Source organism: Spirosoma daeguense, from assembly GCF_054776875.1.
This window is the reverse complement of record NZ_BAAHBF010000007.1, coordinates 56,278-113,948: the sequence shown is the minus strand read 5'-3', so window position 1 is coordinate 113,948 and position 57,671 is coordinate 56,278. Positions and strand designations below refer to the sequence as shown.

General features: G+C 45.6%; 46 protein-coding genes (2 of these 46 only partly in view). 20 read left to right on the top strand and 26 right to left on the bottom strand.

Annotation, left to right across the window (positions count from 1 at the left end; genetic code table 11):
* The 7 genes from ACYVD4_RS22200 to ACYVD4_RS22170 all read left to right on the top strand — a co-directional run.
* On the top strand, window positions 1-3,130 hold the 3' portion of the coding sequence (locus tag ACYVD4_RS22200; protein ID WP_460949486.1) for an NHL repeat-containing protein. Its footprint begins 1,916 nt before the window's first position; only the last 3,130 of its 5,046 coding nucleotides appear in the window; its start codon lies beyond the left edge, outside the window; it ends in the stop codon at window positions 3,128-3,130.
* Window positions 3,131-3,325: 195 nt separating this feature from the next.
* Window positions 3,326-4,081 carry an SDR family NAD(P)-dependent oxidoreductase gene (locus ACYVD4_RS22195; protein WP_460949484.1) on the top strand — a complete coding sequence of 252 codons (756 nt, stop codon included), beginning with the start codon at window positions 3,326-3,328 and terminating at the stop codon, window positions 4,079-4,081.
* 175 nt (window positions 4,082-4,256) lie between these two features.
* Window positions 4,257-6,830 carry a PVC-type heme-binding CxxCH protein gene (locus tag ACYVD4_RS22190; protein ID WP_460949483.1) on the top strand — a complete coding sequence of 858 codons (2,574 nt, stop codon included), beginning with the start codon at window positions 4,257-4,259 and terminating at the stop codon, window positions 6,828-6,830.
* 9 nt (window positions 6,831-6,839) lie between these two features.
* Window positions 6,840-7,898 (top strand): sugar phosphate isomerase/epimerase family protein, encoded by a 1,059-nt coding sequence (locus tag ACYVD4_RS22185; RefSeq protein WP_460949481.1) that lies wholly within the window; start codon window positions 6,840-6,842, stop codon window positions 7,896-7,898.
* A gap of 124 nt (window positions 7,899-8,022) precedes the next feature.
* Window positions 8,023-8,808, top strand: coding sequence for an SDR family NAD(P)-dependent oxidoreductase (locus ACYVD4_RS22180; RefSeq protein ID WP_460949479.1), 786 nt, complete (start codon window positions 8,023-8,025; stop codon window positions 8,806-8,808).
* A 32-nt stretch (window positions 8,809-8,840) separates the two neighbouring features.
* Complete coding sequence (locus tag ACYVD4_RS22175; RefSeq protein WP_460949477.1) at window positions 8,841-10,184, top strand: MFS transporter; 1,344 nt, start codon at window positions 8,841-8,843, stop codon at window positions 10,182-10,184.
* A gap of 22 nt (window positions 10,185-10,206) precedes the next feature.
* On the top strand, window positions 10,207-10,542 hold the full coding sequence (locus ACYVD4_RS22170; RefSeq protein ID WP_460949475.1) for a hypothetical protein: 336 nt from the start codon (window positions 10,207-10,209) through the stop codon (window positions 10,540-10,542).
* Between the two features lie 13 nt (window positions 10,543-10,555).
* Here the strand turns inward: ACYVD4_RS22170 and ACYVD4_RS22165 are convergent, their stop codons facing one another.
* From ACYVD4_RS22165 to ACYVD4_RS22155, 3 genes are all read right to left on the bottom strand, one after another.
* Window positions 10,556-11,737 (bottom strand): cation:proton antiporter, encoded by a 1,182-nt coding sequence (locus ACYVD4_RS22165; protein WP_460949473.1) that lies wholly within the window; start codon window positions 11,735-11,737, stop codon window positions 10,556-10,558.
* A 94-nt stretch (window positions 11,738-11,831) separates the two neighbouring features.
* The gene (locus tag ACYVD4_RS22160; protein WP_460949471.1) at window positions 11,832-12,698 is read right to left on the bottom strand and encodes a PE-PGRS family protein; all 867 of its coding nucleotides are present in this window, start codon (window positions 12,696-12,698) and stop codon (window positions 11,832-11,834) included.
* A gap of 106 nt (window positions 12,699-12,804) precedes the next feature.
* The gene (locus tag ACYVD4_RS22155) at window positions 12,805-14,721 is read right to left on the bottom strand and encodes a PAS domain-containing sensor histidine kinase (RefSeq protein ID WP_460949470.1); all 1,917 of its coding nucleotides are present in this window, start codon (window positions 14,719-14,721) and stop codon (window positions 12,805-12,807) included.
* A 268-nt stretch (window positions 14,722-14,989) separates the two neighbouring features.
* Between ACYVD4_RS22155 and ACYVD4_RS22150 the strand changes: the two genes are divergently transcribed.
* Window positions 14,990-15,637, top strand: coding sequence for a 3-keto-disaccharide hydrolase (locus tag ACYVD4_RS22150; protein WP_460949468.1), 648 nt, complete (start codon window positions 14,990-14,992; stop codon window positions 15,635-15,637).
* Window positions 15,638-15,715: 78 nt separating this feature from the next.
* Here ACYVD4_RS22150 and ACYVD4_RS22145 read toward each other — a convergent pair whose 3' ends face one another.
* Window positions 15,716-16,705 (bottom strand): gluconolaconase, encoded by a 990-nt coding sequence (locus tag ACYVD4_RS22145; protein ID WP_460949467.1) that lies wholly within the window; start codon window positions 16,703-16,705, stop codon window positions 15,716-15,718.
* Between the two features lie 136 nt (window positions 16,706-16,841).
* On the opposite strand from ACYVD4_RS22145, the gene ACYVD4_RS22140 reads away from it, so the two are divergent.
* The 6 genes from ACYVD4_RS22140 (at window position 16,842) to ACYVD4_RS22115 (ending at window position 22,784) form a co-directional block, all read left to right on the top strand.
* Window positions 16,842-17,204 carry a hypothetical protein gene (locus tag ACYVD4_RS22140; RefSeq protein WP_460949465.1) on the top strand — a complete coding sequence of 121 codons (363 nt, stop codon included), beginning with the start codon at window positions 16,842-16,844 and terminating at the stop codon, window positions 17,202-17,204.
* Window positions 17,205-17,319: 115 nt separating this feature from the next.
* Window positions 17,320-18,363 (top strand): tRNA preQ1(34) S-adenosylmethionine ribosyltransferase-isomerase QueA, encoded by a 1,044-nt coding sequence (gene queA / locus ACYVD4_RS22135; protein WP_460949463.1) that lies wholly within the window; start codon window positions 17,320-17,322, stop codon window positions 18,361-18,363.
* 112 nt (window positions 18,364-18,475) lie between these two features.
* On the top strand, window positions 18,476-19,171 hold the full coding sequence (locus ACYVD4_RS22130; protein WP_460949461.1) for a 2-C-methyl-D-erythritol 4-phosphate cytidylyltransferase: 696 nt from the start codon (window positions 18,476-18,478) through the stop codon (window positions 19,169-19,171).
* A 39-nt stretch (window positions 19,172-19,210) separates the two neighbouring features.
* On the top strand, window positions 19,211-20,200 hold the full coding sequence (gene meaB / locus ACYVD4_RS22125; RefSeq protein ID WP_460949459.1) for a methylmalonyl Co-A mutase-associated GTPase MeaB: 990 nt from the start codon (window positions 19,211-19,213) through the stop codon (window positions 20,198-20,200).
* Window positions 20,201-20,227: 27 nt separating this feature from the next.
* Window positions 20,228-21,301 carry a plastocyanin/azurin family copper-binding protein gene (locus ACYVD4_RS22120; protein WP_460949457.1) on the top strand — a complete coding sequence of 358 codons (1,074 nt, stop codon included), beginning with the start codon at window positions 20,228-20,230 and terminating at the stop codon, window positions 21,299-21,301.
* A gap of 13 nt (window positions 21,302-21,314) precedes the next feature.
* On the top strand, window positions 21,315-22,784 hold the full coding sequence (locus ACYVD4_RS22115; protein ID WP_460949456.1) for a PQQ-dependent sugar dehydrogenase: 1,470 nt from the start codon (window positions 21,315-21,317) through the stop codon (window positions 22,782-22,784).
* A gap of 82 nt (window positions 22,785-22,866) precedes the next feature.
* On the opposite strand, the gene ACYVD4_RS22110 is transcribed toward ACYVD4_RS22115, so the two are convergent.
* From ACYVD4_RS22110 to ACYVD4_RS22065, 10 genes are all read right to left on the bottom strand, one after another.
* Window positions 22,867-23,256: a hypothetical protein gene (locus tag ACYVD4_RS22110; protein WP_460949454.1), complete on the bottom strand. Its 390-nt coding sequence runs from the start codon at window positions 23,254-23,256 to the stop codon at window positions 22,867-22,869.
* 34 nt (window positions 23,257-23,290) lie between these two features.
* Window positions 23,291-23,809 carry a hypothetical protein gene (locus ACYVD4_RS22105; protein ID WP_460949453.1) on the bottom strand — a complete coding sequence of 173 codons (519 nt, stop codon included), beginning with the start codon at window positions 23,807-23,809 and terminating at the stop codon, window positions 23,291-23,293.
* Window positions 23,810-24,251: 442 nt separating this feature from the next.
* Window positions 24,252-25,799 (bottom strand): SusD/RagB family nutrient-binding outer membrane lipoprotein, encoded by a 1,548-nt coding sequence (locus ACYVD4_RS22100; protein WP_460949451.1) that lies wholly within the window; start codon window positions 25,797-25,799, stop codon window positions 24,252-24,254.
* 22 nt (window positions 25,800-25,821) lie between these two features.
* A complete protein-coding gene (locus ACYVD4_RS22095) occupies window positions 25,822-29,040 on the bottom strand; it encodes a SusC/RagA family TonB-linked outer membrane protein (protein WP_460949449.1) in 3,219 nt (1,072 codons plus the stop codon).
* A 414-nt stretch (window positions 29,041-29,454) separates the two neighbouring features.
* Complete coding sequence (locus tag ACYVD4_RS22090; protein ID WP_460949448.1) at window positions 29,455-30,903, bottom strand: SusD/RagB family nutrient-binding outer membrane lipoprotein; 1,449 nt, start codon at window positions 30,901-30,903, stop codon at window positions 29,455-29,457.
* A 76-nt stretch (window positions 30,904-30,979) separates the two neighbouring features.
* On the bottom strand, window positions 30,980-34,213 hold the full coding sequence (locus ACYVD4_RS22085) for a SusC/RagA family TonB-linked outer membrane protein (protein WP_460949446.1): 3,234 nt from the start codon (window positions 34,211-34,213) through the stop codon (window positions 30,980-30,982).
* A gap of 438 nt (window positions 34,214-34,651) precedes the next feature.
* Window positions 34,652-36,754 carry a BatA domain-containing protein gene (locus ACYVD4_RS22080; RefSeq protein WP_460949445.1) on the bottom strand — a complete coding sequence of 701 codons (2,103 nt, stop codon included), beginning with the start codon at window positions 36,752-36,754 and terminating at the stop codon, window positions 34,652-34,654.
* Window positions 36,755-37,010: 256 nt separating this feature from the next.
* Window positions 37,011-40,448: a translation initiation factor IF-2 gene (gene infB / locus ACYVD4_RS22075; RefSeq protein WP_460949443.1), complete on the bottom strand. Its 3,438-nt coding sequence runs from the start codon at window positions 40,446-40,448 to the stop codon at window positions 37,011-37,013.
* A gap of 166 nt (window positions 40,449-40,614) precedes the next feature.
* The gene (gene nusA, locus ACYVD4_RS22070) at window positions 40,615-41,859 is read right to left on the bottom strand and encodes a transcription termination factor NusA (protein ID WP_460949441.1); all 1,245 of its coding nucleotides are present in this window, start codon (window positions 41,857-41,859) and stop codon (window positions 40,615-40,617) included.
* A gap of 80 nt (window positions 41,860-41,939) precedes the next feature.
* Complete coding sequence (locus ACYVD4_RS22065) at window positions 41,940-42,452, bottom strand: ribosome maturation factor RimP (RefSeq protein WP_460949439.1); 513 nt, start codon at window positions 42,450-42,452, stop codon at window positions 41,940-41,942.
* 187 nt (window positions 42,453-42,639) lie between these two features.
* On the opposite strand from ACYVD4_RS22065, the gene ACYVD4_RS22060 reads away from it, so the two are divergent.
* A complete protein-coding gene (locus tag ACYVD4_RS22060; protein WP_460949437.1) occupies window positions 42,640-43,761 on the top strand; it encodes an endonuclease/exonuclease/phosphatase family protein in 1,122 nt (373 codons plus the stop codon).
* Between the two features lie 57 nt (window positions 43,762-43,818).
* Here ACYVD4_RS22060 and ACYVD4_RS22055 read toward each other — a convergent pair whose 3' ends face one another.
* The 5 genes from ACYVD4_RS22055 to ACYVD4_RS22035 form a co-directional block, all read right to left on the bottom strand.
* Window positions 43,819-44,229, bottom strand: coding sequence for a molybdenum cofactor biosynthesis protein MoaE (locus tag ACYVD4_RS22055; protein ID WP_460949435.1), 411 nt, complete (start codon window positions 44,227-44,229; stop codon window positions 43,819-43,821).
* Between the two features lie 56 nt (window positions 44,230-44,285).
* A complete protein-coding gene (gene moaD, locus ACYVD4_RS22050) occupies window positions 44,286-44,534 on the bottom strand; it encodes a molybdopterin converting factor subunit 1 (protein WP_460949433.1) in 249 nt (82 codons plus the stop codon).
* A 128-nt stretch (window positions 44,535-44,662) separates the two neighbouring features.
* Window positions 44,663-44,944, bottom strand: coding sequence for a hypothetical protein (locus tag ACYVD4_RS22045; protein WP_460949432.1), 282 nt, complete (start codon window positions 44,942-44,944; stop codon window positions 44,663-44,665).
* Between the two features lie 66 nt (window positions 44,945-45,010).
* Complete coding sequence (locus tag ACYVD4_RS22040) at window positions 45,011-46,024, bottom strand: S1C family serine protease (RefSeq protein WP_460949430.1); 1,014 nt, start codon at window positions 46,022-46,024, stop codon at window positions 45,011-45,013.
* 90 nt (window positions 46,025-46,114) lie between these two features.
* Window positions 46,115-46,702: an RNA polymerase sigma factor gene (locus ACYVD4_RS22035; RefSeq protein ID WP_460949429.1), complete on the bottom strand. Its 588-nt coding sequence runs from the start codon at window positions 46,700-46,702 to the stop codon at window positions 46,115-46,117.
* A gap of 140 nt (window positions 46,703-46,842) precedes the next feature.
* Between ACYVD4_RS22035 and ACYVD4_RS22030 the strand changes: the two genes are divergently transcribed.
* A complete protein-coding gene (locus ACYVD4_RS22030; RefSeq protein ID WP_460949428.1) occupies window positions 46,843-47,034 on the top strand; it encodes a hypothetical protein in 192 nt (63 codons plus the stop codon).
* A 153-nt stretch (window positions 47,035-47,187) separates the two neighbouring features.
* Here ACYVD4_RS22030 and ACYVD4_RS22025 read toward each other — a convergent pair whose 3' ends face one another.
* The 3 genes from ACYVD4_RS22025 to ACYVD4_RS22015 all read right to left on the bottom strand — a co-directional run bounded on the left by ACYVD4_RS22025 (window position 47,188) and on the right by ACYVD4_RS22015 (window position 51,404).
* Window positions 47,188-48,192: an NAD(P)H-dependent glycerol-3-phosphate dehydrogenase gene (locus tag ACYVD4_RS22025; protein ID WP_460949427.1), complete on the bottom strand. Its 1,005-nt coding sequence runs from the start codon at window positions 48,190-48,192 to the stop codon at window positions 47,188-47,190.
* 155 nt (window positions 48,193-48,347) lie between these two features.
* Window positions 48,348-49,778: an efflux RND transporter periplasmic adaptor subunit gene (locus ACYVD4_RS22020; protein ID WP_460950075.1), complete on the bottom strand. Its 1,431-nt coding sequence runs from the start codon at window positions 49,776-49,778 to the stop codon at window positions 48,348-48,350.
* 120 nt (window positions 49,779-49,898) lie between these two features.
* Complete coding sequence (locus tag ACYVD4_RS22015; RefSeq protein WP_460949425.1) at window positions 49,899-51,404, bottom strand: TolC family protein; 1,506 nt, start codon at window positions 51,402-51,404, stop codon at window positions 49,899-49,901.
* 74 nt (window positions 51,405-51,478) lie between these two features.
* Here ACYVD4_RS22015 and ACYVD4_RS22010 point away from each other — a divergent pair, with 74 nt between their 5' ends.
* Entirely contained in the window at window positions 51,479-52,324 is an 846-nt protein-coding gene (locus tag ACYVD4_RS22010) for an aminotransferase class IV (RefSeq protein WP_460949424.1), read from the top strand.
* Here the strand turns inward: ACYVD4_RS22010 and ACYVD4_RS22005 are convergent.
* A complete protein-coding gene (locus ACYVD4_RS22005) occupies window positions 52,289-52,987 on the bottom strand; it encodes an ABC transporter ATP-binding protein (protein ID WP_460949422.1) in 699 nt (232 codons plus the stop codon). The genes ACYVD4_RS22010 and ACYVD4_RS22005 overlap by 36 nt on opposite strands.
* 287 nt (window positions 52,988-53,274) lie before the next feature.
* Here ACYVD4_RS22005 and ACYVD4_RS22000 point away from each other — a divergent pair, with 287 nt between their 5' ends.
* Together ACYVD4_RS22000 and ACYVD4_RS21995 are read left to right on the top strand one after the other, a co-directional pair.
* On the top strand, window positions 53,275-53,979 hold the full coding sequence (locus ACYVD4_RS22000) for a head GIN domain-containing protein (RefSeq protein ID WP_460949420.1): 705 nt from the start codon (window positions 53,275-53,277) through the stop codon (window positions 53,977-53,979).
* A gap of 145 nt (window positions 53,980-54,124) precedes the next feature.
* A complete protein-coding gene (locus ACYVD4_RS21995) occupies window positions 54,125-55,261 on the top strand; it encodes a 5-(carboxyamino)imidazole ribonucleotide synthase (protein ID WP_460949418.1) in 1,137 nt (378 codons plus the stop codon).
* Window positions 55,262-55,269: 8 nt separating this feature from the next.
* On the opposite strand, the gene ACYVD4_RS21990 is transcribed toward ACYVD4_RS21995, so the two are convergent.
* Window positions 55,270-55,860, bottom strand: a complete 591-nt coding sequence (locus ACYVD4_RS21990) for a Uma2 family endonuclease (protein WP_460949417.1) — start codon at window positions 55,858-55,860, stop codon at window positions 55,270-55,272.
* A 120-nt stretch (window positions 55,861-55,980) separates the two neighbouring features.
* Window positions 55,981-56,817, bottom strand: coding sequence for a fumarylacetoacetate hydrolase family protein (locus tag ACYVD4_RS21985; protein ID WP_460949416.1), 837 nt, complete (start codon window positions 56,815-56,817; stop codon window positions 55,981-55,983).
* An 88-nt stretch (window positions 56,818-56,905) separates the two neighbouring features.
* On the opposite strand from ACYVD4_RS21985, the gene recO reads away from it, so the two are divergent.
* A complete protein-coding gene (recO, locus tag ACYVD4_RS21980) occupies window positions 56,906-57,598 on the top strand; it encodes a DNA repair protein RecO (protein WP_460949414.1) in 693 nt (230 codons plus the stop codon).
* Here recO and lptB read toward each other — a convergent pair.
* A protein-coding gene (gene lptB, locus ACYVD4_RS21975) for an LPS export ABC transporter ATP-binding protein (RefSeq protein ID WP_460949412.1) crosses the window boundary here: on the bottom strand, window positions 57,595-57,671 show its final stretch. 655 nt of this gene lie beyond the right edge of the window; only the last 77 of its 732 coding nucleotides appear in the window; the start codon falls outside the window, past its right edge; it ends in the stop codon at window positions 57,595-57,597. The two genes, recO and lptB, sit on opposite strands and share 4 nt — an antisense overlap.

Genomic DNA, 57,671 nt, shown 5'->3' with positions numbered 1-57,671 from the left:
ATACGGGGGCGACGGCGGTAGTGCTACGTCGGCCCAATTGAATTTCCCAACCGGGCTTGCTCTTGATGCGGCCAACAATCTTTACATTTCGGATAACCGAAATCATCGTATTCGTCGGGTAACTCCCGGTGGAATTATTTCGACTATAGCAGGAACCGGAACAGCGGGTTATAGCGGAAGTAACGATCTGGCAGTTGCCGCTCAGCTTTCTTATCCGTTTGGCATAGCGGTTTCAGGAAATGGAACAGTTTACTTCTCAGACAACGGCAACGTAAGAGTTCGTCGTATAGGAACCGATGGCATCATAATGGACGTAGCGGGTACAGCTACACGTGGCTTTTTAGGCGATGACGCACCGGCAACACAAGCTCAGTTAGGCAATCCGTTTGGCATTGGGCTAGATGGCTACGGAAACCTGCTCATTGCTGATAATGCGAACGCCCGCATCCGAAAAATAGCTTGTATTGACCCACCCACGGTAAGTTTAATAGCCAGTTCAACAAACGTTTGCGTTGGCGACGTAGTGAGTATTAGTGCTATCACTAGCACAAGTGCCTCGACCAATACCTATGTCTGGTCAGGGAGTACACCTATTGTTTCGAGTACTGCCGGTTCTGCTCTAGCTTCTCCCGCACAAGGCACTAATACGTATACAGTGGTCGTAACGAATGCGGGAGGCTGTACTGGCACGGCTTCAATTACACTTCAGGCAGTTCCGTTACAAACCGTAAAAGCTGGCTCCTGGAACGACCCAACTGTTTGGTCCTGTGGCCGTATTCCTGCGGGAGGAGATAATATACAAGTTCGCCACCTGATTACGATTCCGGGGAGCTTTACAGCCAATTCGTACAATGTGACTTACAGTGCCGATGGAAGCTTACGTTTCGGCTCAGAAAGTCTGCTGAAGATTTCAGCGTTTAACAGCAGCATTCAGCTTTTCCCATCTGTTAAAATGGTCAGCGACAATGTAAATCAGTTACTTACCACAATCAATGATACCCAGTTGATCTTCTCTGCTGATAGTCGGGTGAACGAGTTTAACGTAAACGATATACTTGTTTCGGGTATAACCAACAATGCCCCCAATGGCTATTTACGCAAAATAACCGGCATCACGGTTGCGGATGGTAAAATCATACTGACAACCCGGCACGCAACACTTAACGAGTTGATTAAGAGTGGAAATTTTAAAACCGTATCTGATTTATCGACAACGGAATCCTCCCCAGCTTCATTACAGCCGCAAACAAACGTTATACGAACGACCTCTCTAGAAAGTGGTATCGTTTTATATGATCTCGATGGAAACCCGTCCACAACAGAAGATCAGTTTAAGATACAGGGTAAATTGGACAATAAATTTACGGGCCTTATAAATATGGATTTTGCCAATGATTTTTCGAGTAATCCGGCAGGCGAAACCAAATTATCTTATTTCATTGCCAAATATGACGTAGCAAGCGAACTAGCTATTCAGGTAACTATTCCTAGTGTCGAAAATCCAGTAATTCCAGAAAAGGAGCTCGCCGAGTACAGACTTCCTCCCATACGGATTCCAGGTCTCCTCTTTCTTCCTATCCGTCCCGTAGTTAGCCTGAAAGGAGGTATAAAATTTACAGGAAAAGTAGATTTGCCTATTCAGACGTTTGTTAAAATGAAAACAAACGGGTCGTTAGGTTTTGAATATAAGAATGGGCAAAACAGCTTAATTCACACCTCTGATTCCGTGCTTGATTCAGAAATTACCGGATTCAGGCAAGAAGCCTTTTCAGTTAATGCGGAAATAAAACCATATATAAAAACAGAAGTCAAATTTACTCTTTTCGACCATAACTATAGTTATATAGATCGTCTGTTTAAGGCGGAAGCCAATGCAAGTGTGGGTATCGAACTAGCAGCCCACCTTAAAGCGACAGTAAGCCCCGGCAACTCATTACAGCTTTGTACATCCATTGATCAGCAAGCCTATGCTGGGGTAAAATTTAGTCTGCTCGATGCCAATTTAATTGATGCACAGATAACTGGTTTTTATGTTCCTTATTACAAAGAACGGTGCTGGACAAACACCACGGTTACTACACAGCAGGTAAGCAATATCTTCGCTAAATCGGCTCAGGTACAGGGAATTGTCCAGAAATACAAAAGTGGAAATTTAACCCATTATGGTATATGCTATTCATCCACGGCGGCCACACCAACCATCACCCACAGCAAAGCTGAATTTACGGTAGAAAGCACTCCGCCAGACAACAAAACGTTTTCGGCGGAAATAACCGGCCTCGATGAAAACAGACGATATTATGCACGGGCCTATGCCAAAACTGCCGTTGGTACGGTTATCTACGGAGATGTCTTGTCGTTTACTACCACAACTGCCCCACAAGTAACAGCTACAACTCTACAGGCATCTAACGTAGCATCTACCTCTGCACTTGTGCAGGGTATAATTGACAATTATTCAGTTGATAACGTAACAAGCTACGGTGTGTGCTATTCACCTACTGCTACGCAACCAACGGTGAATGATGCGCTGTCATCAATCTTAATTGTAAACGCTAGCACAACAACGAGCAGGACGTACACGGCAAGTTTAAAAAACCTGACACCCAATAAAACACACTATGCCAGAGCCTATGCCATGACCCCTACCGGACCAGTTTATGGATCACCAGTTTCATTTACTCCTACTTTTGGTGAGAATGAAGAATATGGTTATTTCACTATAGATGGAGTGACCAAAATAACAGGCATTCAATCAAGTAGTAGTAACCCTGTTAACAGCGCTGTATTGATAAATACAACTTTAGGAAACAGTTATGCACAAGGTGGTTGGATTCGTATATACGAATCTGGATCAAAATATCTTACTGTAGATGCCGTAGTGCTTAAACCACAAACAAATCCAAGAGACTGGAACCTGGTTGGTTCATACTCGTTGGCCTCTGGTGCTATTGCTAACGTAGAAAGCAACTACGACGGTTTACGTGGTAGAAGTAAATATGGAAATCTCAATATCACCCGATCAGACGGCGTCTGGTTAGAGGGCAATTTCAATTTTGTCGTTGAGAGAACTGGTAATGCACCAGATATTGTCGTGACTAATGGATATTTTAAAGTAAAAGTGCGCTAATGTCTGGTTGATAAAACAGGAAAAAGCTACCTGCAAATCAAGCGGCTGGCTCTTTCTCCATTTGCCCAAAACTTTCCTCGGCCACTAACGTAGTTTTTACCTCATTTCTGCTTTGCCTTACGTAATGGCCCTTTCAACTTGCTGAAAAGGCCGTTACGTATCAGTTTTCACTACGTAGTATAACCCATTTCATTCATGCAGAGTCGATTTGCGGGTCAGGTCGCCATTGTTACCGGCGGGGCCGATGGTATCGGGAAAGCCATTGCCCAACGTATCGCTTCCGAAGGTGGTACGCTTGCCCTGTTCGATATTAACCACGTAACGCTCGATCAGACGGTTGCGAAGTTCAGTAAAGCCGGATATAACGTAACAGGTCATGTGCTTGACGTATCGCAGGAAACGTTGGTGGAAAAAGCTATTCAGGACGTAGTGAAAGCCCACGGCAAGCTCGATATTATGGTGAATTCGGCCGGGATTGTGGGACCGACCAACACCAAAATCATCGACTATTCTGCCGCCGATTTCGACCGAATTTATCACATAAACCTACGCGGAGCATTTCTGATGACCAAATACGCCATTAAAGCCATGGAAAAGGCTAATTATGGCCGTATTTTACATATGGCCTCTATTGCTGGTAAAGAAGGAAATCCGTTTATGGCCGGTTATTCCTCAACAAAAGCTGGAGTCATTGGACTTGTCAAAGGGATCGGGAAGGAATATGCAGAAACGGGTATTACGGTAAATGGCATAGCACCGGCGGTTATCAAAACAGCATTGAATGCAGATACGGCTCCTGAACAACTGGCTTACATGACCGCCAAAATTCCGATGAAACGGCTAGGTACGGTAGACGAAGTTGCTGCACTGGCAGCATGGGTTGTTTCGGCCGAAGCCAGTTTTACAACAGGGTTCATCTTCGATTTATCGGGCGGTCGTGCTACGTACTAAAACGACGTTATCAATCAATTGGCACCGACAGGCTCCGGCTGTTGAGCCGCCACAGCGGCTAATCAACAAATGACGATTAAATCCTCTCAAGAATAAAAGTATTTGTTGATGCTTTTGGACTTTTATAGAAAACAACCGTCCACTTTCTTCTGGATGGTTTCTGTAACGTTCGTCCATGCGTAAACACATTCACGTTATTGGTCTGCTGATTGGATTGGCGGGAATCGGATTGTTGAGTTTCACGGCCAATCAACGGTTAAGACTCGAAGGCCCCTCCCCAGCCAAAACGCCAGCCGAGGAATTGGCTACGTTTCAGCTCGACTCAGGATTGAAAATCCAGCTTGTCGCTTCGGAACCGATGATTCAGGACCCGGTTGTAATGACATTCGATGAAGATGGTCGGCTCTGGGTAGTTGAAATGCGTGGTTTCATGCCAACCATCGACGGCGAAGGCGAATCGAACCGGGTCGGGCGAATCTCGATTCTGGAAGACACCGATGGCGATGGGCAGATGGACGCCAGTCGTATTTACCTCGATAGCTTAGTGATGCCGCGCGCGTTGGCCCTTGTGCCCGGTGGAGCATTAGTGGTCGAAAATTCGTCGCTCTGGCTCACACAGGATCAAAACGGCGATTTAAAAGCCGATACCAAAACTCTTATCGATGCCAATTATGCAGGAAGTCCATTACCCGAACACTCTGGTAACGGCCTCTGGCGTAACATGGATAACTGGTATTACAACGCCAAATCACGTTTTCGGTATCGGTTAGTCAATGGCAAGCCGAACGCGGCCCGATGGGAACGCGATAGCACCGAGTTTCGAGGGCAATGGGGAATCAGTCACGACGATAAAGGGCATCTGTATTACAACTACAACTGGTCGCAGCTTCACGCCGATCTGGTGCCACCCAATTACCTTTCCCGAAACAAACACCACAAACCGACTACCGGCATCGACCACGGCTTAACCATCGACCGGCGGATTTATCCGATTCGGCCAACACCTGCCGTAAACCGAGGCTACATTCCCGGCACGTTAGATAAAGAAGGGCGTATTCAGGAATTTACCGCTGCCTGTTCGCCATTTTTTTACCGTGGGAAAACGTTGCCTGCTACGTATTACGGCAATACGTTCGTTTGCGAACCATCGGGCAATCTGGTGAAACGGAACGTAGTGAAAGAAAAAGGACTGCTGATTACAGCGCATGACCCGAATCCCGGTAAAGAATTCTTAGCATCGACCGATGAGCGTTTCCGGCCAGTTTTCCTGACGTCTGGGCCGGATGGTGCGCTTTATCTGGCCGATATGTATCGGGGGCTGATTCAGCACGGTGCCTACGTAACGCCTTATTTGCGTGAGCAAACTCTGGCGCGTGATCTGGTTAAACCCATCAATCGGGGGCGTATCTGGCGAATTGTTCCGGCAGACTGGAAACCGCAAAAAACAAAGAAACTATCGAACGTAGCAACCGATGAGCTTATCGCCGAATTATCGTCGCCCAATGGCTGGCAACGCGATATGGCGCAACGACTGCTTGTTGAACGTAACGACAAACGTATCGAAGCCGCACTAACTGAAGCCGCCCTCAAAAGCGAAAATTACCTAGGCCGCTTCCATGCTTTATGGACGCTCGACGGCTTAAAACTGGCAAAGCCCGATTTGCTGTTTAACCTGCTAAACGACGAACAGCCGATTCTTCGCATCACGGCACTACGTCTGCTGGAACCTATTGCCCAAACAGATAAAACCGTTCGGGGTAAGCTGGGAGAGCGACTTCTGGCCGACTGGAGTAATGCGCCGGTCGAATATATTCTTCAGATGGCCCTTTCAGCTTCAGCTCTTGAACAACCTGTAGCGCATCAGCTTCTGGCCAGCATCACCGACCGGTACGGCGATTCAGCCTTGATGCGCGATGCGGTTTTGAGTAGTTTATCGAATCAGGAATTTGCTTTCTTGCAACGGCTGATGGCATCGAGTCAATGGCAAGCACATAGCCCATCGAAAGAGATTTTTCTGGAGATGCTCACTACGTCTGTGGTCAAGAAACGGAGTGAAACCGAACTGGCTACGTTGCTGGCTACGCTGGACAAAAGCTCGCCGGGCTGGCAACAGAAGTCAATATTGATGGGTTTGTCGATTCAGGGAGCAAACGGCAAATTCAAACCGATCAAGCTTAAATCGGCCCCGCGCTTACTAACCAAAGCCAATCCAGCCATTGACGCCAACCGGCTAGCCACGCTACGTTCACTTTTCGAATGGCCCGGACACGTAGCAGCCCGCGCTACTACGTCGACAAAAAAATCACTCTTATCGGAAGATGACCAGAAGCAATTCGCGCTCGGGCGGCAACACTACCTCACTACGTGTGCGGGATGTCATGGTACCGACGGTGCGGGTATGTCGCGCTTTGCTCCTCCCCTAATCGGCTCCGACTGGGTTCTGGGTGACGATAAACGATTGGCACTCATTGTTCTGCATGGTATGGAAGGGCCTGTTGAAGTGAACAAACGGGTTTACGACGTACCCGATATTCTGCCGGTTATGCCCGCCCACTCAACGCTCGATGACAATTCCATTACGGCTATCCTGACCTACATCCGTAACGAATGGGGAAACAACGCAGGCCCGGTAGCCCGGCGGCTGGTTGGTACCACCCGCGTTACGTCGCAGGGGCGCGTGGTGCCCTGGACTGCCAAAGAATTGAACAGCTACGTGCTCGAATCCAAAACCTCTACCGGCAAATTATAAGGAAAATCTATGAATCGACGCGATTTTATCCAACAGGCAACGGCTGGTACACTGGCTTTTTCATTACCCGATTTTCCTTCCTTCGCCAAAGATGCGCGAATGGGTATTGTTGTTCATTCGTATGCCTTTCGCTGGAATTCCAAAATAACGAGCAGCAAATATCCCGGCTTTACCGACGCTATTGCCTTGCTCGAACATTGTCATCAGATTGGCGCGGGTGGCTTGCAGGTCGTTGTGAATGGATGGACATCTGATTTCGCCAGCAAACTGCGGGAGAAGCGGGAGAAATTGGGACTGTATCTGGAAGGCTCTATTGCCGTACCGAAAACGGCTGATGCGCTCCCGAAATTTGAACAGGAAGTACGTAACGCCAAAGAAGCGGGTGCAACCATACTACGTACCGTTTGCTCGACAGGTCGACGTTACGAAACGTATCATTCGGCGGAGGCATTTCGCGAATTACAGAAGAATGCGCTGACTTCCATGCAGTTGGCTGAACCGGTTCTTAAGAAATATCAGGTTAAGCTGGGCGTCGAAAATCACAAAGACTGGCGGGCACCACAGCTAGCAGCTATGCTTAAGCAAATCAGCAGTGAGTGGGTTGGTGCTACGGTAGATTTCGGCAATAACATTTCGCTGCTCGAAGATCCGATGCAGGTTGTTGAGACGCTGGCTCCCTATGCCGTCAGTACGCACATTAAAGATATGGCCGTTGACGAATATCCCGACGGTTTTCTACTTTCGGAAGTACCATTGGGAACGGGCATTTTAGACCTACCGAAGATGGTGGAGATATGCCGACAGAAAAACCCGAACGTTACGTTCAGCCTTGAAATGATCACGCGCGATCCATTGAAAATTCCCTGCCTGAAAAACGAATACTGGGAAACCTTCGGCGACGTACCGGGCATTGATCTGGCTCATACGCTACGTATGGTTAAAGAAAAACAGCCGAAAACGGCCCTCCCACGCGTTTCTCAACTGGAGGGTGAAAAACAACTTTCCGCCGAAGAGGATAATATTCTGGCCTCTCTGCGCTACAGCAAAGACAAACTGGGGATGAAATGAATGGATAATGTGAAATAAATAATGGACAATGCCTCTCTTGTTAGAGGTTCCGGAAAAACCATTATTCATTTTACATTATCCATTGTTCATTGCCCCTACTATATTATTCATTTCCTATTTCAACATGACGAAAGAAAAACTTCCGGGAATCAGTCAATTCGATCTTACAGGTAAATCAGCAATCATCACTGGAGGCTCTAAAGGTTTGGGACTGGCAATGGCGGCTGGCCTTGCTTCGGCAGGTGCTAATGTAATGCTGGTCAATCGCACTGCCAGCGAGGGAGCCGAAGCCGCGAAAGACCTAAGCAATGATTTCGGGATAAATGCCATTTCATTCGCAGCCGATATTACCGATCAGATCCAAACCGAAGCGATGGCAAAAACGGCTTTCGATACGTTCGGACGTATCGATATCCTTATCAATAGTGCTGGTATCAACATTCGGGGGGCCATTGATGAACTCTCGCTCGATGATTTTAATAAGGTGATGCAAGTAAACGTACAGGGTACCTGGCTCTGCTCACGCGCTGTAACATCGTATATGAAAGAGGCCGGACGCGGAAGTATTATCAATCTGGCTAGTACGCTCGGCCTGGTTGGTTTATCGAACCGTACTCCCTATACATCCAGCAAAGGTGCTGTTGTTCAGATGACGCGGGCATTGGCGCTAGAACTCGCTCCGTTCAACATCAACGTCAATGCCATTTGCCCCGGCCCCTTTTTAACCGCCATGAACGTACCCATTGCCGATACGGAAGAAGGGAAAAAGTTTGTGGTGGGTGCCACTGCACTCGGTCGGTGGGGCGAACTCCGCGAAATTCAGGGAGCCGCCATTTTCCTCGCCAGCGACGCCGGTACGTATATGGTTGGTTCCATGCTCACCGTCGACGGCGGCTGGACAGCGAGATAAATTTAGAGATGAGTGATGAACGTTAAAACCTTATGCAACTGCAACCAACACCACCTTCCACCAAACCTACCCGAGTACGTTACGGTATGTTGGCACTCGTTTTTGTCAACGTAGCGATTAACTATCTGGATCGTGCCAATCTTTCGGTAGCGGCTACTGCACTGGGGAAAGATCTGGAACTGTCGACCAAAGAGCTAGGGTATATTTTTTCGGCGTTTGGCTGGGCATATGCGGCTTTACAGATTCCGGGGGGCATCATTGCCGATCGATTTGCCCCCCGAATCTTATATGCTTTCTGCCTCATTACCTGGTCGTTGGCTACTATAGCGCAGTCAGTCGTCAGCGGATTCTTAAGTTTATTTTCACTACGTCTGGCAACTGGTACGTTCGAAGCGCCTTCTTATCCAATAAACAACCGAGTTGTAACCAGTTGGTTTCCAGACAACGAGCGTGCATCAGCCATTGCGATGTACGTATCGGGTCAGTTTATCGGATTAGCTTTTCTGACGCCAGTTTTAGTAGCTATTCAGTCTAGTTTTGGCTGGAAAGGGTTGTTCGTTATAACCGGTTTGGTAGGGCTGGTCTGGGGTGTCGTCTGGTATTTGTTCTATCGCGATCCGTTAGACCATCCGCGCGTAAACAAGGCCGAACTGGATTATATTGAGGAAGGGGGAGGGCTATTTCAGGGAAAGAAATCGGGCGTCGATAGTCCATCTTTATGGCGCTGGGAGAATTTCAAAGTAATCCTATCCAAGCGAACTTTATGGGGGGTTTACATCGGCCAGTTTTCGGTTAACGCAACGTTGTGGTTTTTTCTGACCTGGTTTCCAACGTACCTGGTCAAATACCGGGGCATTGATTTTAAACAATCGGGCTATCTTGGCTCTATTCCGTTTCTGGCTGCCTGCGCCGGATTACTGCTCTCAGGATTTATATCAGATCGGTTAGTCAAACAGGGAAAATCGGTAAGTATGGCCCGAAAAACGCCAATTATTGTGGGCTTGCTTTTATCTGTGGTAATTATCGGAGCCAACTATACCGACGATGTTACCATGATTATTTTCTTCATGTCACTGGCCTTTTTCGGGGTTGGTATGGCGTTGATTTCGTGGGTGTTTGTTTCGATTTTATCACCCAGGCATTTGATTGGCCTAACGGGCGGTGTATTCAATTTGATGGGCAATCTGGCGTCTATCGTAGTACCCATCACCATTGGCCATTTGATTACAGGCACAGACTTTAAACCGGCTATTGTGTTTATCGGGATAGTCGAATTTATTGGTGCCTGTGCTTATATATTTCTGGTTGGTAAGGCCGAGCGGATTTCAACGAGCAATGATCAGCCAGAAAATGCGCCCGTTTTTGAACAGAAATAAACGCTACGTTGTATGCTAGAAAATGAAAACCCGATTTGTTCTTCATATTCCTTCGCTACGTCCTGATGGGATGGCGTTATTTCCGTTCATTCTGGTTCGAAAACCGAACCCTCACCCAACACTGGTTAATCACGAGCGGATTCATTTGCGTCAACAGGCCGAATTGGGCATTATACCGTTTTATATCTGGTACGTAGTGGAATATCTCGTTCGTCGGGTTCAGTATCGCGACCATTACACCGCCTACCGAAATATCTCGTTTGAGCGCGAAGCATTTGCCAATGACCAGAATTTAACGTACCTGCGCACACGTAGCTTCTGGCAATTCTGGCGCTACGTATCAAAAAAAACGGCTTGATTTACTACGTATGTCAACGGGAATTATTGACTGAGCCGTCACCTCTAACACCCGCAATAACCACAATAGACGATAATACGACTACGAGAACTGGAATACCCTCCCGAAAGCCGATCAAACGTAAATCTTCAGGAATGTTCAGGTAAAGCAAAATAGTAATAAGACCACGCGGAGCCAGCCAAAGTAAGGCTCTGGCCGTACCACGATACGTTAGCCGAAGCGTTATCCAGCGCCAGGCTAGTATAACCATAACAAACAACGCGCTCACAATCAGGGCATCGGTATTGATTAGATCGCGCGGAACAGCAGCGTAGCCCAATAGCAGAAAAAAGAACGTACGTATCACAAAAGACCCTTCGGCGGCCAGATTTTTGAGTTGGTCAAGCTCTTTTTCAAACAGGTCGTTCTTCAAAATTTCGCTCAGTCTTCCGCGAATAAACAGTTCGGTATTATTCAGAAATAATCCGAAAATCAGAATTAGTAATAGAGAAGAAAGATGGTTTATTTCGGCCAACGCATACACCAAAAATAAAACCGAAATAATGGGCAGAAATTTAATCCGGTGATTGATACGGCTAATCAGGTAAAGCAATAGAAAGCAGCACGCCAGCGAAATCAACGCCATCACGAGCGTATCACGTGCGAATGATAAGACTGCTCCAAAAATAGAATTACGGCTTAGTAGCAGAAAGTTATAGGCCATAATTCCTAAAATGCTCGCAAACGCAGATTCATAAATGGCAAATTGCTGCTGATTCTCCGACAGATTTGGTATGCTCTGAACCGTTACACTACTGCTGATAATCGAAAACGGCAAAGCAGCGATCAGGCAATGATAATACGTATCGTTCAGCAACAGATAGAGCATGGTAGCCATAATGAGCGTACCACCTATAATCGATAAAAGTGAAGCTATAAGAGTTCGCCGAATTAAACTTAGTTTATCACCATGCAACTCCAGATCAAGGCCACCTTCGAGCACAATTAGAATCAGGCCGAGCGTGCCTAATATGGGCAGAATAGCATTGATATAAGGCACCTGAACCCCAAAATACTCTGTCGCATAACGGGTTATACCACCCATCAGCAGTAACAACAACACCGATGGCGTTCTGAAACGGCTACTGAACAGGTCAAACGCATAAGAAGTCAACACCGACAAACTCAGTACAATAATTAAAATGGATGAGTCCATACGGTTAGCCGGGTTGTTACCAGAGCAAGGTTAATTACTGGAATTTATTGATTCACAACTATTTACAACGCTGATTTAGCGGCTTGGCCAATTGTTATTTCTTGGCATAATAATACAGGTTTACCGACGATGCGCTGGCTCGTTCACTGATCGTAAAATAGCCTTTGCCTTCTTTATCGAAGCAAACAGCTTCGCCCTGCGGCTCAACCCGGTATGGCAGTGAACGGCTCTTCCCTAACTGCAACGCATCGGCTATCGACTGGCCAGACTCTCGTTTCCAATACCGAATTTCGGTATACGAACGAACGATAATTTCACTACCATCGGGCGAAATAGCGGCTCCAGTCACAAACGTCATCGGTATCTGCCCCCAGGATTTGGCCGTGGCCACTTCATTGATATTATGCGGATAGGGCAAGCTATACAAATGCACATTTTCTTCTCGCTTGGTGATGATGTAAATGTCTTTTGTCAGCGGATCGACAAACATGGCTTCGGCATCGCGAGGCCCATCCGGGTAACGAAAATTAAGTCGAACTACGTCCGTAATAGGCGTTTCCAACGTAGCAGGTTCAGTTAGACGGTAAATCTGACAAAGCGTATTCTGGCTGAAGTTATCGCCGATGTCGCCAATATAAATATAGTTGGTATTATCATTTGGCCCCGGCCCAATGGCAATTTCTTCCCAGTCGCGATTTCCGAAAAGGGGCACTGTAACCTTACCTTTCACTTTACCATCATACCCCAGAAGAGCCAGTTCTGCCGGACTACCACTATCCTGATTTATCCAAAGATTACCGGGCATACTGCGGCTATCGGCCATTCCTGAGGCTTCGTCAATTACTCCCGGAGCAACTGCTGTAACCGTTGGGTCAGCAAACTCCACCGAATAGACGCTGGGAGAACCCAGTTTACAGGAAATGAGCGCCAATCCCAGAACAAACGAAACGAAATAACGCATGAAGAATTCAAGTTGATTCAGTTGTCAAAGTAACGAATTGATGGGCAAATAATGATAAGCCGCTTCATAAGAAAGCTATTTATCATGTTTATGAGAGGATTTTATTCTATGCAGGAAGCCATATTCTGAACGTAGCACCTTCGGCAGGGCGCCCTTCAGCCATTACATATCCGTGGTGATTATCAATTACTTTCTGCACAATTGCCAGTCCGATACCAGTACCTGTATAATCGCTCTTGTTGTGCAATCGCTGAAATACCTGAAAAATCCGCCCGGCCTGATGTGGCTCGAAACCGATGCCATTATCGGTTATTTCAATAAGATGAAAAGCTCGATTACTATCACGAGACGAAACAGGAATAGCTGTTACGTGCTGCCCCAAAACAGGCTGGCAGGCAATTGTAACTTTCGGTGGATTCTGCTCATCATCCTTACAGAATTTCAGTGAGTTACTGATAATATTCTGAAACAATTGCCTTAGTTGCACGGCATCACCACGTAGCACAGGCATCTGACCAATCACTACGTTTGCCTGTTTTTCCAGGATGGCTGTTTCAAGATCAGTAGCTACATTCTGCAAAACTTCGTTCAAATCGACCAGCGCAACTGTTTCCTGTTTGTTCGCAATTCGGGAATAAGCCAGTACGTCTTTAATCAGCAATTGCATACGGGCGGCCGCTGTTTGCATACGCTGAATAATATTGACTCCCAATTCATCTAGCACTGTCCCGTATTTGGCTTGTAGCATATCGCCGAACGATTGAATCTTACGTAGCGGTTCCTGCAAATCGTGACTGGCGATATAGGCAAACTGTTCCAGATTTTTATTAGATCGCTGTAAATCAACTATAGAGCTTTGCAATTGCTCTTCCAGTTTTTTGAGGGGGGTATAATCCAGAAACGTAACCAGCAAATCATCCCCTAAACGGGCCGTTGTTATATTCCCTGAAACATCGATTCCATCCGCATTGTATTGAAAGGGAAAATCCTGCGCCTGACCTGTTTCGAGTGTAAAAGCCAATTGTTCTAATAAGCCACTTTCCAGATACGTTGGAAACCAGTTGCTTACCAAATGCCCAATAATAGTTTCTGGCTCTTGGTTCACGTAGCGGCCCGTAGGCTGATTTGCCATCCGAAAGCGAAAATCCACGATCTGGCCCGTCAGATTTCGAACGGGAGTAATCACAAAAATGACAATCTGTGCGGAGTCGATGATCGTTCGCATCTCCTCAGCCGATTGCGCAATGGCCTGTTGCGTTTTATGACTCTCACTTATATCTGTATACGTAACAGTAAGCCCATCGCCCAATGGCGAAAGCGCCATATCGTACCAGATTTCAGCACCATTCTCTTCATAATCAAGGTAAATATGCGTTGGTTTCTGGGTTTCGGCTACGGCTACGTATTGGTCAAACAAACCTTTTTCCGTTACTAGGGGGCAAATTGCGCTAATACGTTGCCCAATAATAATCTCCGCAGGCTTGCGGAACATCGTTGCCCCAGCTTCGTTGATAAGCGTCACGACAAAATCAACAATGGTACGGGTTTCATCACGAATAGCTTTTAAGGCCATGATGGCATTCGATGAACTATTCAAAACACTGTTGAGCAAGTTAGCCTGTTCTGCTTTTTCGTGTTCAGCAGCTTTCAACGCCGAAATACTACGTGTGATGCTTAAAATACCGTCGCCCAGTTTTGTCCGGTGTACCAGAAACCATCCATTCAGTTTTGCATTGAAGTAGGTAATCTCACGCGGCTGATTTGTTTCCAGCACAGCGTACATCTCCCTAAAATTACGTTCCGATTCGGCCCGTTCGTGGCCATTAACTTCCAGAACACGAGTTCCGGGGCTTACTTTATAATGGTTCCGTGTAATATCCTGCGCTTTTTGATTGGCATAAGCAATCTGGAAATCAACTATTTCCCCTACTTCATTCCGCATAGCCTTCATCCAGATTACGGCATCGGGTAGCGCATCGAGAAGTTGTAATAATCCTATATCGGTAGATTGTTCAGCCAGCATGTACGCGCGATATGTTGGTGCAAAAATTAGTAGAAATTCAATTCGAAAGACAAATTATGAGTCAATTTTTTTGTTCGCAACGTAGCGTTTACACTATTTCCGTGTACTTGCTCCTTTTCTCTGTCAGTTCGAATTTTTAGCATACTACACAGTATAAACCTTTCTGGATTTAGTACCAACCCCGCCCCACTTTATGGTATCTAGTTAGTTTTTCCAGAGTTAATACTTTAACATGTTATTACCGGCAAAATCTAAATTTCTTTAATTCATGAGAACCCGTTCATTCTTTTTTGCAGGCCTGGCTCTGCTCGGCTTATGCTTTAGTTTCACCTTCAGTACTCCTCCATCAGTTGATGGATGGGTTAGTATTTTCGACGGCAAGACGTTTAATGGCTGGAAAGTCACCGAAGAAAGTCCTGGTACCTTTACAATTCAGGACGGAGCAATAGCTGTTGCTGGCCCACGTGCTCACTTGTTTTACGATGGCCCTGTTGGTAATCACGATTTCAAAAATTTCGAGTGGAAAGCGCAGGTGAAAACCATGCCCGGATCTAACTCAGGTATGTTTATTCATACAGCTTACCAACCATCGGGCTGGCCATCAAAAGGCTATGAAATTCAGGTCAATCAAACTCACACCGACTGGCGCAAAACTGGTAGCGTATACGCTATGCAGGACGTAAAAGAAGTGTTTGTGAAAGACGATGAGTGGTATACGGAACATATTAAAGTAGAGGGCAAACACGTAACCATCAAGATCAATGACAAAGTCATCAACGATTACATGGAACCCGATAGCGTAAGCAATTCGAACAAACCGAAAAAACTGAGCAGTGGCACCGTTGCCTTACAAGGCCACGACCCAAAAAGCAAAGTATTTTTCAAGGATATTATGATTAAAGTATTGCCTAACTAACAAAGCCACTCTACAAAAAATGGCGGTCGCTACGTAGCGACCGCCATTTTTTGTAGGGTATAACTATCTGAGTTGGTATTATTTGAATTGTTGAATACTGTATTGACTAGCCTGTAACAGTGCCGGATTTTTAGCCGCAACGGCCGCACTGACCTCGCCGATACGTGCATTCAGGGTATAAATTTGCTCGCCAACCAACACATTTGTTGTTGCCTGGTCATAGCCTGTTGAATCGTTTTTTACAATCGTTGCTGTTTTCCAGTCGTCGGTGCTACGTACCTGTGTTACCCGATTTCGATTGTTCACTACGTATAAATCGTCATTGTGCAACAACATCCCATCGCCACCCGGCAATGTTACGCCCGTAATCTCTGTTGTCTTGTTTTCGGTTGTATTGAGGTCAACTTTATACAATTTACCCTCATTAGATTTTACTACGATCAGGTATTTTTTTGGATGATAAACAATGCCATTCAGATTGATGCCCGTACCCGAAAACAAAGGCGATTCGAGTAATATACTTGGATCGGCTCCGTTGGCCGGAACCTTATAAATTACCGGAGCAAACGAGTCTGTTACGTATACGTTTCCATCCGGGTCAATGGCCAGATCGTTGGCAAAATGATTACTGTTTGGCACTAACGTAGCCAGATTTATTCGGCGCACATTCTGCTTTGTTGTCAGATCATAAATGTACAATCCTGCGGTTTTAAGGGTAGTTTGGGCTGTACTTTTCTCCGAAACGCCCTGATCGCCGTTGCACACGAAGAGCAGATTATCCCGCATTTTAATGCCAATTGCGCTTATGAGCTGCGCATCATCTTTGATAAGATCTTCGTAACGCCCATTCTGATCTACAGTACCAATTTTCCCCTGTGTAATCGAGCTAACCAAAAATCTATCGAGCGATGGCGAATACGTAATTCCTTCTGGATATTGACGACTTGCCGAAAACGGAATGCGTGCAGGAATTGTAGGTGCGCTGAATTCAGGATCAGGGGTATTACAGGACGTAGTGAGTAGGCTAATTAGACCAATTTGAGCAACGCAAAAAAGAAGACGGTTCATAACGCAACGTATTAATAGATAAAGCACGAAAAATGTGCTACAAAGAAAGAACGAAATAGGGATACTACGTTCATGTTTGTCGGTAAAACTATCTGTTCGGTTTTGAGTTTTATTACCAGACGAATTTTATACCGTTATGAAACATTTCACCACCCTGACCGAAGCAATGGAAGATCTACGAGATCGTGGATATACCCATGAGTTTGGTCCCAAGAACGATTATCTGGAAGAGAAAAGTACGGCGACTAAACTGAAAAAAGAGGAATTTATCGTTGACGAATTTCATCGATTCGAAGGTACTTCGGACCCTGGCGATGAAATGACACTGTACGCTATTACGGCATCGAACGGCATGAAAGGCGTATTTGTATCGCCACAGGGCACTTATTCGAACGAAGTATCGCCAGAATTGATGGCCAAGTTCAACGTAGGCGAGCGTCCACAGGTAAATACCGATGGTGCGGTGCAACCGCTTGAACAACACGGTAGCGCCCGATAAATTATTTATCGCACAATTGCAAGAAAACCACCCGGAAGATGTAAAATTTTCCGGGTTTTTAGCTATATTTGCGCCCTTTACAAAAAAGCCGTTCTTTATCGTCTTGACATAAATTATGAAGTTATCCGAATTCAAATTTGATTTACCCGACAGTCTTATTGCCAAATACCCGGTAGAGCGGGGTGAATCACGGTTGATGGTTGTTGACCGGAAAACCAAAACAATTGAGCATAAGAAGTTTTCGGATATGCTAAGTTACTTCAGCGATGGCGACGTAATGGTCATCAACAATACGAAGGTTTTTCCGGCCCGTTTATATGGCAATAAGGAAAAAACCGGCGCCAAAATCGAAGTATTTCTGCTACGTGAATTAAACCGGGAAATGAAACTTTGGGACGTATTGGTCGATCCCGCCCGTAAAATTCGCGTGGGTAACAAACTGTATTTTGGCGACAGCGATCTGGTAGCCGAAGTTATCGATAACACTACGTCGCGCGGACGTACCATTCGTTTCCTGTTCGATGGTAATCATGATGAATTCATGAAAGCTGTTGATGAATTGGGCGAAATGCCAATTCCCCGCGAAATAAACCGGGAAGCCGAAACCGCTGACCGCGATGATTATCAGACGGTTTTTGCACAACACGTTGGTGCCGTAGCTGCTCCAACGGCTGGCCTGCACTTTACCCGTGCCATGATGAAACGTATGGAAATTAAAGGCATTCATTTTGCCCCTGTTACGTTGCACGTTGGCCTTGGTACGTTCCGGCAGGTGGATGTTGAAGATCTGACCAAGCATAAAACCGACTCTGAAAATTATCGTATTCCGGAAGATGCCGCTCAGACAGTGAATACTGCTCTGGATGCAGGCAAGCGGGTTTGCGCTATTGGCACTACGTCGTTAAAAGCAATTGAATCGTCGGTATCGGCCAATAGTCGGTTGAAACCCGTTGAAGGCTGGACAGATAAATTTATTTTCCCTCCTTACGATTTCAAGATTGCCAATTCACTGCTGACAAACCTGCATCTGCCAGAGTCAATTCTGATTATGATGACCAGTGCTTTTGGTGGCCATGAGCTGATAAAACAAGCTTACGAGGTAGCTATTAAAGAGAAATATCGCTTCTTTAGCTACGGCGACGCGATGTTGATTTTGTAAGGATGTCCAGTTGTTGCTGGCCGTTTGTACTTGGCTAGTTATTTCTTAGCATTATCTTATTTTTGAGGGGCCTTTTGGCCCCTTTTTTATGTAGTATTCAATCTCCTGACCAATGCCTGACGAGTTAACGATTGACGGCCACCAACAATCTACCTATTTCGCCATTATCGTAGCTGGTGGAAGTGGTAGCCGAATGAAATCTGACATACCGAAGCAGTTCCTTCTCCTTAATAACAAACCAATTCTTCAGCATACACTCGAGCGATTTCTTGAGGTTGTACCTGCTTTTCAAATAAGGCTTGTTTTACCCGAACGGGAGCTGGAGCTTTGGGCAAAACTTTGCAAGGAGCATAATTTCCACCCAGATATTCAATTGATTCATGGCGGGGCTAGCCGGTTTCAATCGGTACGTAACGGCCTGGCAGCAATTTCGGCTCCAGAAGGGCTGGTAGCGGTGCATGACGGCGTCCGGCCATTTATTTCGCCCGACATTATTCGTCATAGTTTTGCAACGGCCTCTCGCACAGGTTCAGCCATTACGTGTGTTCCGGTCAAGGATTCAGTACGTGTCGTTGATGCGGAAGGACGTAGTCAGGCGGTTGACCGGCGTTTATATCGACTGGTGCAAACGCCACAAACATTTCAATTAAGCTTGTTTAGAAAAGCATTTCAGGTCGATGAACAACCATTTTTCACCGATTGTGCGAGCGTAGTGGAATATGCAGGTTATTCTGTTACGTTGATTGAAGGTGCTTATGAGAACATTAAAATTACGACACCCGACGACCTGAACCGGAATTTAGCTTAATCTTTACAATCTTGTTCAAATGTCGCCGGAGCGATTCAGATGCCAGTACGTTTTTCACCTGACCATTATATAAACGGCATACGTAGTGGAGATCGGCTACTGCTGAGCCGGGCCATTACGTTGATCGAAAGTCAACGAGCAGCCGATCAGGCATTGGCGCAGACTGTTCTGGAAGGTGTTTTATCACAAACAGGCAACTCGCTACGTATTGGCATCACAGGCGTACCGGGTGTTGGAAAAAGTACATTTATCGAAGCACTGGGTACTTATTTAACTACACTTGGTCATCGACTGGCCGTGCTGACCATCGACCCAACCAGTCAACGATCAGGAGGTAGTTTGTTGGGCGACAAAACACGTATGGAAACGCTTTCCATGAACCCCAGCGCGTATATTCGACCTTCTCCGGCCGGAGATTCACTTGGGGGTGTAGCACACCGCACCCGCGAATCGATGCTCCTGTGCGAAGCGGCTGGCTTCGATGTGATATTAATCGAAACAGTTGGCGTAGGGCAATCAGAAACCGTGGTGCACGGTATTGTCGATTTTTTTCTACTGCTGATGCTGGCCGGTGCTGGCGATGAATTACAAGGCATGAAGCGGGGCATTATGGAACTGGCCGATGCTCTGGCAATCACCAAAACCGACGGTGATAATCAATCGGCAGCAAAGCGCGCCCGTATCGAATATCAGAATGCATTACACCTCTTCCCGCCTACCGATACGGGTTGGTCGCCACCTGTGCTTACCTGTTCGACGATTACCGGAGACGGCATTGCGGAGATCTGGGAAACTATTCAGGCGCATAGGCAACTTACTACGCAAAATGGAAGTCAGACAAAACGTCGTCAGGAGCAGCAACTTAGCTGGTTTCGGTCGTTGTTACGAATGAGATTGGAACAACAATTTTATACGAAGCCTACGCTACGTCATCAACTCGAAGATATTGAAGACCAGATACGTAGTGGTACGTTGTTACCCACTGCCGCCGTCGAGATCTTACTACGTATTTCCTTAACTTCTCATTAGAGTTGGTGCCTTTCTGCTTTTATAGATATGTCCAGATTTTTCTTCCTGCTAGCCTTTACCCTTTCGATACAACTCGCAAAAGCTCAACGCGATACAAGTATTACAATTTCAGCCGTGGGTGGACTACAATTCAACCAGACGCGGCTAATTGTTAAACCGAATACCCGCCTGAAACTTGTTCTCCAGAACAAAGACGATATGGCGCATAATCTGGTGGTTACCCGCCCAAATTCGCGGCTGCGGGTTGTAGAGTTTGCGCTGGCGCTGGGCGATAAAGGCCCTGCTTTACACCACGTACCGGTTATGGACGACGTACTGGCCCACACGGTCAGCGTTGAACCCGGGAATACCGATTCGTTACGTGTTACGTTATCTGAAGGTGCTTATCCGTTTGTTTGTACGTATCCGGGCCATGGCTCGATCATGTACGGCGTTATTTATGCCACCAATGAGCCGAAACGACTGCCAGCACCCGATCAGGATTTAAACGTACCGAATCCAAATCGGATGGCCGATGCCGCCCACCAGCACCATCAGTCTGCCGCATCGGGCCATCCGTATGCGCTTAAATTGCCAGCCGTTTATCGCACGTTTATGGCCGATTGCGGTCCGGCGGCTATTGCCGTAGGACTTCCGGGTGCGGATGGTGGGCAATCGTACGTATTTGACGCGGGGCAGTGTCGACTACGTTACGCTTGGTCGGGCGGTTTTGTCGATAACTCTGAACAATGGGATGGTAAAGGCCAGCGATATACCAAAGTGGTGGGCGAGATTTATTTCCGGGATAAAGGCGAATTTCCCTGGCGTGTAGGTAACAACGTAGCGGCACCTCAATTTAAAGGATACCGACTGGTGAACCGCTATCCTGAATTTCACTACGTAGTGAACGGGGTCGATATATACGAACTCATCAAGCCGGTCCCTAACCGACGCGGCCTTATTCGGCAATTCAGGCTCAGCCCCTCCAAACAGAACGTAACGTTTCTGGCAAGTGCACAACTTGGAATTCGGCTGAAATCATCTGTCGGGCGATTTGAGAACGGAACACTACGTCTGCCTGCCGGAACCCGGCAATTTACCTTAACCATCGAAACGAACTAATCTTTCACTTTTCATGCTTGCTTCGATTCTCCTGTCGGCGTTCTTATTGGCAACCGCTCCGGCCGATACCATTTCGGATTATTACGAGATAGAAAACATACCGATGCCAGCCGGTTTGGTAGCCGAAACAGGTGGGCTGGCCTTTTTGCCCGACGGTCGATTAGCGGCCTGTTTTCATCGGGGTGAGATTATGCTCTATAACCCGAAAACCAAAACATGGAAGCTATTTGCCGAAGGCTTACACGATCCGTTGGGGGTTGTGGCCATCAGTAATAAAGAACTACTGGTTATGCAACGCCCTGAGCTTACTCGTCTGACCGATACCGACGGCGATGGCGTAGCTGATCAATATACAACGGTGAGCGATCAGTTTGGCATGTCGGGCAATTATCATGAATTTGCTTTCGGGCCGGTACGTGATGCAAAAGGGAATTTATATATCAGTCTCAATACGGCATCGAACGGAGCAGGTATTCGCGATGAAGTACGTGGCCAATATGATGCACTTGGGCGGCAAGGGCGAATGTACGCTTGTGTGCCGTATCGGGGTTGGGTGATGCAGATTACGCCCGATGGAAAAGTAAAACCGTATGCCAGTGGTTTTCGGTCGCCCAACGGATTAGGTTTCGATGCGCAGGGACGGCTTTACGTCAGCGACAATCAGGGCGATTGGCTCGGCACCAGTAAATTATACCACGTAGAAGAAGGGAAATTTTACGGACATCCGACGAGTTTGGTATGGCGCGAGGGCTTCCCAAATATCGACCCGCTGACCCTATCTGTACAAACGCTCGACAGTATGCGTACGGTGGAAAGTATTGCTTTTCCACATGAACTGATGGCTCATTCACCTACACAGCCTTTTTTAGACAATACGGGTGGAAAGTTTGGTCCCTTTACAGGTCAGTTATTTGTCGGTGAAATGGATTTTCCGCACTTGTTACGTATCCTGCCCGATGAGGTAGGTGGGCAAATGCAGGGAGCGTGCGTACCGTTTTTCGCTAAAGCGGGCTCTAATGGCATTTCGCTACGTATCGGTAATAACCGGCTCGCTTTCGCACCTGATGGCAGTTTATATTTGGGCAAAGCCGATCATGGCTGGCTGGGCGATCGGGGCATTCAACGAATTAAATACAAGCCCGGTCGTATTCCGCTCGATATTCTGGCGATGAAACTGACACCAGACGGGTTTACGCTCACCTTTACCGAACCATTAGATGAACAAACAGCTCGCGAACTGACGAATTATCGTTTCCGCAGCTATTATTATGAATACCATCGCGCTTACGGTTCCAAGCAGATGGATGTTCAGACTCCAATAGTAACAAACGCTACGTTGTCGGCTGATCGCAAAACAGTGTCGTTAAAACTGTCCGAATTGAAGCCAAATCGAATTTATGAGTTAACTCTTGGTCCTCTTCAATCGGGTCAGAAGAAGTTGATGAGCCGATCAGTATGTTACACGCTGAATAAGCTGAAATAAAACCGGGATTAAACGGATTGAGGGATGAAACCAGATTTTTGATTTCATCCCTCAATCCGTTTAATCCCGGTTCAGGTTCGGACTAAGCGTTTCCGAGGGTGCGCTCGGGCTCATTGGCGCGTGTGGCTGGTACGTTTTCTGTACGCTGACTCCAGTCGGTTTCTGTTACGTTCGTTGTATCATCTTCCACCAGAGAAGCTTGCCCCCATGACGCCCGTTTCGATTCTTCTATAGACTTTCGCCTATCTTCGTCTTCTGCATCTTCGCCTTCGATTTTATTCTCGGCATCAATTTTTGCTACGTCGCCAGGCACGTCGGTATCGTTGCTATCTGCAACACGCGATGGCAATTCGTTGTCAAGATTTTTATCATTCAACTGCGCCAACTCTGGGGGAATACCCATTGTGTTGTGCATAGCCTGAGCCGCATACGACTCTGTGCTTTCTTTGCGTGATTTGCTACTTACACTCATAACGTTGATTGGTTTAGAATTGACTTTGAAAAGATTAGTAGATCGGTCTATTTTTTAAATCTGTTCCGGTTTCGGCAATATCTTCTTCGCGTTCTTTTTGCGTTTTATCAGACTTATTCAGCTTCGAATCGCTATCGTCTTGCTTTTTAGCTTCTTTTTGCGCTTCAGGTGCTGGCACTTCATCGTTCGACGCATAATCATCTGGACCATGCGTTGTTACGTCGACCGTGGCAGTGTTACTTTTCTTTGAATCAGCTACGGCTGCCTGTTCCCCTTCTTCGGTTACTTCAAGCGTGCTAGTCGACGTATCGCCCATGCGCAGAATACCGTTCTTACTATCCATATCGGTACTGCCAATTGCCCGGTCATTCCGGCCATCCTGACCACCCCGAACCTGTTGGCTATCGAGACCGTTCGCTGAATTTTCCTGTTCATAACGATTTCGATTATCCTCCATCGCTCTGTCCTTGTCGGTGTCGTCAGACCCAAAAGGCCCTTCGGTACGACCATTTATCTGCGCATCGCTGCGTTTTACATCATTTTCGTCTTCCATGGCATTGAGTCATTTTATATTAGTGAAATAACTCTGTTCAGGGCAAAAAGTTTAGTTGATCCATGTAGAGTTTCCTGCGTAATGCTACGTAGTAAATCTTCGAATGGGCTTTTCCGGATTGTCGCAAATGACCTACCGAAAAATCAATATACCTACCGAAAAATATACATTCAGGTACAGAATGCAGATAGACCCGAAGATTAGTCGCTACTTTACGAAGCCTTTTGTTACCAGACGATCCAGTACGTATCTTTTATTATAGTAGATAAAACTGGAATGAGTATTGCCTGGCAATGCTGATGAGGCAAAGATTTTTTAATAGTTGGATAAAGCGTAATGCAGAAAGCGGACCGACCATGTCGACCCGCTTTTTTTAGTTCCAGCGCATAAAAAAACGGCCGTCAATTGATGGCCGTTTTTCAAATTTATACTCACAAGATAATTAATCAACATCCCAGAACAACTTCGTGGCAAACACGTCGATTGTTCCTTGTGCTTTTACATTAGCCGAATTTGAGCCTCCTTCTGTATTCGGATAGAAGAAACGTAGTGGCCGTTTGTTAGCTTCTGGTACCTGTACGCTTTGCGGAATGACTGGCAGGTTTGTACGGCGGTATTCTGCCCATGATTCCAATCCATTGAAGTTGGTATTGGCAATCCATTTCTGAATGGCAATCGCGGCTAATTTATCTGTCGAAGCATCCCAATCGTAGTTCTGAATTTTGCTACCTTTAAATGCAGCGGCACCGGCCGTATTTGCTCCTAATACGCGGAACGACTGGAGAATACCTTCTTCAAAATACGCCTTAGCTGTACCTGTCAACGTTACGTCGGTATATCGCTGTTTTGCTTCGGCTAGCAAAAACTGAACCTCGGAAGCCGTCATCAGAATATAAGGGCGATTAAATTCACCTTTTACGAGCAGACTTGGCCCTACAGACGTAGTGTTGGTTGGCAAATAGCCTGAGCTGGCACCGAAAGGCGTACCTGAGTAATTTGCTACCACTTCTTTTAGCGTACTAACACCCGGTGTCGATGCGTTTTCTCCGCCGTTCGCATACGCAATACGCTTCAGCCGAAGCGTATCACCGGCTGCTTTCAGGTTGTTTACGAGAAACTGCGTTGGCCGTGGGTAGTTATTCAAAGCCCGTTTTGCACCGTTGGCATCATAGCCCCAGCGATCATAAACTGGGTTCTGTTTGCCAGCCGTTGCCAGATAGAACGAGGGGCCGCCAACACCCACATCGAAACCCGTCACAAATCCCGAACCTTCCGTCACTATTTTGTTGATTTCAGGTTTGATATAGGCATCACGTCCTGAAACTTTAGACTGACGAATCAGAATACGCATTTTAAGCGAGTTGGCGAACTGTATCCAACGGGTGATATTACCATTGAAAATAATATCAGAACCGGTGAATGCGCTGGCAAACGTATTGGCTTTCAGATCGACAATGGCTTCGTCGAGCAGAACGATCAGGGCTTCATAAACAGCTTTCTGATCATCGAATTTAGGAGCCAGTGCTGCCGTTGCTTTTAACGCATCTGTATAAGGCAGGTTGCCATACATATCCACCAATTGCTGGAATAGCATGGCTTTCATAACCTTCGATGGCCCTTTCAGATATTTCTGATTGTTGGCATCTGCATTATTGATTACGAACTGATAATCCTGCAGATTGTCGTAATACGGGTCCCAATAATTGAAATCACCATCGGTATATTGGTAAGCAAACTGAGACGTATTGATAATGTATCCATTACCCTGCGACCACTGTCCTGACCAATAATAACCTATTTCACTCGAACCCTGACCAGCATTTGTTCCACCAATGTTGGTTGCGGTTGTGAAGAGTGCGTTGGTAAATACAAAACTTGGAGACGCCGTAGGTAATTGGTTTGGGTTGGTGTTGACATCGAGAAACGATTCGCTACAGCTACTACCAACCAGGGCCATAAAGGCCGATATGACTATTGCTTTTAATTTCATGTTAAATCAATCGTTGGGGTACTTAGAACGATAGGTTAATATTTACGCCATACTGACGAACTGGTGGCGTCTGCGTAGTGGTGTTGATACCAATACCAATAGCTGTATTTGTTGTTGGTACAGCCGTGCTACCTGGAGCTGGGTTACCCTGATAACTGAATTCTGGGTCTGTGTAGTAATTCAGCTTATCAACGATCGTGAACAGGTTACGTCCATACACAGCAATGCTGGCACCGGAGAAAATCTTGGTTTTGGTGATCAGGCTCTGCGGTATGCGATAGGCCAGATTAACATCGCGAAGTTTGATGAACCAGGCTGGCGTAACAAAGTTCTCGGTGATCAGGCGGTAGTTATCAACCCATAGACCATATTCCGCTTCACGTACCATCGTGGTGTTTGCCGATACCGTACCGTCAGCATTCAGAACAGCCGAGTTCGGGAAAATCTGAGGAGCCCGGTTTTCCGTCCATTTACCCGTTCCGGTAAACGTCATTTGCCGACCCAGATCGCTGTACATTACGTTACCACCACGATATTCGAAGTTAAACGTAAAGCTCAGATCACCATACTCAATTTTCGAACCTAAACCGGCAATGTGCCTTGGTAACGTACCACCACGTCCAACTAACGACGTATTACGTAGTGGATATCCGGTTGTTGCGTTTACTAAAACCCGGCCCGATCCGTCTGGCGCATACTGATAACCATCGGTTTTCAGGTATGGGAAACGCATGTCTTTTATTACATTCGTTGTTGCGTATGAATAGCCGCCGTACTGAAATTCGTTGATGCCTGGATACAGGTCAAGAACTTTGTTATCGTTGTACGAATACCGGATAGCTGCATCCCATGAGAATTTACCACCACGAGCAATCAGATATTTCAGTTCAGCCTCATAGCCCCAGTTTCTGGTTTCGCCAACGTTGATCAGCAAGTTTGAGAAACCGGTTGTGTTTGGCACCCGAACCGTAATTACTTGTCCTTTTGAGTTCTGCGTATAAGCCGATACGTCGATGTTGATCCGGTTGTTTAACAATTGGAATTCGCCACCCACTTCATACGAATACACTGTTTCTGGCTTCAGGTTGGCATCAGGCAACGTATTACCTACTGTCAGACCAACAGTATTGCCAAATGGGAAGTTGGCTCCGTTCGAATACACCAGATCTAAGCCGTATAACGGAATATTGTCGTTGGCGTTTTTGTTGGCATTAACCCGAATTTTAGCATAGTTCAGGAAATTTGAACGAATGCTTGGGAACGCGTCTGTCGGAATGAACGAAAGAGCCGCACCGTAGTATGGGTAAGACCAAAAGCTCGATGGGCGATTTGCTTTATAGAAACGAGACGTAAAATCATAACGGAACGAGCCGTTCAGAATCAGCCAGTTTTTGTAGTTAGCTGTCAGATCGGCGTAGTAACCATACCGACGCTCTAACGTAGTGGTTTCACCACCAGTTAATTCGCCCTGACGGTTTGCTACGTTATAGATGTCTGGAACCACAACTGAGCTTGAGCCAATCCCAATCGCTTTAACAGCGCGTTGGTAAATACTGTTACCCAACAATAATTTGGTAGAAACCGGACCAAAATCTTTGGTGGCATTGATCTGGAATTCGTTGTTGATTACGTTCTCTGTTCCCGAATAGTCTAATACAGAACCTAAGTTATCGGTAATGGTGCGGTAGATACCTGTTCCATCGCCATCGCGGAAGAACGGAGCGGGAATAAACGCCTTCGTTTTAGCCCAGTCAGAATACAGGAATTTGCCTGTTGTGTTTTTACCTGTCCGAGAGTTGTTCATCATACCCAACCGTTCGGTAATCGACAACCAGGGAGTAGCTTTTAACGTAGCGCTAACGGTACCGTTCAGGTTGGCATCCTTATATTTCATCCGGTTGTTGTCGGCATTGAAATACGGGTTGTTATAATAATCATTATAGAAACCGTTGGGGTTAGCAAACCGATTGTTTTGCCAATCGCGCAAATCAGCTAATGGCAGGTTAGCAGGCTGGTTCAGTACGTCGTTGTAGAAATCGGCCGAAGTCCGGTCATAAGAAGCCTGCGTATAGGCAGCATTGAACGTAGCAGACAGTTTACCAATCTCTTTTGTGCCCGATACACGAGCCCCTGTCCGATCACTTTTATCGCGTGGAACGATACCTGCAATCTTCTGATTTTCAATCGACATGTAGAACGAACCTGTTTCGTCGCCACCCGTGAAATTAATCTGATTATTCATCGAAACGCCCGTATCGAACGCTTTCCGGCGAGCATCAGGAATAGCCGAATAAGGCAGCATATACTGGCCACCATCTTCCGTTGTACGGCCCTGCATACGCATTGAACCATCAAATTGGTCGCCGTATTGCTGGTTTTCGTAGGAACGCCAGTTGTCTTTCAGACGCTCCAGATAATCAGTCTTATAGCCTGCTGCGCCAAACGACGTAGAATAGTGCGACCCCGAACCGTATTTTTCCTGAAGCGCAGGCAGGAAACTGATTTGCTCGAAGTTGGTACTGTTGGAGTAGTTAACTTTCAGTCCGCCTTTCGTTCCTTTTTTGGTTGTGATGATAAGTGCTCCGTTGATACCTGCCGAGCCATACAACGTAGCAGCCTGACCACCTTTCAGAATCGAAACGCTTTCGATGTCATTGGGGTTGATCGTAGCCAGAATTGTAGAAGTAGTCTGCATACCATCCAGAACTACAAGCGCTTCGTTATTACCGGTTAAGGAGCGATAACCACGTAGTACAACTTTCACCGCCGGGTCTACACTGTTGTTCACATTGTAGACAGCTAAGCCTGTCACCTTGCCAGACAGTGCCTGTGCCAGTTGCGGAGACCGGCCGACTGTTACGTCGCCTGTTTCTACTTTCGACACAGCATAACCAATTTCCCGTTGGCTCTTCCGAACACCTTGTGCCGTTACAACTACTTCCTGAAGTTGTGACGCATCAGGTTTCAGTGAAAAATCGAGCGTTGTCTGATTCTCAATTTTAGCGCTTGTTGTTGTGAAGCCAATAAAACTAACCTGAAGTACATCGCCTTTTGCGGCTGTAATCTGATACGCACCATCTGCATTGGTGGTCGTTCCCTGATTTTTCCCTTTGATAATGATACTTACGCCAGGGAGTGGAGAACTGTCTTCTGATGAAGTGACTTTTCCGCTGATGACCTGAGCCAGCATAGGAATAGCGCACAAACACAGCAGGAGCTGTGTAAGTAAAAATTTACGCATAGAACATCGTTTAAGTTAAGAAAGTGGTACTAAATTAATAATCCACCTACAAATATAACATCGAGTATCAGATCAAAATTTGGCACTAGTTTACGAGCGTAAAATTATTGACTAAGGAACTAGGTTCTAGTAAAAGAAAATTTGCCACAAATACACCTTTCAATACATTTTGGTATTCATATCACGCCTTATTAAATTCTATAAATAATCTTATTTCAAAAAATAATTTACTTGAACACACGATATTCCGATTTGTCACCATTAACCTATATTAAATTTTTTAATTATATTTTAATAAGATCATACAAATACATTAATTTACAAAATTCATCTATTTACATACTTAGTTTTATATTCTAAACAAAAAACGCCAGCTATTTATAGCTGGCGTTTTTTGTTTAGAATATAAAACCGTTATTGTTTATCCCACCACACACGGGTATACTGATCATCTTTACCCTGACGCGTAATCACATCATTGTAATTCTTTGTGTTCAGCGTTGTTACCGTTGTAGGATAAGCCAATCGGCGAGGAATAGCCGTACCTCCATTTAAGGTAGAAGCAGCAGGCTTCAATACTGGATACCCAGTACGTCTCCATTCATTCCAAGCTTCTGTTCCCTGGTTGAATAAAGCTATCCAACGTTGGTTACCGATACGTTCGATAGCGTTTGCCTCTGTATACGCTACGTCGGGTTGAGCGATATATGTGTTGAAGGCAGCATCAGTATATGCGGTACCCAACCATTGTTGCATCGATGCTTTGATAGCCGATTCATATAGCGTCTTCGCATTACCTGTGGTCCAGCCTAGCTTGGCAGCTTCCGCCTGCGCAAACAGTACCTGTGCATAGGTCATAATATTAGCCGGGGCTGTTTGAGCGCTAATAGCTGAACCTGCCAACGAATAATCCTGCGCTTTACCCGGTGCAGGAAAAACAGCATATGGAGCACCTACATATTCTCCTTTAAGATTTGGGGCTGCATAAATTTGTAAACGTGGGTCACCTAATTTTTTGAGATAATCCACAAACGTATTACTTACAGCAAAATCTTTCCGGTTTGAGCGAACATAGTTAGCATACAACGGATTTTCGTTGTTTACATCAGCTTGAAATTTATATTGTACGTTATCAGCATTCGATGTCAGAACACCATCTGCCAACGCTGCGGCAAACTCAGTTTTACCTTTAGCCGGATCAATTTTAGATAAACGTAGCGCAGCAATCAAGCGGAATGAAGCGGCTAATTTTTTCCAGCGCGCAGCATTGCTTCCCAGAATAATATCACCTGCAACGGCTGTGCCCGTAGTAAATTGAGCGCCTGCTTCTTTCCACTCCTTAAACAGGTCGTTGTATATATCCTGTTGCTTATCGAAGGCAGGGGAAAAATTCTGGTCACCTTTCAGGGCCTGTGTATACGGTACGTCTCCCCAGCGGTCAGTGATAAACTGATAAATGTAGGCTCTCAGAATACGAGCAATTGCAATCTGATTGGCATTAGCCCCGTATTGAGCTGCCCCACTTTTTGTTGCTTCATTTGTATTTTGATCAATTACTGCCTGTAGATTAACTAACGGTCCTGAATACAGCCCGTTAAAGCTAAAATTGATCGTTTTATATCGCGAATCCTCAATGTACGTTACGTCCGAAAACTGTTGTACATAAAGTGCAGGAGCAATGTTGAAGCCACCAGGCCCAACTTGCGAGTTCATCGTTCCCACTGTGCGTTGAGCCCCCGTCATTAAGCTAGCTGTATTCGGGAAGAGCGCACTGTTCGGGTTTACGTTCAGCTCCTCAAATTTGTTACAGGCAGCTGTTGTTAGTAACAATCCACCCAGAAGTATTGATTGAAATGCTTTCATTTTTGTCGACAATATCGTTAGTACGTTACGTGTAAGCCGTTTTTCACTGTGTTAGGCTTATACGTAACGATATTATTTATAAGCTTACACGCAGGTTAACACCAAACGAACGAACTGGAGGCAACTGTCCACCTTCGTACCACAGGGTTTCTGATTCAGATATATCAATACCACCACCGATTGCGCTATAAATTAATACAGGATTACGAGCGATCAGTGAGATATTAGCTGACTGAGCCCATTTACCCAGCATACGTTTGGGCAGATTGAATCCGAAAGCAACCTCACGCAGTTTAACGTAGGTTTTGTTATAAATCCACCGTTCGTTCAGCGCAAACAGCCAGTTTTCATACAGATTCTGAGCATCTACGCGCGTCGTATTCTGGCGGCCATCTTCGGTTACACCATCAAGCAGTACGCCACCACCAGTAGCAGGATCATCACGTAGCGGTTTGCCCAGTTCATTCAGACCAGCCGTTTCAGCACCTAAACCTGAATAAGCATTGAACATTTTGGTTGTCGAGAAAAATTTGCCGCCTACAACAAAATCCGTGTTTACTCGAAGTGTTAAGCCTTTATAGCTGAATGTGTTTAACCAGCCACCTTTAAACTTCGGCAGTACAGAGCCTAGCTCTACGTTATCTTCTTTGATATACAAACCTGCATTATCGCCACTACCATAGACCATGGGGCGACCATTTGCATCTTTTTTGATCCCCTGACCAACTAATGTACCCCAATCACGGGCCGAACCATCAGTACCTGTGCGAGCATTCAAGGTCAGTGTACGCCATTGAGGACCATCAATCTGATAGTTGGTCAGACCACTAGCCAGTTCAATCACCTGCGATCGGTTGCGATCGGCATTGATGTCGAATTCCCAGCTAAATCCATTCGGATTTTTGATAGGGTTAGCATAGATATGCAATTCGAGACCCGTTGTACGAATCAGGCCAGCATTAACCACTGCATTTGTGTACCCACTGGTTGGGTCAACTGGGAGCGGAATAATCTGGTCTTTGTTATTATTCTGATACGCCGTGAATTCTAAACCAATACGGTTGCCTAGGAAACGCAGGTCGATACCACCTTCATAAGACGATGACAGACCAGGCTTCAGATTTGCATTTGGCAAAGTGCCCGGTAGAAACGCTGTTGCGTTAGTACCATATGGCTGACCAGCGGTATAAGCTAAAGCTGTTTGGTAGGGTCCAACGTCTGTACCAACCTGTGCATAACCAGCACGGATTTTAGCATACGATATCGTATTGCTCTTTGGCAATAATTCGGTCAGAATCAAACCAGCAGATACCGATGGATAAAAATAGGAATTATTAGCCTTTGGCAACGTCGACGACCAGTCGTTACGTGCCGATGCTTCTACGAAAACGAAATCGCGAAAACCAATACTTACGTTACCGAATACACTATTTACCTGCCGTTCGTAGAGGTAGTTATTAGCCAATGGACGACCAATCGAAGCCGCTATATTGTAAAAACCTGGAGCAGAAAGGCCGCCCTGAGTAGCCTGGAATAGCACGTCAACACGGTTATAACGAATATTACCACCCGCATTAGCTACAATTGACAGGTCTTTGAAATTCTGGTTATAATTTGCCAGTAATTCATAGTTGTTTTCCCGGCTATTTGTGTTGAGCGTTGAGAAACCACCCAAACCACCTTCATTCAACGTACCGATAGCAATACGTCCTTGCTGGTAGTAAGCATTCTGATCACGACGTACTGTAGCCGAAGCTTTCAGTGCGGGTGTGAACTGATATGTCAGACCGAAATCTCCAAATAACCTGTCACTACGGTTTGTATTGGTGTTTTCGTAAGCACTTGTAAAAGGGCTATCCCAATATTTAGGCCTTGAGTCAAGTGGACCACCAATATTCCAGCTACGGAACGTACCATCCGGGTTTTTGTAGTTACGTAAGTCTTCAATACTTACCTGACGTTGAAACCACTGGTTAAAGCTACCAATTGTCTGATTATATCCGTTCAATACAGGGTTACTAACCGTTAGTGGTGTTCCCGAAAGACCGCTGTTCTGAGGAGACGTACCACCTGTAGACCCATAACGGTCAGCCGGTTGATTCTTCGTGTTCGTAGCCGTGTAATTGATATTCAGATTGGCTGTCAGGTTCTTACCAAAATTAATGGCGTTCTTAGCGCTGATATAATCCCGTGTTTGAGATGAATTTGGAATAATACCATTGTTAATAATGTGCGTATACGACACCCGGCTCTGGAACATATCCGTACCCCGCGAAAAAGCAATGTTCGTGTTATTGCTAATTGGCTTTTCGAAAAAATCTCGCACGTTGTTAGGCTGCGGAGAGAACGGCGTTAATTGACCAAACTGTGGTCCTTGTTGCCAAGAAGCTGCCGAACGGTGCGGAGAGCCATCTAGGCGTGGCCCCCAGCTTTCATCTGCTGAATAGTCCAGAATTTTCTGACCATTAAACGAAGCCCAGGCGGCTGGATGGATGGCCGGATCATATTCGAACGTTTCCCAAGCCTGTGAATAACCCCCACCGTATTCGTTTTGATATTTAGGCAACAGTGCCACCATATCTAACGTAGTACTATGATTGATATCAAGGCGAGTTTCACCAGCTTTGGCACGCTTAGTTGTGATCACAATAACACCAGCCGATGCCCGGTTTCCGTACAATGCTGTAGCTGATGGTCCTTTTAGAACCGACAGATTTTCAACATCATCCATATTCACCTGACTAATGTCAGTTGGTGTACCGTCTACGATGTACAATGGATCGCTACCACCAAGTGAGTTAATTCCGCGAATACGAATGCTTGGGTTACCGAATTTAGCTCCAGATTGGCCAAGAACTTGTACACCAGCTACTTTCCCAGCCAGCGCATTACCTACATTCTGATCGCGGGCAAAATTTAGTTTATCGGCTTTAACCTCCTGAACAGCATAGTTCAGCGCTTTCTTATCCCGAGCAATACCTAAAGCAGTTACTACAACTTCCTGTAGTTGGGATGCATCCGGTTCCATCGTCACATCAATTGCCGAACGATTTCCGATGGCAACCTCCTGGCGCGAAAATCCAATAAACGAGAAAATGAGTGCAGTTGCGTTCGACGGTACGTTTAAACTGTAGTTACCAGTTGCGTCTGTGGTTGTACCGCGAGAAGTGCCTTTTACCGAGATGTTTACTCCCGGAAGCGGAGAGCTGTCTTCTGATGAAGTGATCTTTCCATTAATAACTCGGTCTTGAGCCATCAACGGAATAGCAAATAGACACAGGATGAGCTGTGCTAGTAGATATTTACGCATAACGTTTTAATAAGTTAAGAAATGTTAAAACTTATTTCAAAGGTATTATATATTCTTAATAATAATATCCGACGCTATTCGCAGCTTACCTAGCTGATAATCTTAAAATATTCTGTTCTGGAAAATAAAATTTTGAAAATCTACCATTTAACTTAATCTGCCGATTTTTTCGGGAAGTCTCCGGCTTCAAAAATTTAATATTGAATCAATAGTTTTAATTCTATTTTAATAAAAAGAAACCGTTAAGATATTTTTAGTATACACTTAAATTTATTCTCGCTTTACTACAGATATATACCAATAGATATACGCACTATTCATCTACAAAAAGTACAATTACCTATTCATTACATAAGGAATTATACTAAATTGGATTAGGGATTTTTCACTACAGATTCTTAACTGTTTATGCTACTATAATTACTACCTTTCAGCCAATTATCCTTTTATAAACCGGACCAATCCAGCTTCAATTAATAGAAAAGCTAAAGCCGCTAATAGGAAATACTTCCACAGACTTTTACCCAAATTTTCCTTCTCTAATACCTGCACAAAATCGCCGTCCTGGATACTATCAAACACCTCTACGTTGGTTTGATTAGCAAACGTTCGGCGTAGTTCATCCGCCGAATAAAAATCCATTGACGATTCTTGATTTCCGTGGTTAAAAGCCAATAACCGCTCCGTTTTATTGTTTAGCTGAAGTTCATAATAGCCAGACTCAACCTCCTGCCCAGCAGCTAACTCATTACTCTTGGGCATTTCGAGCAATAACTGATTCCCAACGATACGCTGTACTGGAATAATTTCCAGCTTATCATGCTTCAGTTTATAAACTGATCGTTCTGAGGGATTATTTACGGGAATCGTAACCAGATTATCATCAAATGAATAAGCGGTCCGTTGAGAACGCACACTAAGAGCTGCCATTTTGTACATAACCGGAACAAACAAAGCATGCTCAGCCAAATTTCCATAAGCTGAAGTTAGCGGGTTAGCCAGTATATATATATGTCCCTGGCGGGAAGCGGCTCCCCCTCCTACTGTCGAATGCGTCAGCAAGGGACTTCCATCCCTTAGATTCAGCAATCTTTCTCCCGCATTCCAACGCCACACAGGTGCTGCTGTCGGCATATTCAGTGGCTCCGATTGGTAACTCTGCTGAAATACATCCCGGAAAAATGGATTCCGTCGATCAGGATCTGCTGTAGGAAGTGTACTCGGTTCAACACCCGAAATGGCCGTAACCTGCAAATTTCCAACTCCCAAGCCCCGAAGAAAAGGCTCGTATGATGCTGCACTAGGATTAGCAGGTGGAATAACGGTGAGGCTACCTCCCTGCCGAACAAAGCGTTCAAGTTCGCTACGTAACGTACCGTTCACTTCTGTTACGCCTTCTAATACCACTAAATCAGTCTCTTTGAGTTGACCTACATCGAAGTTCTGAGCGTTAAAACTCCGCCGAACAAACAAACTGTCGTTCGAGTAAACCGCATCAATGTAATCAGTAGAGCGCGAAGCAGAACTAGCCTTCTGCTCAAACAAATGTAATACCCGTACGGCTGGCGATGCTTCGATCACAAAAAAGTATTGGTTGTCGAACGTAATAGGAAAATCTTCAAAAACGATACGTCCACGATGATAACCCTTAGATGTTACGTTAAAATTGAGCGATACAACGGTTGAACCGCCCGGTGGTAACGTAGCAGACGCCGTTGATGTCTGAGCATCATCCAGATATAAACGTACTGGAAGGTTTTTCACGTTTTCCCGACCAGCATTATTTAGCTTGACGTTCAGGCTATTATTTTGCATTTCCCGGATAAAAGGTGTACTCAGCCAAACCGAATCTACATAAACGTTTTTTGTCGATTGGGCATCGAGCGGCACTATAAAGAGTCTGTCTGTCGTGTCAATTTTCAATTGAGATAAATCGCCAGCGGTGCTTTTTTGAAAATCTGAGAACCAGAATAATTGATTACGTCCGCCGGGATTTAGTGAACTCAACAGATTACGCTGACGCCGATAAACGGTTTCAAGCGTGCGCGGTGTATGTGCAAATCGGATAGACGTAACACGGTCACGAACAGATTCGGCACTTCCAGCCTGTTGTTCAGCTATTGAAAAATCATTGGTCAGTAATTGTAAGGATGTAGCATTGCGAAATAGGGTCAGTAGTTCATCTAGCTTCCCGATAGCTATATCCAGATAGCGTTTCGTATTGCGCTCATTCTGCATACTGAATGAGTTATCAACGTAAAGGCTTGTAACGCCCTGTCTTGATAAACCAAGTTTATTTTTACTTGGAATAAATGGTTGCGCAAAAGCGAATACGAGGCAGATCAGGAACAAACAACGACAGGCCAGGATAAGCCAATGTTTCAGCCGTCGAAATGATTTCGTTTCTGTCTGGACAGTACGTAGTAGCGCTACGTTGGTAAAGAATACCCGCCGTGTCCGCCGGAAATTAAACAGGTGAATGGCTATCGGGACCGATACCGCTAATAAACCAAACAAGAAGGAAGGATATAGAAAATTCATTCAGAGTATTTGCCGCAAACAATCTTTTCTTATTAACGACCCGACACAAGCCTTTCGTTTCTTCAGTGCCGAAGTTAATCAGGGATTGTGATAACTAAAATGCAGATTAAGTCAGTATAACAAGTAATGCGCCAAAAATTCATTTTACACAGCTTTTCTGTGTATTAGTTTGATAAATACAAAAAGCCCCAGCTAAAAATTAGCCGGGGCTGGATTTTGTTTTACCCTTATTAAGCTTGTAAAACCATGTTTAGGTCTACAGCGTCCGTTTCACCTCTTTCAGTTCGAAGCTTTCGATTATATCACCAACTTCAATATCATTGAAGTTCTTGATACTCAAACCACATTCGTAACCGAATTTCACTTCATTTACATCTTCTTTAAAGCGTTTCAGTGCACTGATTTCGCCGGTATGTATCACAATGAAGTCGCGGATGATACGGATTTTGTTGTTCCGTTTAATGTTTCCTTCTGTTACGTAACAGCCGGCAACCGTACCAACTTTGCTTATCTTGAATACGTCACGAACTTCAATATTACCTACGATCACTTCTTCAACTGTTGGCGCTAACAGACCTTCCATAGCGTCTTTAACATCGTTGATCGCATCGTAGATGATTGAGTAGAGCCGTATTTCGATTTGCTCCTGTTCGGCCAGTTTACGTGCGCTTGAAGACGGGCGAACCTGGAAACCAACAATAACCGCATCCGACGCTGAAGCCAGTAGCACATCCGATTCGGAGATTTGGCCAACCGCCTTATGGATAATGTTAACCTGAACTTCCCCTGTAGAAAGTTGCAACAACGAATCTGATAGAGCTTCTACAGAACCGTCTACGTCACCTTTTACAATTACGTTCAGTTCTTTGAAAGTACCGATTGCTTTCCGACGGCCAATTTCTTCGAGCGTAATGTGCTTGCGAGTACGTAGCGTTTGCTCACGTAAAAGCTGTTCGCGTTTGTTCGCAATTTCGCGGGCTTCACGCTCCGTCTCCATTACGTTAAACTTATCGCCTGCCTGTGGAGCACCCGGTAAGCCGAGTATCTGAACTGGTTTAGCAGGTCCTGCTTCTTTGATACGTTCACCCCGGTCATTTGTCATAGCCCGAATACGGCCGTAGTGAGCACCAACCAGCATCACATCTCCCTGACGTAACGTACCGTTTTCAACCAATACGGTTGATACGTATCCACGTCCTTTATCAAGCGATGCTTCGATAACTGTACCTAGTGCACGACGATCAGGATTCGCTTTTAACTCCAGCAATTCTGCTTCAAGCAATACTTTTTCGAGCAGGTCGTCGACGCCCATTCCCGATTTAGAAGATATCTCCTGAGCTTGGTACTTACCACCCCAATCCTCCACAAGGAAATTCATAGAGGCCAGCTCTGTACGAATTTTCTCAGTATCGGCACCTGGTTTGTCTACTTTAGAGAAAGCAAAGACAATTGGTACACCAGCTACTTGTGCGTGATTGATGGCTTCACGTGTTTGCGGCATCACACTATCATCAGCAGCAATCACAATGATTACTACGTCAGTGACTTTAGCACCGCGAGCACGCATGGCCGTAAAGGCTTCGTGACCCGGAGTATCCAAAAACGTGATCATTCGATCATCAGCGGTCTTCACGCTATATGCACCAATGTGCTGCGTAATACCACCTGCCTCTCCAGCAGCTACTTTAGCTCGGCGAATGTAATCAAGCAACGATGTCTTACCATGGTCAACGTGTCCCATAATGGTCACAATTGGAGCCCGGTGTTGTAAGTCTTCTGGAGCATCGGCTTCAACGTCGATACCTGCTTCGGTTTCATCCTCTGCCGATACAAACTGAACATCAAAGCCAAACTCATCAGCAATTACCGTAATGGCTTCAGCGTCCAAGCGTTGGTTGATCGAGACGAACATACCCAAGTTCAGACAGACCGAAATAACGTCATTAATCGATACGTCCATGAGCGATGCCAGATCATTAGCTGACACGAACTCGGTCACTTTCAGTATTTTCGCTTCCAGTTCTTCCTGTTCGCTTAGCAAACGGCGGTCTTCTTCGCGCTGATTCCGGCGATCACGTCGACGATCCGCACCGCGATTTGGGGTATTCCCCTGCATCCGGGCGTTCGTTTGCTGAATTGCCTTACGAACATCAGCCTGAGTAGGTGCTTCACGACGATTGTTACCACCCGCGCGGTCATTACGACCTCCACGATCCCGGTTATTACCACCCCGATTACCACCTCTCTGATTGTTCTGGTTATTTTGGCTATTCTGATTATTACCTGAGGCTGGCTGTCCTCCCCGGTTCGCTACGTTGCCTCCCTGAGTTGGCGAATTACCAGTTGTACGATCTCGATTACCCGTATTCTGGTTCCGATCTCCTTGTGGACGGTTGTTATCCCGCTGGCCACCCGCCTGATTTGGCTGACGATTTCCGTCACGTTGTCCACCCGCCTGATTTGGTTGGCGATCACCCTGACGATTCCCATCACGCTGTCCACCTGCCTGATTTGGCTGGCGGTCACCCTGACGATTAGCAGGTCCACGATCTCCATCGCGTGGCGGACGGTCGTTACGATCATTACGAGCATTGTTTCCACCCTGTCCCTGTGGCTGAGTGCCTTGCGCAGTACTACCTACTACTCCTTCACGGCCACCTCGAATACGTTTCCGTTTCTTTTTATCGGCATTACTACCACCCTGCCCTCCCTGACGGGGGTTATTAACAGGAAGTTCGATTTTGCCTAATATTTTTAACCCACCAAGTTGATGACTACCAGCAGCCCGAATCGTTTCGGTTGGCGTATTATCATCCTCATCGTTTTCAGGTTTTGGTGTTTTTTCGGTTGGCACAACAGGTGCTTTCTCCTGCACAACAGGGGCCTTTTCAGTGGGTAGTGCTGGTGTTGGCTTAGGAGGCTCGGCTTTAACTGGCGTAGGCGTAGTAGTTTCTACTTTAGCTGCTACAACAGGAGCTTCAACTGGTTTCTCGACAACAACCGGTTTTGGTTCTTCAACTTTTACGCTTTCCACTGGTTTCACGGGAGGAGCTACCGATGGTATTTCGGTTTTAACCTCGGCCTTCTTTTCTACTGGTTTCACAACCTCAGTTACAGACACTGGAGGTGTATTTTGCACAGGAGGGGCAACTGGAGTAACCGGTTTGGGCTCTTCAGTTTTTACACTTTCCACTGGTTTCACAGGGGCAGCAACAGGTTTAACTTCCTCCTGCGGTGGCACTACTTTCGCCTGTGGTGCAGACGTAGTAGCTGGTTTTGCATTCAAATCGATTTTACCCACTACTTTCAAACCGGGCAATCCTGTCTGTGCGGTCTGTGGAGCAGGTTTTGGCTCGACAGATGCTTCTTTAACAGGCTCGACAGGTGTCGGTACGGATTTATTTTCGACAGTAGTGCGTTTCGCGTCATCACGACGCCATGCCACTACATCATCCTCCTGACGGCGCTGAGGCTCTGCTACCGCAGCCGGAGCTTCGGTTCGGCGAGTACCGCTCAGGAGTTCCGTTGATTTGTATTCCTTCGCTAACACCTCCAACTGTTCCATGTTGATTTTGGTGTTAGGATTTACTTCAACCTTAAACCCTTTGGCAGACAGACTATTCGCAACAGAGGACAACCCTTTGTTTAGAATTTTTGCCACTTGGCTCAGGCGCATTGACTTTTCTTCTGCCATACGTTCGGTCTATATTCGGCAAATTTAATGGTTGTTGATATGGTATGAACAATAGTTACAGCAATTAAAATCCCTTCCGCTAATAATGTATTATGAATAATGTAAAATGGATGATGTTTTACCGATATGTCACCACCCATTTTACCATTATCTGTATACGTTATTGTTACTCAAACTCCTGTTTGAGAATATTCAGAATTTCCTCAACCGTATCTTCTTCCAGATCGGTACGGCGAACCAGCTCTTCCTTATTTAGGGCAAGTACACTCTTGGCCGTATCCAAACCTACCTTCCGAAGTTCTTCGATCATCCATTCATCGATTTCATCAGAGAACTCCATTAGGTCAACGTCTTCGTCGTCTTCCTGCCCTTCATTGTCGCGGAATACGTCGATTTCCATGTCCACTAAACGCCCAGCCAATTTGATATTCTGGCCACCTTTACCGATTGCCAATGATACTTGGTCAGGCTTTAGAAATACAGATACACGCCGTACATCGCGATCAATCTGCATCGAGCTAATTTTAGCCGGACTTAGTGCCCGACTAATTAGTAACTCCAAATTTTCGGTATAATTAATGACATCGATATTTTCGTTGCCCAACTCCCGAACAATACCATGAATCCGGGAACCTTTCATACCAACACAGGCACCTACCGGATCAATACGATCATCGTATGATTCTACAGCTACTTTAGCGCGCTCACCAGGTTCCCGAACAATTTTCCGAATCGAAATCAGACCATCGTAAATTTCAGGAACTTCAATTTCAAACAAACGCTCTAAGAATACGGGCGAGGTACGTGACAATACAATTTTGGGTGTACCATTCAACATATCGACCCGGCTGATAACGGCTTTTACCGCTTCTCCTTTACGATACCGATCTTTCGAAATCTGTTCAGTGCGCGGCAAGCTCAATTCATTGTTTTCCCCATCAACCAGAATGATCTCATGTTTCAGCAACTGATATACTTCTGCCGTAACTAAATCACCTACCTGATCTTTGTATTTTTGATAAAGGAGTTCTTTTTCCATATCCTTTATCTTCTGAATCAATGTCTGACGAGCCGTTTGTACTACCCGACGTCCAAAATCTTCCAGTTTAACTTCTTCGGCAACCTGTTCGCCTACTTCAAAGTCATCCTGAATTTTACGAGCTTCGGCCAGCGGAATTTTGTCATAATCCCATATATCTTCAGAATCGTCATCAACGATTTCGCGGGTGCGCCACATTTCCAGATCACCACTTTCTGCGTTGATAATTACGTCGAAGTTTTCGTCGGTACCATATTTCTTACGAATCATGGTACGAAAAACCTCTTCCAGAATAGAGATCATGGTAGGCCGGTCAATATTTTTCGACCGGGCAAAGTCAGCAAACGATTCAATTAATAGTCCACTGGTCATCTTAGTTGTTTTAGTCAATAGTCATCAGTCGATAGTTGCCGGACAGTTGTTTTAATAAGCTCCAACTATTGATTGACGTCTCATTTAAATGATATTTCTACATTCGCTTTCTTAATTTGCTCAAACGGAATTGGCGTTGGCCCAACAGGACTCGTTTCAGCAACTACATCAGCTTCTTTTTTCTTTTTACTCTTTGACTTTTTTACGGGCAGAATATCAAGCACGATTTGCTCATCAGCAACCGATTCAAGCCGACCAGCTCGAGTTGTTCCATCAGTTAATGCAACAATTATCTGCCGGCCAATATTCCGAACAAATTGCCGAGGGAACGTGAGTGGATAATCGATTCCGGGCGATGAAATTTCGAGCGTAAATGGCTTTTCATCGAAAAAATTCATTTCATCCATCACCGCACCTAATTGCCGGCTCACCTGCGCACATTCGTCAATGGTAATTCCGATATCGCTATCCAGCAAAACGGTCACTTTTATACGACCACCCTGCCGGCCAGCCACCTGACAGTCAACAACATAAATGTGTCCATTGTTAAGGTAAGGCTGTAAAAGTTCAATGATTCTGGCTTTGTCGTCCATAAGGTAAGGCTAACAAAAAAGGGAGTGCGACTCCCCTCTTTAATCAATGCCATATGGTTTTTGTGTCACAAAGATAATATGTTTTTGCGTGGATAGCAAGCAGGTATATTGCCTGAAAGAAGGCAATTCAGGCATTATGCTTTATTTTTGAGGGAATGAAGATATTTGCCTCTACCAGAAACACACTATGACAGTAAAAATGAGAATCGGGCAGCTCGTTGCCTTTTTTTTCCGGTCATTGCTGTGGTCGCTAAATTTATTGCTCGTTTTATACACCTGTTTAGCTTACTGGCTACTCTATGATTTACCCGCTCAGCATTGGTTGGCAGGTATGATTATGATTACGTTGCCGGTAGCAATATTTCTTAATTTAGTCATTGTTATTCTCTGGCTCACTTCCCGCCCGTGGCGTAGCTGGTTGTCTGGGCTTGTTGTTATTGTTGGGTTGCTTTTGTTTGGCTCCAGAACTTTTGTCTGGAATACTCCTAAGCCAGCTAATCCCAAAGCCGAAACAATAAAGGTATTTAGTTATAATGCGCACACGTTTGGGCTCGAAGATTATTGGACACGTTATCATAGTTCGCCCCGCGCCCGACGTATCATTGACTACGTATTACGGTATGATGCCCCAATAAAATGTTTTCAGGAGTTTGCTACTGATGTTGAAATTCCCGATTATGACATGGCAACTCGTTTCAAAGAGGCTGGTTATAAATATTCGGAGATGCTTCATCCTCACCATGCTCGTTCACGAGAGGGCTATATTGGCGTCGCTCTTTTTTCTAAATATCCCATTGTTGCTTCGGGTAGTCAGATTTTTTACGGTGTTAATGGCTTAGTATGGGCAAATATTAAAGTAGGTAACGATACCATTCGTGTCATCAATATTCACCTTCAATCGATGGGAATTCGTGTTGGCCGAGTACTACGTCAGGAGAAACTCAAAGAAGTACAACACGAAACACGGGGAGTTTTGAATGCACTGCGTAACGGCTTTATCGAACGCTATGAGCAGGTGAAGTTTGTTGAGAATTATATCAAAGAAAGTCCCTACCCTGTAATTGTTACGGGCGACCACAACGATACACCCTATAGCGTTGTTTATGAGCGTCTTCGCCGGATATTACCCAATAGCTTTGAAGAGGCCGGTCGGGGATTTGGCTTTACGTATAATCGATTACCGGGTTTTATACGTATCGACCATCAGTTTCACGATCCTAAGATAGCGGCTCTAAATTTTGAAACGATTAATTACATCCGCTACTCTGATCACTACCCTATTGTTGGTACGTACCAACTGAAGAAATAGGGCATGCATCATTATTAACTTCTAATACGTGCCCCTTACCCCCTATTGTTTTACTCTTTACGGGTGCGCATTAACCCACTCTTCTCCATCCGTAAAGACTTCCTTTTTCCAGATAGGTACAGTCTGTTTGATGGTGTCAATAATGTATCGACAGGCGTCAAAAGCGTCGGCACGATGGGCTGTGGCCACACCAATCAGAACCGCTATTTCTCCAATCTGCAACGTACCTTTCCGGTGAATAATCAGGTAGCGCAGTAAAGGCCAGCGTTGATGAGCTGCATCGGCAATTTTTTGCATCTCGCTAACAGCCATACGGTCGTAAGCTTCATATTCCAATCGATCAACGGGGCGCTGTTCTGTATTGTCACGTACAACCCCTAGAAACAGATCGATGGCACCTGCCTGTGCCGACTGGAGTTCTTGAAGAGCTGAGGTAACATCAATCGGTTCAGATGTAAGAGCAATCATAAACGAAAAAAGAAGACGGGAAGCAAGATAAGGTAGCGTTTTTCTTCGATTATAGACTAGCCCCCGCTCACAGGAGGAATCAACGCAATTTCATCGCTCTGTTGGATAACTTGGTCTACTTCAGCATATTCTCCATTTACGGCCACCATTACCGAACGAATTGCGGCCAATGGCGGGTAACTCTGATAAAGCTGCTCAAGCAATTCGGAAACGCGTGCACCAGCCCCCAATGGTACCGATACAGACGATTGTCCCGTTAAATCGCGGGTAATACCGAACAAAAGCACAGAAACAGTTGGGTTCATATTGTAGGGTCAATCTATGTAGTCTGTCAACAAGGGTAATGGCCGTTGAAGTTCGCTACGTCTCCATAAAAAAGCCTGCATCATCTGTTTAGGAATGACACAGGCTTACTCTATATACTTCTTACTCACTATTTCGAATTGTCGAGCTTACGTTCAGCTTTTCTCATTTTGCGGTCGGCTTTGTCGAGGGCTTTATTCGTGCCATCTTTTACATCTTCCTTGGCATTACGGGCTTCTCTCGATATTTTTCGGCCTGCTTTACGCGTTTCACGACCGGCTTTGTCGGCAGCAGCATCGACCGTACGACCAGCCTGTTTTGCCGTTTCTTTCGCATTTTCCTTCGTATCCTGAGCAACGATAACGGTGGTTGACAGGGCAACTACAGCCAGTAGCATTATTATCTTTTTCATGGTTGTTGAGTTGATTTAACGTAACAACCGCGTATAAGATCAATTGTTTACTAATGGCGCTATAGGCTAATCTTTATGCTTAAAGACTTTCACCTGATAAACATAATCCTGCATACGTTTAATCTGTTGTTTACGTGGCAGGTTAGCCAGTGCATTCTTTCGATTTAAACGTAACGGCTGTCCTTTAAGTGAATCGTTTGGTATATTATTAAGGGCCGCTAGCAGGTAATTAGTTTTTACTGCAAAGCTGACTCCTTCCGACGTAGTCTGCTTCCCACTAATGATTCCTATTACGTTACCCTTTTCATCGAGAAGCGGCCCACCCGAGTTACCGGGGTTTACGCCAATAGCAACCTGATAGGCCGTTGAATCGCCCCGGAAGCCTGTTCCAGAACTCAAATAACCTTCGCCATAAACAATTTCCTCACGCGGATAACCGAGGGTAAATACACGTTCGCCTAAATCAGAAGAATGAGATTGGAAACCATACGGAACCGGCGGTAATGTCCGAAAAGCGCTATCGTCGCAAAGTTGCAGAAAAGCAAGGTCATGCTGGCTATCTGTATAAACAACCCGTGCTTTATAAACCTCTCCTTTCGAACTTTGTACATATACCGAATCAGCATCGCGAACAATGTGATTGTTTGTCACAAAATAGCCATCAGGAGTTAACAGAAAGCCTGAACCAGATACTTGGGCTGGGTTAATTGTCAAACCTCGTCCACGGCCATTTATATCACTTATAAGTTTCCGCTGCGACGATTTAACCGCCTGAATTTCTTTGCTTAACAAACTATACTGTTGCTCTTGTTGGTGACTCTGCTGATACGACCGATATAAAAAAATCGAGCCGAACGTAGTAATAATAGCTGCCGAAGCTGCCACAGCCAACGTAGTACGGTACGTCTGCCACAACGCCCGAATCTGGCCCGATGTCTGACTACGAAAACGATACGTCTCAGCTTCCTGCCGCATCTCGTTCATATCGATGCGCGCCTGTACTTTTTTAAGTCGTTGTTTGAATCGAATCCGTTCGCCGTAAGCGTACAGCGACTGCTCTAGTTCACGTTCGTCGTTCATTGTTACGTTGCCAAGTTAACGGGTAATAAATCTGACCAATTGTTACGTTGATCAGTCCATCACCCCTAGGGTGGACAATTTTTCCTATTCTCACTGTTTGTATTCCGAAAAGAAAAGCCGTTTCAGCCTCATCAGACACTTATATTTCTGCGTTTTGGCATTATCGGCGTTGGTGTAGCCAAACTTTTCGGTAATTTCCTGCATACTCAAATGCTGGATATAAAAATCGTCTAATAACGTTCGACAAGGTTCACCAAGCCTATCGAGCGAGTCAGCCATCAATGTAAACTGCCGATCTCGCTCTTCGTGCTCCGACATATCATCGCTAATCTGTTCTGCAGCGAGATCGTCGGAAGCAGGTGACTCTATATCACGTACCATATATCTGCTACGTTGCGCTAATTGCTTTAACCACAACCGCCTGCATACCGAATAAAGATATGTTTTCAACTGGCAGTGTAGTTCGAGCGAACCGCTTCTTACTTTCTCGAACAATACAATCAGCGCTTCCTGGTAAATATCCTTGGCGTCATCTTCACTCCCGCTGTTATTGGTTATGAAATGAAGCACCATCGGAAAATACTGGCGATATAATTGCATCAGCGCGTCGTCAGAGCCCTCGGCCAAACCCGTCAGCAACTCGTCATCAGTCCATACGGGTAGCCTGTTTTCCTTCATTGGTTGAGTTATTACTTAATACAAAAAAGCCCCTAGACGTAACCCAAAAAAAAATAAAAAAAGTTGGGTTACCTTTTTTCCTATCGAGTATTAAGGTTGACATTTATTCATAAACGCTAAACAAAAACATTCTCAAAACTATGAAAGCAATCACGAAATCCGCCTTCTTTTTCATGGCTATGATCGCCCTGGCTACGTCTTGCAGCTCGAAAAAGACCGAAACCACCGAAACCACCACAACCACGACGACGGATTCTTCTTCGACGATGGCTACGGATTCTACGATGGCTACGGATTCTGCTTCGACGATGTCTGCTGATAGCGCGAAGTAATTTTGCTAAGGCACAACTGCCGGTATTAATTGCCGACAACGCTATAAACGATTGGAAGCTCCCTGATTATTTGGGGAGCTTTTGCTTTTCCATGAACAGCCATTCTATTACGTAGCACTGGAAGAATTGCTACTACCGATTACTTACTCTTCACTACGTTAACACCAATTTCAGACTATTCATTTCAGTAGTTGGCGATGCTCGTTCATATAGAATGCAATAGACAGCTCGTGTTATGGGCATGTCGACGTTAAATTTCTGGTTGATTTCATGAATACTTTTGACAGCGTAATAACCTTCAGCAATCATATTCATCTCTGCCTGAGCCGATTGAATTGTATAGCCTCGACCAATGAGCGTGCCGAATGTACGATTCCGGCTAAATGGCGAATACGCCGTAACAAGTAAGTCGCCGAGGTACGCAGAGCCACTCAGATCACGGTGCTTCGGGTATACGGCATCAACGAATCGTTTTATTTCCTGCATAGCGTTCGAAACAAGCACCGCCTGAAAATTATCACCATAGCCTAATCCACGAGTAATACCGCAAGCCAGCGCAATAATATTTTTCATTACGGCAGCATACTCGATACCATAAATGTCATCTACAGGAGTTGTCTGCACAAACCGACAGTAAAGCAACTCAGCAACCCGTTTGGCACAGACCGGATCGGGGGATGCTATGGTTAAGTAAGATTGTTTTTCCAGCGCTACTTCCTCGGCATGGCACGGCCCGGCAATAACCGCCATTCGCTCCATCGGAACACTGTACTGATCACTTACCCAATCTGTCACTAATTGATTGGCCGCTGGAACCATACCTTTTATAGCCGAAATAATGTATTTCCCGGCAAAATGAACAGGCGTAAGTCCTTTAAGCGCATCACTAATAAAGGCCGCTGGAACAGCCAGAATGATAAACTCACTATCACGAACAGCATCCCGAATTTTTGTGCAGACTTTTACCTTACGCGTATTTATCTGTACATCACTGAGATAACTAGGGTTATGGCCAAATTTTTTGATATGTTCCGCATCTGATGATTTGCGAAGCCACCACTTAATGCTGACGTTGTTTTCGGAAAGGATTTTAACGAGCGCTGTAGCCCAGCTCCCTCCTCCTACCATTGTCAGTCGAACTGGTTGTGTTTGTTTCATGCAGCAAACTTAACGGAAGTAAGGTTAATCAGTACGTTTACCCTTTTTATATAAGTAGAAGCGATTCATGAAGGTTTTGAATTCATAAAACGAAAACGCCCGGCAATTACCGGGCGCTACGTAGTATTTTATCAGACGATTGCTAGTTCACTACGTTAATTGTCATCCTCTTTATCCTCTTCTTTTTTCTTTTTATCCTTATTAGGATCTCGTTTTACAACCAGTTGCCCATTTTTCAATTTCTTGGAAACGGCAATGAATGGTCCCGAAACAATCTGCTCACCTGGTTTTAGCCCTGATAAGATTTCAATATTTTCGAAATCGCTAATCCCCGTTTTTACTTCACGTTGCGTAGCTTTCCCACCCACGTTTACAAAAACAATTTCTTTAGGTCTTTCTTTTTTCTCTGCCTGATTCGTTGGCTTCTCATCAACCGTACCGCTACGTCGATCTTCCATTTTCTCGGTATTAAATGCAGTTGAGTCGGCGGCACGGGTTGTAACGGCGGCAATCGGAACAGACAATACGTTCGATTTACGGTCGGTGATAATTTCGACGGAGGCCGTCATGCCCGGCTTAAATGGATAGCCTTTTTTATCTTTCAATGCCAATAAATCAGCATAGGATTCATTCAGAATTTTCACCTTTACCTCGAACTCAGTAACAGCATCGGTTGATACAGAAGCGGCTGCGGCTGCTCCCGATGAACTAGCCAGTCCATTGGCCGTATTGGCAATTTCATAAACAATTCCTTTGAACTTTCGTCCGGCCGTGGTATATGAATCGACTTCAATATCAGCCGTATCGCCCAGGTTCACACGTACAATATCATTTTCATTGACATTCACCCGCACCTCCATATTCTGAAGATTGGCAATACGCATAATCTCTGTTCCAGCCATCTGCGACGTACCAACAACACGCTCTCCTAATTCGATATTGAGTTTCGATACAGTGCCGTTTACCGGGCAGTAAATGGTGGTTTTTCGGAGATTCTCATTTGCATCACGTAGATTGGCTTCGGCACTTTGAATATTGAACTGAGCTGCCCGAACGCTGGCTTTTGACGCTTCGACTTCCTGTTGTGCTACGTTGTAATTTGCTTCGCTGGTTTCTAAATCGGCGGAAGAAATAACTTTATCGGCAAACAGTTTCCGGTTTCTATCGTAATCCGCTTTAGCCCGAATAAGTCTTGCATTCGATTGCGCTACCGATGCTTTTGACTGTTCCAACTGCGCCCGGCTTTGGTTAACGGTGGCTTTTGCCCGTGCCATCATCGATTCGTAGTTATCGGGGCGGATACGGCACAAAAGTTGTCCCGCTTTTACCGGATCGCCTTCATTTACATACAGACCAATAATCTCGCCTGATACGTCGGGGCTAATCTTAACTTCAACCTGCGGCTGAACCCGTCCTGACGCCGTAACCCGTTCAACAATATTTGTACGTTTAACCAGCGCAAAATCAACTTCTGTTGCTTCTGGTTTACCAATAAGCCCGGCTTCTTTAGCGGCAAAAAGCCCACCAGCAATTAAAACAATTAATCCTCCTAAACTCCACCAGATGCGGTTCGACTTCTTCATAATTAGCGAAAGAGCGAAAGAGTGAATGAGCGACTTCTCGTTCTGCCATAAGACTCCGACGTACTACCCAAATTGAATAGGTGCTCTTTCGATGTCTGTTACGACACTCCTTCGCTCTTTCGCTTAATTAATACCAAGCGGTTTATTTTGATAAAAATCTAAAATTTTTGTCCGAAATACATAATCATATTTAGCCTGTACAAGACTGGCACGTGCTCGGTCGAGGTTAGTTTTGGCAATGCTATAATCTGTAGCATTGATAGCGCCTGCATTCAACCGGCTTTCAGCTATCTGAAACGCCCGCTCCAATGAAGCTACCTGCGCCTGTGTGGCTTTATACCGGTTAGCTCCCGCCCGCATGCTCGTATAAGCTGTTTCAATCTGCTGACGTAGCGTTAAGCGGGTGTTCAAGGCATTTAGTTCGGCATTTTGCTGCTGAATCTTAGCCGTTGTGATGCGGTTTCGCGACAAATTACCCTGAAAAATTGGAACCCGCAAAAACAGCGAAAGCGACTGGCTAAAGTTATTTCTTAATTGGGTGCCATACGTAATTCCATTAACATCAAAACCTTGAATAGGAGCGTTAACGGGAAGCTGAGCACCTGTTACAGGATCAACGAAATAGCCAACCGTTGCCTGACCAACTATTTGTCCATTCTGTGTTCGTGTACTAGCTGCACTTGAGTAGATTGTACTTAGTCCTCCGTTCAGCGATAAGGTCGGATAAAGCCCCCCTTTGGCAACTTCTATGCCCAGATTGGCACTTTTAACCCGTAAATCAGCTCCTTTCACTTCAGGAAGGTTGGTCGATGCAATGTCGTACAGTTGCTGCACCGACGCCGTATATGGGTCTAAACCAATGTCAGGAACGTTGACCGGCTCTACGTCAAACGCCTGATTGATCGGTACATTCATGGCTTGAAGCAATGCAACCTTTGCCAGATCGAGCGTATTCTGAGCATTCACAATATCGACATCGTTACCTGCCAATGTTGCCCGAAGTTCAAACAGATTGGCTTCAGGTGCCGAACCCGCATTTACCAGACGCTCCATACGCTCCAGTTGGGCCCGTGTTACGTCGGCCTGCCGTTGCGCAACGGCCAGCTGTTCCGTTCCCGTCAATACGTTGAGGTAGTTTTGCGCCACTGTTAGCGCTACATTGTTCAGGGTTGCACTCAACTCCTGCTCACTGGCCTGAAGCGCTATATTATTTTGCTTGACCGTACTACGTAGTACTCCTCCATTGAAGATCGTAGCCGACGCATTGAATTGAAAACTACTCGAATTAATTGTCTGCTGGACGAATGCGTTAGATTGCGGGTTAATGCTATAGCCACCATTTAGCCCCTGATTTCCTTGAAAAACAGCACTTGGCAACTGGTTCAGCCGCGACTGGCGGAATTGAAGGTCAGCATTGGCCACCGTCAGTTTTCCCTGCCGAACCAAAATATTGTTCTGCTGGGCTATCTCCACACATTGCTGCAAGTTCAGCTTCGATGCGGTACTGGCAACGGTGTTGTTGGAGGAGGCTACTGGCGCTCCGGTCTGCGCGTACGTTGCCGACAAACCTGTCGTTAGCACTAAGGCCAATGCGATCCGTATCTGTTTCCACGCCACTTGATTATACATATTTTTGATGGTTCAATGTTACAAACTTACCTTCGGCCCGACTATCAATTTGGGATAAACGGCGCAAACTAAGCATGTTTCTGGTTTATAATTCGGATGTACTTCACGAGAACGATTTTCGGCTGTCGGTCAACGACCGGGCTTTTCAATATGGCGACGGCCTATTCGAGACAATTCGGTTTGAGCAACATACGGTTTGGTTCTGGCAAGATCACTTCGACCGGCTTTCGTCAGGAATGGCTGCATTAGGGCTTCGGCTCCCTGACCACCTTACGTCAGCAACTTTTCATCAGCATATTCTCGATCTGATTTCGACCAATAACTTGTCGGAACAAACGGTACGTATCAAGATTCAGGTGTGGCGGCAACCGGGTGGACTATATACCCCTGCTACGTATCGGGCCAATATGCTTATTACGGTTCGGGCAGGGCAGCCCTTTTCAATTACCGATAAAAGTTTGGCGGGTATTTATGATACGTTGCGCCTTACGGTTTCGCCTGTTTCTGCTTTTAAAACCCTAAGTGCTCTTCCTTATGTGCTGGCAGGTTCTTTCCGGCAGCAAAACAGATTCGATGACGTTATTCTGCTCGATACCAACGGAAATCTGGCAGAATGTCTGGCATCGAATCTGTTTTGGTATGCCAACCAAACCCTCTATACGCCTTCGCTTGAAACAGGGTGTATCAATGGCATTCTTCGTCGGCAATTGCTACGTTTAGCACCTGAATTAGGAATTTCTGCTGTAGAAGATTTATATAAATCCGACGTACTTGCTCAGGCCGATGCCATCTTCTGCACAAACGTAATGGGCATCCAGTGGCTACGTACCATAAGCGGCCTTCATACCAGCCTGAACAGTAGTTCGTTTGCTTCAGCCCAATCGCTACTTAACCCCTTCTTCGCTCAGCTTCACAGCTGAATCGTCGAGCCAGCCGTCTTTCAGACGAAGGATACGTGTTCCATATTCAGCATTGATTTCAGAATGAGTTACCTGTACAATTGTCACACCATCTTTCTGGTTTAGCTCGCGGAATAACTCCATAATATCACGAGCCTGGTCAGAGTGAAGGTTACCGGTTGGCTCATCGGCAAAGATTACTCTCGGCCCTGCCGCCAATGCCCGCGCAATGCCCACAAGCTGCTGCTGGCCGCCCGACAGTTGCGCCGGAAACAAATCTTTCTTGGCAACCATGTTGAACCGGTCGAGCAACTCGGCTACGCGGCTTTTACGCTCCGAACCGCTTAGGCCTTTGTAAAGCAATGGCGTCTCGATGTTTTCATATACCGTCAACTCGTCGATGAGGTGATAGGCCTGAAACACAAAACCAATCTGAGTCCGGTGCAGTTCAGTACGTCGTTTTTCAGAAAGCTTCTGAACAGGCTGATCGTCAAAGAAATAGTCACCTTCCGACGGCTCTTCAAGCAGGCCCAGAATGTGTAACAACGTTGACTTGCCCGATCCAGACGGCCCCATGATTGACACAAATTCGCCTTGGTTAATGTCGAGACTAACATTACGCAACACATAAACCCGCCCGAATCCGGCAGGGTAATATTTCGAGACGTTGCGGAGTTGAATCATAATTGGTTACTTTGAAATGATTTATTAGTTCAGGTAATCGCTAATTAACTATCCGGTATACGATGTCGTAACTATGTTCAGTTACACTTAACTGTTTTTCTCTGGGTAAATCAAGCGCCGTGCCAGTTTCCTACATTACTGATAAATAACAAGTTACAAACACAAGCATTGCGTTCATCGTCCGCTACCGGACAACGATTCTTTGAAACCGGACATCTTTTCTTTTAGAGCGTGCAACTTACTCACTGATTTCTTCATCTTCTCAAAAAAGACAAACAACTTATCTCATGAAAGCTATTTTCCTTGCGCTTATCCTCTTCACAGCAAATGCCAATTTCATTAGCGACGACGACTGGAAAAAAGACCGTTCTGTTTCGGGTTTTACAGGTGTTAGCGTAAGCAGTGGTATCGACTTATATCTGACTCAGGGAAACTCAGAAAAGCTTACCCTCGATGTAAAAGGCGTTGATGAAGACCGTGTGAGATCGGAAGTTAAAAATGGCGTTCTAAAACTTTATATCGAACGTAAAGGATTCAGTGGTTGGAATTTAGGACGTAGCAATTACGTAAAAGCGTACCTGACGTTCAAACAGTTGACCAACTTACAGGCATCGGGCGGTGCTGACGTGTTCGGGCAGGGGAAATTATCATTCAACGACCTAAATCTGGATGCATCAGGCGGTGCCGACGTAAAACTTGACCTGAAAGCGGACGAGCTAAACGTATCAGCATCAGGCGGAGCTGACGCCGTAATTCAGGGAACGGCACGCATGCTGAATGCCAATGGTTCGGGCGGAGCCGATCTCGATGCTCGGAATCTACTAACTGAAGTTTGTAATGCAAACTCTTCGGGTGGTTCAGATGTATACGTAAACGCTAGTAAAGAGCTGACAATGAAAGCTTCCGGTGGTGCCGACATTTACTATTCTGGTTCGGCCAAAATACTAGCGAAAAGTAAATCAGGTGGTGCCGATATTAGCCGGAGAGACTAAAAAAAGAGCGAAAGAGTGAACGACTGACAAAGTGAAAGAGTAATTTTGTGTGTTTTCCATCAGAGTAATTCTGGCGAAATGCTTTCAACTTCTGTTGCGGCACTCTTGCGCCATTTCACTCTTTCACTCTTTCGCTCTTTAAATTTTGACTCCCACAGTAGGTATTCTTGGCGGAGGGCAACTCGGCCTGATGCTTTTACAAGCCGCTATCGACTGGAACCTTCGTGTTCATATTCTTGACCCCGATGCCGAAGCGCCGTGCCGCCATCTTTGTACGCAATTTTCACAGGGTTCGCTAACTGATTACGATACGGTTTATCAGTTTGGCCAATCGGTCGACGTACTTACTATCGAAATCGAGCGGGTCAATGTTGAAGCCCTTGAAGCACTCGAACGCGAAGGCAAACGGGTGTATCCACAGCCATCGGTCATTCGAACAATTCAGGATAAACGGCTTCAGAAGCAATTCTACACCGCCAATAATCTGCCGACTGCCGACTACGTATTGACCGAAAACCGCGCCGACGTAGCACTGGTCGATATTCAGCAACCCGATTTCCTTCCTGCTTTCCATAAGTTAGGACGTGATGGTTATGATGGTCGGGGTGTACAACGTATTACGTCAGTCGCCGATGTCGGAAAAGCGTTCGACGCACCGGGCATTCTCGAAAAAGCCGTTGATTTCGAAAAAGAGCTAGCCGTTATTGTGGCACGTAACGAGCGCGGTGACGTACAGACTTTTCCGACCGTAGAGATGGTGTTTCACCCTGAATTAAATCTGGTCGAATACCTCTTCGCTCCTGCCGAAATCTCTCCCGAGATTAACAAAAAAGCACAGGAAATTGCCCAACGTACTGCCGATGCGTTTGGCATTGTGGGACTTCTTGCGGTAGAATTGTTTCTGGATAAGCAAGGAAACGTATTGATCAACGAAGTGGCTCCTCGTCCGCACAACAGTGGCCATCATACGATACGGGCCAACGTAACGTCGCAGTTTGAGCAGCACTGGCGCGCCATTCTGAATTATCCGCTTGGTGATACGTCGGCTTATCAACCTGCGGCTATGGTCAATCTGCTAGGCGAAGATGGACACACAGGCCCTGCCATTTATGACGGTCTGGAAAATCTGCTAGCTATTCCGGGGGTATTTCCATTTTTCTACGGGAAAGCCATCACAAAGCCGTTTCGCAAAATGGGACACGTAACGGTTATGGACAATTCATTGAATGCGCTACGTACTAAAGTAGAAGACGTAAAAGCTGGAATTCGGGTAATCACATAGCTACCTGATTACCCGAAAATCCAGTCAAGGTCGAGTGTTAATTCTGGGAAAATCGCCGATGTTGCTTTGGCTCCCTGCTCATATACGTTGTACTCCGTATAGACGCCGTTTTCGAGCACATAGGTGTAGATTTCCTGACTCTTAGGCACTGCAATCCAGTATTCACGCACCCCTGCCGATTCATACAAATCGAATTTTTCATTAAAATCCTTTTTGTGTGTCGATGGCGACGTGATCTCAACAATCCAGTCGGGTGGACCAACGCAACCAAAGTCATCTATTTTAGCTGGATCACAAATAACACAGATATCTGGCTGCACAACCGTATAAATTCGATTATTGAAACCCGGCTCATAATCCGGATTCGGTAACCGCACATCAAACGGGGCTGAAAAGACTTCGTATGATTTATCCCCAAAATGATTCAGTAAATCACGTAAAATCCGCATAGCAATACGTTGATGCTTAGCGCGTGGAGCTGGAGACATGTCGTAAAACTTGCCTTTAATCAGTTCTACGCTCTGTTCAAACCGCCATTTCAGGTAATCGGCATACGTATACGTACCGTTTGGGTCGAGTTGCGAAAGTTCAGTGATCATAGCTTTTCTACAATTTGACGGTCTTACATGATTAGATTGTCTCAGACAGCAAGCTGCTGTCTGAGACAATTAATTAATCAATCTATTCATTTAGCATCAAAGCTACAAAACCTCAACGACCTATTCCACCCAGTTTGTCAACGTACCGATACCGTCAATTGTGATACTGATTTCGTCGCCGGAACGTAGCGTAAAATCGTCGGATGGAACAATTCCGGTACCGGTCATCAGAAAACAACCGTTGGCAAATGAGCACTCACGATATAGGTAATCAACAAGTTCGACATGCTGCCGTTTCATTTGGGTGATGGCAATACTCTGCGTAAAAACAGCCTGTTCATTTCGAATAATTTCTAAGTGAATTTCCGAGTAAGGATCTATCGGCGATTCTGGCACGTACAGACACGGCCCCAATGCGGCACTCCCATCGTATGATTTCGCCTGTGGCAAATACAGCGGATTTTCACCCTCGATGCTACGTGAACTCATGTCATTTCCGCAGGTGTAACCAACAATTTTACCCGACGACGTAATGAACAGCGTTAATTCAGGTTCTGGTACGTTCCAGGTTGAGTCGGCTCGAATACGAACGTTATCGCCCGGCCCAACCACACGTTCGGGCGTTGCCTTGAAAAACAACTCTGGCCGATCAGCATCATAAACACGGTCGTAGAAATTATCACCACCGGCTTTTTTCGATTCTTCCATCCGCGCATCACGACTACGCAGATACGTAACGCCCGATGCCCAAACCTCCTGTCGTTCAATGGGCGCCAGCAGACTTGTTTGAATCCATGCTTTATAGTAATTGTCGGGTATGGCGGATTCGGTTAGTCGCCGTAAAAAAGCGTGCAAATCGTCCCGATTAATCAATGAATCCCAATCGGTAGCGGGCACGGAATAATATTTATCATTTGATTCAAGAACGAATCCGGAGCTGGTTTTATAGAGTTTCATGAAGACTGGATTTGTGGGCAATTATAGCGTTGATTGGCTAATTTTTTCAGAAAAAGATGTTATCTTAGTTAGTCTACTGTGAAGTCTAATGCTGCAAAAAACCCGGGGAATTGCCCTCAGTTATATTCGTTACCGCGAAACATCGATTATTGCTCGTATTTACACCGAAGAATTCGGATTGCAAAGCTATCTGGTAAACGGCGTCCGCTCGGCCCGAAGCAAGAATAATAAAATTGCGTTGTTTCAGCCGCTTACGCTATTGGATATGGTTGTTTATAACAAACCTGACCGTGATCTGCACCGATTATCGGAGATGAAAACGGGCCACCCGTTTCAGAGTTTACCGTTTGAAGTCAGTAAATCGACGATTGCCATGTTCGTGACTGAAATGCTGAACAAAGTTCTGAAAGAGGAAGCCGCGAACCCGATGCTCTACCGTTTTCTTATCGATTCTGTGTTATTTCTTGAAAACGCGAGGAGCAATTATGAGAACTTTCACCTCGCTTTTCTCTTAAAACTATCGTTTTTTCTGGGTTTCGGCCCAGAATCGGCTCGCGAATTTGACAGTCAGCTTCGCGAAAACTCGTATCCATTTCTGTCCGATACCGAAATGGATACCGCGCTGAATATTATGCTACGTCTGCCACTTGGTACGCCCATCAAATTAAGTCGTTCGGCACGTAATGAATTACTCGATGCGCTGGTGGCGTATTATCAGATTCACATCGACACGATTGGCGAAGTGAAATCACTCCCGGTGCTACGTGAGGTGTTGACTTAAATTTTACGTTTCAACTCGAAATGCTGACCCAGATAAAGCCGACGAACCTGCTCATCGCTTGCCAGCTCTTCGG

What these genes read in the sequence shown, in the direction of transcription:
- ACYVD4_RS22195 (WP_460949484.1), top strand. Translation starts at nt 3,326, where the DNA reads ATGCAGAGTCGATTTGCGGGTCAGGTCGCCATTGTTACCGGCGGGGCC.
- ACYVD4_RS22190 (WP_460949483.1), top strand. Translation starts at nt 4,257, where the DNA reads ATGCGTAAACACATTCACGTTATTGGTCTGCTGATTGGATTGGCGGGA.
- ACYVD4_RS22185 (WP_460949481.1), top strand. Translation starts at nt 6,840, where the DNA reads ATGAATCGACGCGATTTTATCCAACAGGCAACGGCTGGTACACTGGCT.
- ACYVD4_RS22180 (WP_460949479.1), top strand. Translation starts at nt 8,023, where the DNA reads ATGACGAAAGAAAAACTTCCGGGAATCAGTCAATTCGATCTTACAGGT.
- ACYVD4_RS22175 (WP_460949477.1), top strand. Translation starts at nt 8,841, where the DNA reads ATGCAACTGCAACCAACACCACCTTCCACCAAACCTACCCGAGTACGT.
- ACYVD4_RS22170 (WP_460949475.1), top strand. Translation starts at nt 10,207, where the DNA reads ATGAAAACCCGATTTGTTCTTCATATTCCTTCGCTACGTCCTGATGGG.
- ACYVD4_RS22165 (WP_460949473.1), bottom strand. Translation starts at nt 11,737, where the DNA reads ATGGACTCATCCATTTTAATTATTGTACTGAGTTTGTCGGTGTTGACT.
- ACYVD4_RS22160 (WP_460949471.1), bottom strand. Translation starts at nt 12,698, where the DNA reads ATGCGTTATTTCGTTTCGTTTGTTCTGGGATTGGCGCTCATTTCCTGT.
- ACYVD4_RS22155 (WP_460949470.1), bottom strand. Translation starts at nt 14,721, where the DNA reads ATGCTGGCTGAACAATCTACCGATATAGGATTATTACAACTTCTCGAT.
- ACYVD4_RS22150 (WP_460949468.1), top strand. Translation starts at nt 14,990, where the DNA reads ATGAGAACCCGTTCATTCTTTTTTGCAGGCCTGGCTCTGCTCGGCTTA.
- ACYVD4_RS22145 (WP_460949467.1), bottom strand. Translation starts at nt 16,705, where the DNA reads ATGAACCGTCTTCTTTTTTGCGTTGCTCAAATTGGTCTAATTAGCCTA.
- ACYVD4_RS22140 (WP_460949465.1), top strand. Translation starts at nt 16,842, where the DNA reads ATGAAACATTTCACCACCCTGACCGAAGCAATGGAAGATCTACGAGAT.
- queA (WP_460949463.1), top strand. Translation starts at nt 17,320, where the DNA reads ATGAAGTTATCCGAATTCAAATTTGATTTACCCGACAGTCTTATTGCC.
- ACYVD4_RS22130 (WP_460949461.1), top strand. Translation starts at nt 18,476, where the DNA reads ATGCCTGACGAGTTAACGATTGACGGCCACCAACAATCTACCTATTTC.
- meaB (WP_460949459.1), top strand. Translation starts at nt 19,211, where the DNA reads ATGCCAGTACGTTTTTCACCTGACCATTATATAAACGGCATACGTAGT.
- ACYVD4_RS22120 (WP_460949457.1), top strand. Translation starts at nt 20,228, where the DNA reads ATGTCCAGATTTTTCTTCCTGCTAGCCTTTACCCTTTCGATACAACTC.
- ACYVD4_RS22115 (WP_460949456.1), top strand. Translation starts at nt 21,315, where the DNA reads ATGCTTGCTTCGATTCTCCTGTCGGCGTTCTTATTGGCAACCGCTCCG.
- ACYVD4_RS22110 (WP_460949454.1), bottom strand. Translation starts at nt 23,256, where the DNA reads ATGAGTGTAAGTAGCAAATCACGCAAAGAAAGCACAGAGTCGTATGCG.
- ACYVD4_RS22105 (WP_460949453.1), bottom strand. Translation starts at nt 23,809, where the DNA reads ATGGAAGACGAAAATGATGTAAAACGCAGCGATGCGCAGATAAATGGT.
- ACYVD4_RS22100 (WP_460949451.1), bottom strand. Translation starts at nt 25,799, where the DNA reads ATGAAATTAAAAGCAATAGTCATATCGGCCTTTATGGCCCTGGTTGGT.
- ACYVD4_RS22095 (WP_460949449.1), bottom strand. Translation starts at nt 29,040, where the DNA reads ATGCGTAAATTTTTACTTACACAGCTCCTGCTGTGTTTGTGCGCTATT.
- ACYVD4_RS22090 (WP_460949448.1), bottom strand. Translation starts at nt 30,903, where the DNA reads ATGAAAGCATTTCAATCAATACTTCTGGGTGGATTGTTACTAACAACA.
- ACYVD4_RS22085 (WP_460949446.1), bottom strand. Translation starts at nt 34,213, where the DNA reads ATGCGTAAATATCTACTAGCACAGCTCATCCTGTGTCTATTTGCTATT.
- ACYVD4_RS22080 (WP_460949445.1), bottom strand. Translation starts at nt 36,754, where the DNA reads ATGAATTTTCTATATCCTTCCTTCTTGTTTGGTTTATTAGCGGTATCG.
- infB (WP_460949443.1), bottom strand. Translation starts at nt 40,448, where the DNA reads ATGGCAGAAGAAAAGTCAATGCGCCTGAGCCAAGTGGCAAAAATTCTA.
- nusA (WP_460949441.1), bottom strand. Translation starts at nt 41,859, where the DNA reads ATGACCAGTGGACTATTAATTGAATCGTTTGCTGACTTTGCCCGGTCG.
- ACYVD4_RS22065 (WP_460949439.1), bottom strand. Translation starts at nt 42,452, where the DNA reads ATGGACGACAAAGCCAGAATCATTGAACTTTTACAGCCTTACCTTAAC.
- ACYVD4_RS22060 (WP_460949437.1), top strand. Translation starts at nt 42,640, where the DNA reads ATGACAGTAAAAATGAGAATCGGGCAGCTCGTTGCCTTTTTTTTCCGG.
- ACYVD4_RS22055 (WP_460949435.1), bottom strand. Translation starts at nt 44,229, where the DNA reads ATGATTGCTCTTACATCTGAACCGATTGATGTTACCTCAGCTCTTCAA.
- moaD (WP_460949433.1), bottom strand. Translation starts at nt 44,534, where the DNA reads ATGAACCCAACTGTTTCTGTGCTTTTGTTCGGTATTACCCGCGATTTA.
- ACYVD4_RS22045 (WP_460949432.1), bottom strand. Translation starts at nt 44,944, where the DNA reads ATGAAAAAGATAATAATGCTACTGGCTGTAGTTGCCCTGTCAACCACC.
- ACYVD4_RS22040 (WP_460949430.1), bottom strand. Translation starts at nt 46,024, where the DNA reads ATGAACGACGAACGTGAACTAGAGCAGTCGCTGTACGCTTACGGCGAA.
- ACYVD4_RS22035 (WP_460949429.1), bottom strand. Translation starts at nt 46,702, where the DNA reads ATGAAGGAAAACAGGCTACCCGTATGGACTGATGACGAGTTGCTGACG.
- ACYVD4_RS22030 (WP_460949428.1), top strand. Translation starts at nt 46,843, where the DNA reads ATGAAAGCAATCACGAAATCCGCCTTCTTTTTCATGGCTATGATCGCC.
- ACYVD4_RS22025 (WP_460949427.1), bottom strand. Translation starts at nt 48,192, where the DNA reads ATGAAACAAACACAACCAGTTCGACTGACAATGGTAGGAGGAGGGAGC.
- ACYVD4_RS22015 (WP_460949425.1), bottom strand. Translation starts at nt 51,404, where the DNA reads ATGTATAATCAAGTGGCGTGGAAACAGATACGGATCGCATTGGCCTTA.
- ACYVD4_RS22010 (WP_460949424.1), top strand. Translation starts at nt 51,479, where the DNA reads ATGTTTCTGGTTTATAATTCGGATGTACTTCACGAGAACGATTTTCGG.
- ACYVD4_RS22005 (WP_460949422.1), bottom strand. Translation starts at nt 52,987, where the DNA reads ATGATTCAACTCCGCAACGTCTCGAAATATTACCCTGCCGGATTCGGG.
- ACYVD4_RS22000 (WP_460949420.1), top strand. Translation starts at nt 53,275, where the DNA reads ATGAAAGCTATTTTCCTTGCGCTTATCCTCTTCACAGCAAATGCCAAT.
- ACYVD4_RS21990 (WP_460949417.1), bottom strand. Translation starts at nt 55,860, where the DNA reads ATGATCACTGAACTTTCGCAACTCGACCCAAACGGTACGTATACGTAT.
- ACYVD4_RS21985 (WP_460949416.1), bottom strand. Translation starts at nt 56,817, where the DNA reads ATGAAACTCTATAAAACCAGCTCCGGATTCGTTCTTGAATCAAATGAT.
- recO (WP_460949414.1), top strand. Translation starts at nt 56,906, where the DNA reads ATGCTGCAAAAAACCCGGGGAATTGCCCTCAGTTATATTCGTTACCGC.